The 57,671-nt window shown below is 67.8% G+C and carries 53 protein-coding genes, 2 tRNA genes, 1 other RNA gene and 2 pseudogenes (1 of these 58 running past the window's edge); 36 read left to right on the top strand and 22 right to left on the bottom strand.

The features are described 5' to 3' along the window. From ACH442_RS37630 to ffs, 5 genes are all read right to left on the bottom strand, one after another. A protein-coding gene (locus ACH442_RS37630; protein WP_396342874.1) for an ABC transporter permease crosses the window boundary here: on the bottom strand, positions 1-637 show its 5' portion. It extends 371 nt beyond the left edge of the window; 637 of the gene's 1,008 nt are visible here — the first part of the coding sequence; its start codon is at positions 635-637; its stop codon lies beyond the left edge, outside the window. 419 nt (positions 638-1,056) lie between these two features. Next, on the bottom strand, positions 1,057-1,650 hold the full coding sequence (recR, locus tag ACH442_RS37625) for a recombination mediator RecR (protein ID WP_396342873.1): 594 nt from the start codon (positions 1,648-1,650) through the stop codon (positions 1,057-1,059). Between the two features lie 4 nt (positions 1,651-1,654). Next, positions 1,655-1,954 (bottom strand): YbaB/EbfC family nucleoid-associated protein, encoded by a 300-nt coding sequence (locus ACH442_RS37620; RefSeq protein ID WP_396342950.1) that lies wholly within the window; start codon positions 1,952-1,954, stop codon positions 1,655-1,657. A 424-nt stretch (positions 1,955-2,378) separates the two neighbouring features. Then, the gene (locus tag ACH442_RS37615; RefSeq protein ID WP_396342872.1) at positions 2,379-5,843 is read right to left on the bottom strand and encodes a DNA polymerase III subunit gamma and tau; all 3,465 of its coding nucleotides are present in this window, start codon (positions 5,841-5,843) and stop codon (positions 2,379-2,381) included. Between the two features lie 92 nt (positions 5,844-5,935). Further along, an RNA gene (gene ffs, locus ACH442_RS37610) (signal recognition particle sRNA small type) lies at positions 5,936-6,031 on the bottom strand. Positions 6,032-6,113: 82 nt separating this feature from the next. Between ffs and ACH442_RS37605 the strand changes: the two genes are divergently transcribed. The 5 genes and pseudogenes from ACH442_RS37605 to ACH442_RS37585 form a co-directional block, all read left to right on the top strand. Next, positions 6,114-6,201 (top strand) — tRNA-Ser (locus tag ACH442_RS37605). Between the two features lie 242 nt (positions 6,202-6,443). After that, positions 6,444-6,788 (top strand): hypothetical protein, encoded by a 345-nt coding sequence (locus ACH442_RS37600; RefSeq protein ID WP_396342871.1) that lies wholly within the window; start codon positions 6,444-6,446, stop codon positions 6,786-6,788. Then, positions 6,785-8,416, top strand: coding sequence for an alpha/beta hydrolase (locus ACH442_RS37595; protein ID WP_396342870.1), 1,632 nt, complete (start codon positions 6,785-6,787; stop codon positions 8,414-8,416). Before ACH442_RS37600 ends, ACH442_RS37595 begins: the two co-directional genes overlap by 4 nt. 80 nt (positions 8,417-8,496) lie before the next feature. Further along, positions 8,497-8,886 carry a hypothetical protein gene (locus ACH442_RS37590; protein ID WP_396342869.1) on the top strand — a complete coding sequence of 130 codons (390 nt, stop codon included), beginning with the start codon at positions 8,497-8,499 and terminating at the stop codon, positions 8,884-8,886. 60 nt (positions 8,887-8,946) lie between these two features. Beyond that, positions 8,947-9,267: pseudogene (locus ACH442_RS37585) on the top strand (transposase family protein); the annotation flags it as partial. A gap of 8 nt (positions 9,268-9,275) precedes the next feature. Here the strand turns inward: ACH442_RS37585 and ACH442_RS37580 are convergent. Beyond that, entirely contained in the window at positions 9,276-10,505 is a 1,230-nt protein-coding gene (locus ACH442_RS37580; RefSeq protein WP_396342868.1) for an IS110 family transposase, read from the bottom strand. A gap of 332 nt (positions 10,506-10,837) precedes the next feature. Here ACH442_RS37580 and ACH442_RS37575 point away from each other — a divergent pair. The 3 genes and pseudogenes from ACH442_RS37575 to ACH442_RS37565 all read left to right on the top strand — a co-directional run. Continuing rightward, positions 10,838-11,089 (top strand): annotated as a pseudogene (locus ACH442_RS37575) (transposase family protein); the annotation flags it as partial. 124 nt (positions 11,090-11,213) lie between these two features. After that, positions 11,214-13,616 (top strand): hypothetical protein, encoded by a 2,403-nt coding sequence (locus ACH442_RS37570; RefSeq protein ID WP_396342867.1) that lies wholly within the window; start codon positions 11,214-11,216, stop codon positions 13,614-13,616. Further along, complete coding sequence (locus tag ACH442_RS37565; RefSeq protein WP_396342866.1) at positions 13,613-14,641, top strand: hypothetical protein; 1,029 nt, start codon at positions 13,613-13,615, stop codon at positions 14,639-14,641. Before ACH442_RS37570 ends, ACH442_RS37565 begins: the two co-directional genes overlap by 4 nt. A 676-nt stretch (positions 14,642-15,317) precedes the next feature. Here ACH442_RS37565 and ACH442_RS37560 read toward each other — a convergent pair. The 4 genes from ACH442_RS37560 to ACH442_RS37545 form a co-directional block, all read right to left on the bottom strand. Further along, positions 15,318-15,572 carry a hypothetical protein gene (locus ACH442_RS37560; RefSeq protein WP_396342865.1) on the bottom strand — a complete coding sequence of 85 codons (255 nt, stop codon included), beginning with the start codon at positions 15,570-15,572 and terminating at the stop codon, positions 15,318-15,320. A 530-nt stretch (positions 15,573-16,102) separates the two neighbouring features. Beyond that, positions 16,103-16,444: an STAS domain-containing protein gene (locus ACH442_RS37555; RefSeq protein WP_396342864.1), complete on the bottom strand. Its 342-nt coding sequence runs from the start codon at positions 16,442-16,444 to the stop codon at positions 16,103-16,105. A gap of 251 nt (positions 16,445-16,695) precedes the next feature. Beyond that, on the bottom strand, positions 16,696-16,905 hold the full coding sequence (locus ACH442_RS37550) for a hypothetical protein (protein ID WP_203753120.1): 210 nt from the start codon (positions 16,903-16,905) through the stop codon (positions 16,696-16,698). Between the two features lie 345 nt (positions 16,906-17,250). After that, positions 17,251-17,340 (bottom strand) — tRNA-Ser (locus ACH442_RS37545). Between the two features lie 115 nt (positions 17,341-17,455). Between ACH442_RS37545 and deoD the strand changes: the two genes are divergently transcribed. Further along, positions 17,456-18,163 carry a purine-nucleoside phosphorylase gene (deoD, locus tag ACH442_RS37540; RefSeq protein WP_396342863.1) on the top strand — a complete coding sequence of 236 codons (708 nt, stop codon included), beginning with the start codon at positions 17,456-17,458 and terminating at the stop codon, positions 18,161-18,163. Positions 18,164-18,468: 305 nt separating this feature from the next. Here deoD and tadA read toward each other — a convergent pair whose 3' ends face one another. From tadA to ACH442_RS37520, 4 genes are all read right to left on the bottom strand, one after another. After that, positions 18,469-18,915, bottom strand: a complete 447-nt coding sequence (gene tadA / locus ACH442_RS37535; protein ID WP_396342862.1) for a tRNA adenosine(34) deaminase TadA — start codon at positions 18,913-18,915, stop codon at positions 18,469-18,471. Then, a complete protein-coding gene (locus ACH442_RS37530; protein WP_396342861.1) occupies positions 18,912-19,430 on the bottom strand; it encodes a tRNA adenosine deaminase-associated protein in 519 nt (172 codons plus the stop codon). The genes tadA and ACH442_RS37530 overlap by 4 nt, the downstream gene beginning before the upstream one ends. A gap of 90 nt (positions 19,431-19,520) precedes the next feature. Next, a complete protein-coding gene (locus ACH442_RS37525) occupies positions 19,521-19,688 on the bottom strand; it encodes a hypothetical protein (RefSeq protein WP_396342860.1) in 168 nt (55 codons plus the stop codon). A 101-nt stretch (positions 19,689-19,789) separates the two neighbouring features. Further along, on the bottom strand, positions 19,790-20,128 hold the full coding sequence (locus tag ACH442_RS37520) for a hypothetical protein (RefSeq protein ID WP_396342859.1): 339 nt from the start codon (positions 20,126-20,128) through the stop codon (positions 19,790-19,792). Positions 20,129-20,156: 28 nt separating this feature from the next. On the opposite strand from ACH442_RS37520, the gene ACH442_RS37515 reads away from it, so the two are divergent. The 3 genes from ACH442_RS37515 to ACH442_RS37505 all read left to right on the top strand — a co-directional run bounded on the left by ACH442_RS37515 (position 20,157) and on the right by ACH442_RS37505 (position 22,657). Further along, positions 20,157-20,855 (top strand): M23 family metallopeptidase, encoded by a 699-nt coding sequence (locus tag ACH442_RS37515; RefSeq protein WP_396342949.1) that lies wholly within the window; start codon positions 20,157-20,159, stop codon positions 20,853-20,855. 204 nt (positions 20,856-21,059) lie between these two features. Next, complete coding sequence (locus tag ACH442_RS37510; protein WP_396342858.1) at positions 21,060-22,046, top strand: prephenate dehydrogenase; 987 nt, start codon at positions 21,060-21,062, stop codon at positions 22,044-22,046. 41 nt (positions 22,047-22,087) lie between these two features. Then, positions 22,088-22,657, top strand: a complete 570-nt coding sequence (locus tag ACH442_RS37505; RefSeq protein ID WP_396342857.1) for a DinB family protein — start codon at positions 22,088-22,090, stop codon at positions 22,655-22,657. On the opposite strand, the gene mtnA is transcribed toward ACH442_RS37505, so the two are convergent. Both mtnA and ACH442_RS37495 read right to left on the bottom strand, forming a co-directional pair. Continuing rightward, positions 22,654-23,616, bottom strand: coding sequence for an S-methyl-5-thioribose-1-phosphate isomerase (gene mtnA / locus ACH442_RS37500; RefSeq protein WP_396342856.1), 963 nt, complete (start codon positions 23,614-23,616; stop codon positions 22,654-22,656). The genes ACH442_RS37505 and mtnA overlap by 4 nt on opposite strands. 11 nt (positions 23,617-23,627) lie before the next feature. Next, positions 23,628-24,029 (bottom strand): hypothetical protein, encoded by a 402-nt coding sequence (locus ACH442_RS37495; RefSeq protein WP_396342855.1) that lies wholly within the window; start codon positions 24,027-24,029, stop codon positions 23,628-23,630. A gap of 105 nt (positions 24,030-24,134) precedes the next feature. Here ACH442_RS37495 and ACH442_RS37490 point away from each other — a divergent pair, with 105 nt between their 5' ends. From ACH442_RS37490 to ACH442_RS37435, 12 genes are all read left to right on the top strand, one after another. After that, complete coding sequence (locus ACH442_RS37490; RefSeq protein ID WP_396342854.1) at positions 24,135-25,202, top strand: PHP domain-containing protein; 1,068 nt, start codon at positions 24,135-24,137, stop codon at positions 25,200-25,202. Positions 25,203-25,238: 36 nt separating this feature from the next. Continuing rightward, entirely contained in the window at positions 25,239-26,909 is a 1,671-nt protein-coding gene (locus tag ACH442_RS37485) for a DUF885 domain-containing protein (protein ID WP_396342853.1), read from the top strand. 459 nt (positions 26,910-27,368) lie between these two features. Continuing rightward, positions 27,369-28,496 carry a hypothetical protein gene (locus ACH442_RS37480; protein ID WP_396342852.1) on the top strand — a complete coding sequence of 376 codons (1,128 nt, stop codon included), beginning with the start codon at positions 27,369-27,371 and terminating at the stop codon, positions 28,494-28,496. After that, positions 28,483-31,773: an ATP-binding protein gene (locus ACH442_RS37475; RefSeq protein ID WP_396342851.1), complete on the top strand. Its 3,291-nt coding sequence runs from the start codon at positions 28,483-28,485 to the stop codon at positions 31,771-31,773. Before ACH442_RS37480 ends, ACH442_RS37475 begins: the two co-directional genes overlap by 14 nt. Then, the gene (locus tag ACH442_RS37470) at positions 31,770-32,216 is read left to right on the top strand and encodes a roadblock/LC7 domain-containing protein (protein WP_014695083.1); all 447 of its coding nucleotides are present in this window, start codon (positions 31,770-31,772) and stop codon (positions 32,214-32,216) included. The genes ACH442_RS37475 and ACH442_RS37470 overlap by 4 nt, the downstream gene beginning before the upstream one ends. Continuing rightward, positions 32,213-32,680 (top strand): DUF742 domain-containing protein, encoded by a 468-nt coding sequence (locus ACH442_RS37465; protein WP_396342850.1) that lies wholly within the window; start codon positions 32,213-32,215, stop codon positions 32,678-32,680. The genes ACH442_RS37470 and ACH442_RS37465 overlap by 4 nt, the downstream gene beginning before the upstream one ends. Before the next feature lie 73 nt (positions 32,681-32,753). Then, positions 32,754-33,287 carry a GTP-binding protein gene (locus ACH442_RS37460; RefSeq protein WP_396342948.1) on the top strand — a complete coding sequence of 178 codons (534 nt, stop codon included), beginning with the start codon at positions 32,754-32,756 and terminating at the stop codon, positions 33,285-33,287. Positions 33,288-33,363: 76 nt separating this feature from the next. Continuing rightward, complete coding sequence (locus tag ACH442_RS37455) at positions 33,364-34,014, top strand: hypothetical protein (protein ID WP_396342849.1); 651 nt, start codon at positions 33,364-33,366, stop codon at positions 34,012-34,014. A gap of 227 nt (positions 34,015-34,241) precedes the next feature. After that, on the top strand, positions 34,242-35,573 hold the full coding sequence (locus ACH442_RS37450; protein ID WP_396342848.1) for a glycosyltransferase: 1,332 nt from the start codon (positions 34,242-34,244) through the stop codon (positions 35,571-35,573). Positions 35,574-35,789: 216 nt separating this feature from the next. Next, entirely contained in the window at positions 35,790-36,974 is a 1,185-nt protein-coding gene (wecB, locus tag ACH442_RS37445; RefSeq protein ID WP_396342847.1) for a non-hydrolyzing UDP-N-acetylglucosamine 2-epimerase, read from the top strand. Then, positions 36,974-38,608, top strand: coding sequence for a DUF2334 domain-containing protein (locus ACH442_RS37440; protein WP_396342845.1), 1,635 nt, complete (start codon positions 36,974-36,976; stop codon positions 38,606-38,608). The genes wecB and ACH442_RS37440 overlap by 1 nt, the downstream gene beginning before the upstream one ends. Positions 38,609-38,685: 77 nt before the next feature. Further along, entirely contained in the window at positions 38,686-39,036 is a 351-nt protein-coding gene (locus ACH442_RS37435; RefSeq protein WP_396342844.1) for a hypothetical protein, read from the top strand. Positions 39,037-39,160: 124 nt separating this feature from the next. Here the strand turns inward: ACH442_RS37435 and ACH442_RS37430 are convergent, their stop codons facing one another. Further along, entirely contained in the window at positions 39,161-39,916 is a 756-nt protein-coding gene (locus tag ACH442_RS37430; protein WP_396342843.1) for a dienelactone hydrolase family protein, read from the bottom strand. A gap of 80 nt (positions 39,917-39,996) precedes the next feature. Between ACH442_RS37430 and ACH442_RS37425 the strand changes: the two genes are divergently transcribed. Together ACH442_RS37425 and ACH442_RS37420 are read left to right on the top strand one after the other, a co-directional pair. Continuing rightward, positions 39,997-40,554 carry a TetR/AcrR family transcriptional regulator gene (locus tag ACH442_RS37425; RefSeq protein WP_396342842.1) on the top strand — a complete coding sequence of 186 codons (558 nt, stop codon included), beginning with the start codon at positions 39,997-39,999 and terminating at the stop codon, positions 40,552-40,554. A 114-nt stretch (positions 40,555-40,668) separates the two neighbouring features. Continuing rightward, a complete protein-coding gene (locus ACH442_RS37420) occupies positions 40,669-42,138 on the top strand; it encodes a cellulose binding domain-containing protein (protein WP_396342841.1) in 1,470 nt (489 codons plus the stop codon). 110 nt (positions 42,139-42,248) lie between these two features. Here the strand turns inward: ACH442_RS37420 and ACH442_RS37415 are convergent, their stop codons facing one another. Continuing rightward, positions 42,249-42,851, bottom strand: coding sequence for a TetR/AcrR family transcriptional regulator (locus tag ACH442_RS37415; RefSeq protein WP_396342840.1), 603 nt, complete (start codon positions 42,849-42,851; stop codon positions 42,249-42,251). Positions 42,852-43,040: 189 nt separating this feature from the next. On the opposite strand from ACH442_RS37415, the gene ACH442_RS37410 reads away from it, so the two are divergent. The 3 genes from ACH442_RS37410 to ACH442_RS37400 all read left to right on the top strand — a co-directional run bounded on the left by ACH442_RS37410 (position 43,041) and on the right by ACH442_RS37400 (position 47,403). After that, a complete protein-coding gene (locus ACH442_RS37410; protein WP_396342838.1) occupies positions 43,041-44,609 on the top strand; it encodes an MDR family MFS transporter in 1,569 nt (522 codons plus the stop codon). A 280-nt stretch (positions 44,610-44,889) separates the two neighbouring features. Beyond that, a complete protein-coding gene (locus ACH442_RS37405) occupies positions 44,890-46,479 on the top strand; it encodes a diguanylate cyclase (RefSeq protein ID WP_396342837.1) in 1,590 nt (529 codons plus the stop codon). Between the two features lie 120 nt (positions 46,480-46,599). After that, on the top strand, positions 46,600-47,403 hold the full coding sequence (locus tag ACH442_RS37400; protein ID WP_396342836.1) for an SAM-dependent methyltransferase: 804 nt from the start codon (positions 46,600-46,602) through the stop codon (positions 47,401-47,403). Between the two features lie 265 nt (positions 47,404-47,668). On the opposite strand, the gene ACH442_RS37395 is transcribed toward ACH442_RS37400, so the two are convergent. Continuing rightward, positions 47,669-47,977 (bottom strand): hypothetical protein, encoded by a 309-nt coding sequence (locus ACH442_RS37395; RefSeq protein ID WP_396342835.1) that lies wholly within the window; start codon positions 47,975-47,977, stop codon positions 47,669-47,671. Positions 47,978-48,547: 570 nt separating this feature from the next. Here ACH442_RS37395 and ACH442_RS37390 point away from each other — a divergent pair. After that, a complete protein-coding gene (locus tag ACH442_RS37390) occupies positions 48,548-48,784 on the top strand; it encodes a DUF397 domain-containing protein (RefSeq protein ID WP_221324754.1) in 237 nt (78 codons plus the stop codon). A 228-nt stretch (positions 48,785-49,012) separates the two neighbouring features. Here the strand turns inward: ACH442_RS37390 and ACH442_RS37385 are convergent, their stop codons facing one another. Continuing rightward, positions 49,013-49,903, bottom strand: a complete 891-nt coding sequence (locus ACH442_RS37385) for a helix-turn-helix domain-containing protein (RefSeq protein ID WP_396342834.1) — start codon at positions 49,901-49,903, stop codon at positions 49,013-49,015. A 353-nt stretch (positions 49,904-50,256) separates the two neighbouring features. Between ACH442_RS37385 and ACH442_RS37380 the strand changes: the two genes are divergently transcribed. From ACH442_RS37380 to ACH442_RS37360, 5 genes are all read left to right on the top strand, one after another. After that, positions 50,257-50,499 carry a hypothetical protein gene (locus tag ACH442_RS37380; RefSeq protein ID WP_396342833.1) on the top strand — a complete coding sequence of 81 codons (243 nt, stop codon included), beginning with the start codon at positions 50,257-50,259 and terminating at the stop codon, positions 50,497-50,499. Further along, positions 50,496-50,678, top strand: coding sequence for a hypothetical protein (locus tag ACH442_RS37375; RefSeq protein WP_396342832.1), 183 nt, complete (start codon positions 50,496-50,498; stop codon positions 50,676-50,678). Before ACH442_RS37380 ends, ACH442_RS37375 begins: the two co-directional genes overlap by 4 nt. Positions 50,679-50,910: 232 nt before the next feature. Beyond that, positions 50,911-51,249 carry a winged helix-turn-helix transcriptional regulator gene (locus ACH442_RS37370; protein ID WP_396342831.1) on the top strand — a complete coding sequence of 113 codons (339 nt, stop codon included), beginning with the start codon at positions 50,911-50,913 and terminating at the stop codon, positions 51,247-51,249. A 57-nt stretch (positions 51,250-51,306) separates the two neighbouring features. After that, on the top strand, positions 51,307-51,921 hold the full coding sequence (locus tag ACH442_RS37365; RefSeq protein WP_396342830.1) for a malonic semialdehyde reductase: 615 nt from the start codon (positions 51,307-51,309) through the stop codon (positions 51,919-51,921). Between the two features lie 191 nt (positions 51,922-52,112). Next, on the top strand, positions 52,113-52,412 hold the full coding sequence (locus ACH442_RS37360) for a DUF3040 domain-containing protein (RefSeq protein ID WP_396342828.1): 300 nt from the start codon (positions 52,113-52,115) through the stop codon (positions 52,410-52,412). Positions 52,413-52,552: 140 nt separating this feature from the next. On the opposite strand, the gene ACH442_RS37355 is transcribed toward ACH442_RS37360, so the two are convergent. Further along, a complete protein-coding gene (locus tag ACH442_RS37355) occupies positions 52,553-53,389 on the bottom strand; it encodes a phosphoribosylaminoimidazolesuccinocarboxamide synthase (RefSeq protein WP_396342827.1) in 837 nt (278 codons plus the stop codon). A gap of 119 nt (positions 53,390-53,508) precedes the next feature. Between ACH442_RS37355 and ACH442_RS37350 the strand changes: the two genes are divergently transcribed. Continuing rightward, positions 53,509-56,601 (top strand): DUF3427 domain-containing protein, encoded by a 3,093-nt coding sequence (locus ACH442_RS37350; RefSeq protein ID WP_396342826.1) that lies wholly within the window; start codon positions 53,509-53,511, stop codon positions 56,599-56,601. Positions 56,602-56,698: 97 nt separating this feature from the next. Here the strand turns inward: ACH442_RS37350 and ACH442_RS37345 are convergent, their stop codons facing one another. Next, positions 56,699-57,397: a hypothetical protein gene (locus ACH442_RS37345; protein WP_396342825.1), complete on the bottom strand. Its 699-nt coding sequence runs from the start codon at positions 57,395-57,397 to the stop codon at positions 56,699-56,701. Positions 57,398-57,671: the final 274 nt, after the last annotated feature.

Genomic DNA, 57,671 nt, shown 5'->3' with positions numbered 1-57,671 from the left:
CGATGTACGGCCAGCCGAAGAAGCCGATCACACAGACCAGGACGGCCACCCGCGACCATCGTGGGTTCAGGCCGAGGAACTGGTACGGCAGGACCGAGACGAGCGCGATCGAGAAGAGCAGCTGCGGGAAGGCGAGCAGGAAGTCCATGACCCGGCTGATCACCGTGTCGACCCAGCCACCGAGGAAGCCGGACATGAGACCGAAGATCACGCCGAGGATGGTGGAGAGGAAGGCGGAGAGGAAGGCGACCGTCAGCGAGGTCTGCGCGCCGTAGAGGATCCGGCTGAAGACGTCGCGGCCGGATTCCGGCTCGACACCGAAGAGGAAGTCCTTGCTGATACCACCCCAGCCGCGGACCGGAGTTCCGAAAGTCGCGTCGATCTGGTCGTTGTGGTACTCGTCGATCGGATGACCGAGCCACTTGGTGAGCAACGGCGCAAGGATCGCAACCACAATCAGGAAGATGACGACGCAGGCGCCACCGAGGGCCACCTTGTCCCTCTTCAGGCGGCGCCAAGCGATCTGCTTCAGCGAGCGGCCGGCAATTGCCTTTTCGGCGGGCCCCCGCACTTCAGCCGCGTCGGCCGTCGGTGCCGACTGCTCGTCGGTGACCGACGCTTCTGGGCCAAGCGACATCTGTTTCGCCGGTCCTCTCCCGGCCACCACGCAGCAGCAGAGAGTCCACGGCCTTCAGGCGCGTGGCACGGAAGCTCCCACGGCCCGGAGACGATGGCCCACGCTGCGAGCGGTAAACCGATCGGTTATCGCATGCCTCGAGTGCCGGCCCTCGTCGCGTCCGGCCCAGATCGGGCCGGGGCCACGAGGGCACCTGACGACGGGTGTGGCCGCCATCGAGAGGAACATTCACCTAGTGCGGTGCTCGGGTCAAGCTCACCGACCGCACGCGGATGCTTCCGTGTCTCCCTCGTGATGTCACCGTGACCTAGACGCCGAACAAACGGAAGGTACCGCGTAAGGGGCTCGCAAGTAGCCAATCCGGGCCAAACTGCTTGCATCGCGTTACGTCGGCGTTACCACATGTAAATTTTGGATATTTAAATCGCCCTACGGCCCTCGAAAGCCCGACCGAGGGTGATTTCGTCCGCGTATTCCAGATCACCGCCGACCGGCAGCCCACTCGCCAGCCGGGTCACCGCGATCCCCATCGGTTTCACCAGCAGCGCCAAATAGGTCGCCGTCGCCTCACCCTCCGTGTTCGGGTCGGTCGCCAGGATCAGCTCCTTGACCTCCCCGGTCCCCAGACGGATCAGCAACTCGCGGATCTTCAGGTTGTCCGGCCCGACGCCCTCCAACGGGTTGATCGCCCCGCCGAGCACGTGATACCTCCCGCGGAACTCGCCGGTCCGCTCGATCGCGACGACATCCTTCGGCTCCTCGACCACGCACAACACCTCATTGGTGCGGCGCGTGTCCCGGCAGACCCGGCACTGCTCCGACTCGGCCACGTTGAAACAGGTGGTGCAGAACCGCACCAGCTCCTTCACCTTACGCAGCGCCGAAGCCAGCCGATTCACATCGGCCGGATCGGCCGACAGGACGTGGAACGCGATGCGCTGAGCCGACTTCGGGCCGACGCCCGGCAGCCGGCCCAGCTCATCGATCAGGTCCTGAATGGCACCCTCATACACGAGATCAGAACCCCGGCAGGGAGAGGCCGCCGGTCGCCGGACCCATCTTCTGCTCGGTCAGCTCACGCTGCGCCTCAGCCGCGTTGTGGATCGCGGCGAGCACCAGATCCTCCAGCGTCTCGACGTCATCCGCGTCGACCGCCTTCGGGTCGATCTTCACGGCCTTGAACTCGCCCAGCCCGGTCACCGTGACCGTCACCAGACCCCCGCCGGCAGTCCCGGTCAGCTCGGCCTCGGCCAGCTCGGCCTGCGCCTGGGCGACCTGCTGCTGCATCTTCTGCGCCTGCTTCATCAGCTGCTGCATGTTCGGCTGTGCACCGGGGCGCATCGCATTGCTCCTCAAGTAGTCGCTCACTCCTGCTGGACGACCGCCGTCAATTCCCGCACGGCCATCCGGTCAACCGCCGCCAGCGTAGCCGCCGCGCCCTCAGAACCCGGTCAGCGCATGCTCACGCCACGGTCCGCCGCCGGCCTCCGGCTGCGGCATGGTCACTCTTCTAGCTTTCCTTGTACGCCGTGAGCCGCCCCCGCCCAACCGGAAGAGCCCCGGCGGCAAAAGCGCAAGCCGCGCCCCCAGCCCCGCCCGCCGAGCCAGAGCCCCGCGGGGACGCCGCGACCGCCTCTCACCCTCGGCCGCTTCCGAACCCCTCGGCGCCCACACCCGCGGCCGCCGCCCCCGCACGACAGCCCCTCGAACCGGGGCTGCATCCACCATGCGACCGGCTCCGCTACACCTCGCCGATCTTCTCGGCCCCGAAGGCGTCCCGCAGCAGCTGGAAAGCCTGCTCCTCGCTGCTCTGACGAGCCGTCTTCTCGTCGATCACCTCGTCGAGCGGCTCATCGCCCGGATCGAAGCCCTCGAAGCCCGCAGCGCTGGGCGGACCGTCGTACTCCGGGTCATACGGCGCCTCCCCGATCGGAGTCCCATCCGACCAGGCCGAACCGCCACCAGCAGCCCCCGGAGCCGGAGCCGCGGCGGTGCGCCCGACAGCCCCCTTGGCAGCGTTGGCCGCCGCCGCCCGGGCGGCGGCCAGGCCACTGTTGGGGCTCGCGTTCCCGCCACGAGCCGCAGCAGCCCGAGCCGCCTCCATCGCAGCCGAACGAGCCGGAACCGCCGGAGCAGCAGGCGCGGCCGAAGCAGCAGGGGCCGCCTCCATCGCAGCCGAACGAGCCGGAGCAGCAGGCGCGGCCGAAGCAGCAGGGGCCGCCGGAGGAGCCGGAGCTCCTGCCGCAGCAGCCGGTGCCGCAGGAGCTGCCACCGCAGGAGCCGCTGGTGCGACGGGAGCAATCGGCGCAGCGGTCGCAACGGGTGCGATCGGAGCAGCCGCCATCGGCGACTCGCCAGACCCTCCTGAGCCGGCCGGCCCGGCCGGGAAGTCCGCTGACGGCAGGTTCGCGGCGGGCACAACAGCCTCCGGTGACCTGTCCGGGGTGACCGAGCCCGGCGAGAGTGCCCGCCCGCCGAACGACGGCTCGACGGCATCGCTGCCGTCAGAAACGGCCTCCGGCGGCGCAGCAGCCCCCGTGGTGTCCGCGCCCCAATAGGCGGCCGCCTGGGTGGGCTGACTCTCGGTACTACCCGGAACGGGCCGGGCCAGGGAACCCGGCTTCACCGGCTCCGGCCACCCGTCGTCCGCCACGACCGGCGCCGGACGCGGCGCGACCGAACCCGGGCGAACCGGTTCCGGCCAATCCGTGTCCCCAGCGGCGGTGACCGGCTGACTCGAACCGCCCGGACCCGCGTTCGCCCCGGACGAGCGAGACTCGATGTCGCCACCGGCACTCGCCGGCTGACCGGGATTGACCGGCCGCCCGGCAGTGCTGTCCCGCCCAGCCGGCGACCCCGTGAAGTTCCCACCGGGCGACGGAGCGTCCGGCGTGGGCGAAGACGCCGTGGCGGAAGTGACCGGAGCGGCCGAGGCCGGCCAGTCGTCGTCGGAGTCAGTGGCGGCCGGACGCTGCGGCCGGGACGGACGGGACTCCGTGCGGCCGGTGTTCCGCTCGGGCGCGGCCGAAGCCGGCGCCGCGGGACGACCGGCCGGCATCCGCCGAGCCGCCGACTGGTCCGCGGCGGGCGGCCGGCTGCGCGGCGCGGCGTTGCGGGACGGCGCCTCCGCACTCCCGTCACCGACCTCGCAGCGGATCTGCCAGCGCCCGCCCAGCTCGTTGGCGAACTCGGTGGTGATCAGATCGGTGTAGGTGAGGAACCGCTCCGCATACCTCGGGGTCGGCGCCAGGAAGAGAACCGTGTCGCCGTCGACGCCGTGCAGGCCGATGCCACTGTTCTGCATCACCTTGATCGTGCTGTCCTTGGCCCCGAACGCCTGCCACACCGTCCGGACCCGGGGCAGCCCCGGCTGCGGGCGCGTCGGCGCGGTCAGCTCCGGATCGGCCGGGGGCTCGTCGTCCCACGGCGGCTCGTCGTCGTAGTACTCCCCCGCCGGACCGTCGGCGACCCGATTCCAGTCCACCTCGGGAACCGCCCCGGAAGCATCCTCGGCAGCCGGAGCATTGGCGGAGACGACCGGCTCAGCCGCGACCGGATCTGCGGAAGCCGGCTCGGACACAACCGGTGGCGCGGAGACCGGCGCCGACACGGCGGAAACCGGTTCGGAAACGGCCGGGACCGCAGAAACGGGCTCGGACGCGGTCGGCGGCCCGGAGACCGGTTCCACCGCGACCGACGGCGCAGAAACAGCTTCAGAAGAGCCGGAAGGAGCCGAGACCGGTTCAAGCCCGGCAGAAGCCGCCGCGTCGGAAGCCGGCGCAGCCGGAGGGGCGGACACCGGCGCGACAACCCCAGCAGCGGCCGGGGCGCCGGCCACGGGCGCCGGCGAAACCGGTCGCGCCGGACCGGACCGCCCACGGGCAGCCGCCGCGGCCGCGGCACGAGCAGCGGCGAGCCCACCACCACCCGGCCCACCGGGAACCGGCCCGTCCTCCAGGGCCGGCTCCGACAACGCCTGCAGGGAAGCGGGCGACGCGGCGGGGGCGACGGGCGGCGGAGCGTCAGCCAACCCGCGTACGGCGGAAATCGGCCCTTGTTTTTCCAGACGCTCCAACCGCTGCAGCAGCGCGCCGGTCGAATCGTCGGCGCCGGGCAGCAGCATCCGGGCGGTGATCAGCTCCAGCAGCAGGCGGGGCGCGGTCGTGCCACGCATCTCGACCAGGCCGTTGTGCACGATGTCGGCGCAGCGGGACAGGGTCGCCGCGCCGAGCCGCCCGGCCTGCCCGCGCATCGCATCCAGTTGGTCGGCCGGGCCGTCGATCAGGCCTTTGGTCACCGCATCCGGCACCTGCTGCAGGACGATCAGGTCGCGAAGGCGTTCGAGCAGGTCGGACGCGTAGCGCCGGGGGTCGTGGCCGGCCTCGGCGACCCGGTCGATGGTCTGGTAGGCGGCGGCGCCGTCCCCGTCGGCCAGGGCGTCGCACATCTCGTCGATCAGGGCCACGTCGGTGACGCCGAGCAGGGAGACGGCCCGTGCGTAACTCACCCCGTCGGGCCCGGCGCCGGCGATCAGCTGGTCGAGGACCGACAGCGTGTCCCGCGCGCTGCCGCCGCCGGCCCGGACGACCAGCGGGAAGACCGCCGGGTCGACGGTGACGCCCTCGGCCTCGGTGAGCTGCTGCAGGTAGGGCCGCAGGGTCGCGGGCGGGATCAGCCGGAACGGGTAATGATGGGTTCGCGAGCGGATGGTGCCGAGCACCTTGTCGGGCTCGGTCGTCGCGAAGATGAACTTCACGTATTCCGGCGGCTCTTCGACGAGCTTGAGCAGCGCGTTGAAGCCCGCCGACGAGACCATGTGCGCCTCGTCGATCACGTAGATCTTGTAGCGGCTGTTGGCCGGGGCGAAGAACGCCTTCTCCCGCAGCTCACGGGCGTCGTCGACACCACCGTGGCTGGCCGCGTCGATCTCGATCACGTCGATCGAGCCGGCACCGTCGTTGGCCAGCGACTTGCAGGACGCACAGACGCCGCACGGCTCCGGAGTGGGACCCTGCTCACAGTTGAGCGAGCGGGCCAGGATGCGCGCGCTGGACGTCTTGCCGCAGCCGCGTGGCCCGGAGAAGAGATAAGCGTGGTTCAGCCGGCCGCTGCGCAACGCCTGCGACAGCGGCTCGGTCACGTGCTCCTGACCGATGACCTCGGCGAACGTGCGAGGACGGTACTTCCGGTAGAGGGCGAGAGCCACTCCTGCCACCTCCTGAACGACCGCGCCATTCTCCGTCGAGGGTGTGACAAGAACAAACGACATGCCCCGGTCGTGCATGCCAGCAGGAGAAACGAAAGGACCCCCCGTGCACCCGCCAGAGCCCGCTTATCCTTGCTGCCTTCCGGCCCTGGGGAGGTTCACAGGATGACGCCGCACGAGGGGCTGACCATCACACTACCCGGCCCGGCGAAACCCGGAACGCCCGCCCCCCGCGCAACGGGGTCGGCGAAACCCGCTACTCTGGCGCACGGAGGATTCGCCTAGAGGCCTAGGGCGCACGCTTGGAAAGCGTGTTGGGTTCACACCCTCACGAGTTCGAATCTCGTATCCTCCGCCAGCCCTAGCAGGGCAGACGCGAGCAGGCCGGACCTAGAGGTCCGGCCTTTCGTGTATCTCCGTCTCAGCTTCCGTCTCACCTTCCGTCTCACTGCGACGATCCGGCCCGTTCGACGCTGCCGACGGATCCGTCCGCCACGACCCTCTCCACTGCTCCGCGCGCCGTCCTCGATGCCTGACCGAACCGAGATGGCGCATGAAACGTAATCTCTGTACACGTGCCTAGTACGGGGAGTTACGGGGATGTATCCGCACCTGGAGATCGATGTCGAGGGCTTGGTCCGTACGGGGACCCAGGTACAAGACTCGTCTACGGCGGTCAGTGACGCCATCGCCAAGGAGAGCGGCTGGTTGACGGCCGCGAGCGCCGCCGCGCCCTGGGCCGCGGTGACAACCATCGCGGAGCGAGCGGACGGTTGGTCTGCGTACCTACGAGAACTGGCTGAGCGGATCCGTCTGCACGGTGCCGGGATGGTCGGTGCTGCCATCGACTACCAGACCACAGATCAAGAGTCTGCTGATTCCATCACTGCCACCTTCCCCACTCCGCGTGCACATCACGGGCCGCATCAGGGGTACGCCGAATGAGTGAGATCACCCTGCAGCAGGTCGCCGAGACAAATGCGGCCAGTTTCTCCTCGGCCGCTGACGCGTGGAGTCGGGTCGCCTCAAACCTCGACGCCGGCTTGGAGAAGTACATCGCCGCCGGCCAGTACCTACCGGCTGTTTGGCCGACCGGAACCGCGGCAGAGGAGCGATTCGCAGCGTTACGGACGGAGTTGAGCAACACCTACGAGCCGTGCCGGAAGATCAGCAGCGCCCTGCGCACGCACGCCGACACGGTGCTCAGCCTGCAAGGCATGCTCTCCGACATCCAAAGCGAGTGCGCAGCAGCCGGACTCGCCGTGGACCTGGCTACGGGAACCGTCTCGTCGAAGAATCACCTGACGGATGCCACGGAGGCAGCCCAGGTCGCCGGACTCGTCCAGAGCTACAACGGGCAGCTGAACGAGCTGCTGACCCGGGCCAGAGACTTGGACCGGGAGACGGCCGAGGCGCTGGGGCAGTTGCCACCGCCAAAGCCCGGCTCCGGAAAAACCGGCCCGAAGATCGCCAAGGAAGATCTGGCTGCCCTTGCAGGCAAGAATCCGGCCCAGGTACGGGACTGGTGGAACAGCTTGACCCGCGACCAGCAGGACCAGGCGATTCATGACTTCCCTCGGGACATCGGCTGGCTCGATGGGGTACCTGCCGTAGACCGAGACAAAGCCAATCGCTTCGGGCTGGATCTGGAGAAGCAAAGCCTGAACGATCGGCTGGCGGCTGCGGACTCGTGGTACGAGCGGCAGGAAGTTCTACACGAACTGGGGCGAGTGGAGACGATTGAGAAGGGTCTACAGAAGCTAGGACCACGTGGCCTTCTGCTCGGGTTCGACACCTCGGCATACTCCGGCGACGGCAAGCTTGTCGTTGCTCTGGGCAACCCGGACACCGCACGTCACACCGGCGTCTGGGTGCCCGGTCTGAGCACGACCCTGGATAGCACCAGCGGCAATATCGAACGAATCATGAAAATGAACAACGCGGCTGACGCGCTGACCCGTGAATCCTCGGGTGACGTCTCCACCGTGTACTGGCTCGGCTACGACGCCCCAGATCTGGACAACGCCTCCGTCTTCGAGAACGAGCGGTCGATGGCGGGCCGCGATCCTTATCTCGACTTCATGCAGGGCCTGCGGGCCACCCATGAGACCGACGGCGGACACCTGGTGGCCATGGGCCACTCCTACGGTTCGACGGTCGTGGGCGAGGCTGCCAAGACTCACCAGCTACCGGTCGACGACATCGTCGTGGCCGGCAGCCCCGGCATGCACGTCGACTCGGCGAGCGATCTGATGGTCGACCCGAAGCATGTATGGGCCGGCGCCTCCGCCAGCGACCCCGTCGCCCACTCCGGTGCGTGGCTGGATTCGAATTCTGACCTGGTGGACAGCTCACCGCTGAAGGAGTTCGCCGAGACCACCGCCGACGATCTGCACGGCGTGGCGCCCGACACCCCGAGCTTCGGCGCCAACAGTTGGAAGGCGGACACTCACGGGCACACCCACTACTGGGACGACAACAGCGAAAGCCTGCAGAACCAGTCACGGGTTCTGGCCGGCGTCTACAACAAGGTCACGCTCAACAACGGCACTCCCCCGGAGAACTGGCGATGACTGCTCGAAGGAAGATCCGCGCGGTGGCGGCATGCATGGCCGCCGCGGCACTGGCCCTGTCCGCCTGCTCAGGAGACGACGTGGAAACCAAATCCGAGGCCGACGTGAACGCCGTGGTGCAGCAGCACGCGGAGCAGATCGCCAAGGTCGCCGGGCAACCGCTGGAGAACCCCAAGCTGCAGGCCGGCCCGTGCACCGGCAAGCTCGGAGAAGACAGCGACACCATCTACTCCGTCCAAGGGGTCTACAACCTCGCGCCCCCCGCCGGCGAAACGCACCTGGCCGTGATCCGCAAGGTCCACGAAGACTGGAAGTCCAAGGGCTACACGATCACCGACGACCGCACCGTCGGCACCGACGACGGTGTCGTGGCCGCCAAGACGCCAGACGGCTACAAACTCGACATCGAGAAAGCCAACCCGGACGGATTCGCTGTCTTCGTCTACTCCCCCTGCTACGAGCGCCCCTGAGCAGAGGGCCCTTACCAGCCGGTTCACCGGTCTCCCACCGGGCCGCCGGTCGGAAGTCCAGAAGCGATCGCCCTGCTAAGGGCGGCAGTCGATAACCTCGCCAGTGCAATGCGACGCATCCGGCAACTGGCGTACGCGATCCTGGACGGCACCCTTGTCCCGATCGACCGGGTCGCCGACCAGAAGCCGTACTACTCCGGCAACCACCAACGGCACGGCGTCAACGTGCAGGTCATCGCCGACGCGGTCGGCCGTCTCGTCTGGGCCTCGCCGGCGCTGTCCGGATCAACCCACGACCTGACCGTCGCCCGCACCCACGGCATCATCGACGTGCTGACCAGTGCAGACGTCATGACCTTCGCGGACAAGACATCCGATGGGTGTAACTGTCAAGCAGTGATGGCGGCTGCAATCGGGAAGGCTGTCGTTTCTCGGTAGGGCTGTCGTGTTTGCAGGCAGTGGTGTAGGCAGCCGAGGAAGCGGCTGAACAGGTGGCGGAAGGCCGCGGCGTGGCCGTCTCCGGTGGCCCGGCGCCGGTCGTAGTGTGCTCGCGCGCCGGGTGATTGGTTGAGGGCCGATAGTCCCCAGGTGAAGCCGACAGCAGCGAGTCGGTCGTTCTTGATCCGGCGTTGCGAGACGACGAGACTGCGGCCGGAAGCACGGGTCACCGGTGCTGCACCGGCGAAGGCCTTCAGCGATCGCGCGCCGGCGAAGCGGGTACGGTCGTCGCCGATCTCACCGAGCAGCCGGGCCCCGGCCTGGGCGGCGATGCCGGGAAAGCTCGTGATGATGTCGTAGTCCGGGTGCTGCTGAAACGCGGTCTCGACGGCCGCCGACAGGTTTTCGATGCTTTCGCGCTCTGTGGTCAGCGTGGCCAGCAGTCGCAGTGCCTGGATGCCCATCGCCTGCTCGACGAGCGGGTCCTGCCGCAGGTGGGGCCGGCGCAGGATGGCGTGCAGCTCGGCGGCGACCTGGTCGATGTTGCGGGATCGGCCGGCCCGGCGCAGTGCCGCGGCGATGCGGGCCTTGGACAGCGTGAGCGCGGCGGCGGGTGTCGGGGCGAGTTCGAGCAAGGCGCGGGTCAGCGAGGTGGCCAGATTCCCGCTGCGATTGGCGGCGGCTTCCAGCATCGCCGGGTAGTACTCGCGCAGCAGCGACCGCAGCTCGTTGCCGGCTCGAGTGCGCCGCCAGGTCGCGTCCTGGCAGGCGCGGGCGAGGACCGCGATCGAACGGGCGAGTTCGGTGTCGGCAGGCAGCGGGCGGTGCACGTGCAGGTCGGTCCGCAGAATGTTCGCCAGCACGACGGCGTCGGCGTGGTCGGACTTCTTGCCCGACGCCGAGTAACGCTCCCGATAGCGGGCGACGGCCATCGGGTTGATCGGGTAGATCTTGCGACCGGTGGCGCGCAGCGCCGCGACCAGCAGGCCACGCGGCGTCTCGATCGCCACCGGGATCGGGCCGTCGCTGCTGTCGCCGGCGTCGGCCAGCATCGCTAACAGTGTCTGGAATCCTTCGACGGACTCGGTGATACGGGCCTTCGCTGCCAGCGTGCCGTTGTCGTCGACGAGCGCGATGTCGTGGTGCTTCTCGGCCCAGTCGATGCCGCAGAAGACCTTCAATCTTCACCTCCATGCCAGGGTTTGGGCTGTCCTGTGCCCTGATCGGGATCATGCGGCGCCCTAATGGAAAGGCTCGAGGGCCTGACATCCGATGAGCCGTCGTTGATCCCAGCGACCGGCACGGCTCCCCGTCTTATGTCGAGGGCTCCTGGCCCCGGGAGAACCGAGGGATGTTCCGTGCTGGCGGGCTCGAACCACGAACCGATCCAAGCGGACCCGATCAAGCCGAGCGGATCGGGTCCAGACGCAGCTCCCGCCTTGTCATGAGGCGTCAAGCGCCGGGGATACCAAAGGAGTCACCAATAGGACCCGACCCGCTCCGACTCCATTAGGGATATCAAGGTGCCCGCGGCAGCATGCGTACTCCGTTCAAGCGGCGCCGCTTCCGGCCGAAGCTGTCACGCCGGCAGAAGGCGGTCAACCGCGCCCACGCGAAGATCCGCGCCCGCGGTAAAGGCGCGATCGCCACACTCAAGACCTGGAAGATCCTCGTCAAGCTGCGCTGCTGCCCACGCCGGGCCACTGCGATCGTGCAAGCCATCCTCGTCCTGCACCACGTCGAAGCGAACCGCTACGCACGATGAAAAGGGCTCTATGGTTCTGCCTCGTTTAGCACCAGTCACCTAGACTGAGCAACGTGCGTAGGCCTTGCGGGTACTGACCGAAGAGCCGATCTATCAGCGATTCTCTGGCATTGAAGGAGATCAGGTGGACGACATTGAAAGTCGAATCGCTGAGATCGGCGAGATGGCGTACCGCGGCAAAATGGGTGAGGCTGAGGAAGCAGCGATGACTCTCATCGAGATCATTACGCAAAGCGAGCTCGATCATTACTCGGAAAAACTCCGGGATATGATCGAAGGAAGTTTTTTACCCAAACGCCGGACGCGTCTTATTCGCGCACTCACGAATCGTCTCCCCATGCCGGAGCCATCGACAGAGGAAGAGTCGACGGCTCAAGTGGCCGAGCATGAGGAGCCGGCTACTGCGTGGGAACTCCTAGATCAATTTGACGGAGGCCTACGTGAACTCAGCGACAGGCACATATTCGAGTGGTCAACGTACTACCACGATTGGCTAGCAGACGACTTCGACAGGTTCCTCCAAGCTGTCGACGGGTCTACATTTGCAGAAGATTTCCTCGAACAGGTTAAGCTCGCGCTGCGGAACCACTCTACCGAGATTTTCCAAAAAGGATTCAACCATCAACAGGGTCGGGGCGAGAGTCAAGAATATGCTCAGTCCAAGAACGTAAACGGCTTGCAGCACTTCCTTGATCTACCCATCGACTTTTACTCGGCTCGCTTAGCAAGCGCAAACCAAACCCGGCAGGCACAAAATTTAAGACGACTTACTTCATCTATGCTAAGCGCCATCTTGGCCGGCTTTGCTGAAGTGGACTTTGGACTGCTAAAAGGATGGCAGATTCTAATCGCGGAGTACCCATCATGGGTTCATACTCTTGCGTTTCTCACTGCATCGGACCTAGATCGAGTGCAGCATGCGCTGGGTAGCAGCATACTGAGTGAAAGAATAACGCAAATCGTTCGACCGACTTCGGCCGCAATCGACGACCTCGGACTACGGCGTCTTCACGTACCATTACCGGCCATCTCGCAGTTTCGGGTAAACGAGAGCCGTCTCGATATTTCGCTGCGCCCCTCCGATCTGTCACCGCACTCTCGCATGATTGAAGTCCAGTGCTATTTCCAAGACAGTGTCGATCTGCTTGATTTGACTGAGGCATATCGGCGGGATGTCGCCGTGGTGGTTGCGCCGCTCAGGCCTGATCTCCGCTCCGAGATTGCGCGTGATAGTCGCCTGAGTCGCATGGTCGTCGCGTCTCGCGGTGACCAAGCGAGTGAGGCCGATGATGCCCGCGAAGCCATATTCGCTATGCTCGTCAATCGTGCTTACCGAGCTGAGACGAGGGCCGATAGGCATCTACCATTGTCGTATAACCCAGCGCTCGATTTTCCACTTGCAGAGCCGGGAAAGCTTCGTTTCTACCGGGTAAGACGGCGCAGCGTGCAGGACTTGTTGCGAACATACGAGGGCCGCAATGGCGTCCGTTTGTGGTGCAGTGTACGTCGGAGTGGGAAGACCACGGCGGGATTTGATCTTGGCTCGTCCAGCGGCCAAGCGACAATTATCAGCCAAACTTGCGATACTACTGGTCAGCGTCCCCATGACAGTGTTTTTTACGACACCGTTTCCGAGGCGCTGGACAAAGGTGTTCGAATCCCGCAAGACTTCGTCTCCGATCTTATTAGGCACTGCTCGGATCGTGAGACCGTCGAACACGGGCGTTTCGTCTTCGTCTTGGATGAGTATGAGACACTTTTCGGCCAGCTTGCATCCTTCCTACGCCGAGATCCTGATATTCGCTTCACGGTGGTACAGCCACTGATGAATCAAATGGTCCGATTTTCGCGAGAGAATCTACTCATATTTTTGGGGCAACAGCCCAACGCGCATTTTATTATGATGGATCAAAATCAATTAAGTCCCCTGGTACGCCAGGATCCATTTCCCCTATTCCCGCATACGCCTGGCGATGAGAGTAGCGAGTTTTCGGAACTCGTCGCCAAGGCCCTGGGCAATGCAATCTCGCCGAACGTTACATTTGTGGATGCAGTATATGAAGAGACTTCGGGACATCCGTATCTTACGGTTAATCTGCTGCGGGAGTTCGTGCAGTCGTTGATCGACCAGGGGCGTCCGCAGTCAGATTTGACCATCGATAGAGACGATGCTGCGGACTTCTACCATCGCGCCCTAACACCGTCCGCGCTTGGCCGCAGCTCGGAATATGATTTCTTCCGGAGCGCAGCCGAGGAGGCGTTGGGGGACTTCGGAAGGGCACATAGTCGGTGGCTGCATGATGTGTATGCATGCATGAAACAAATTGTGCTGGCCTCGCCAGATACATTCCGATGTTCAGTCTCCGACTTCGAGGGCATAGCGCAATCTGTGACGCGAGATCCACAAAAACTGTTAACAACCGCCGCGGCCAGTAACTTCATTGCTTACGATAGCCACTGGGTTTGGCCGAAGGTCCGCCTCCTCGGTCGGATTGCGGCTATATCTGAAGGGAAGGTGTACGCATGACAGATGCGCTGGAGAAGGTCACACCGCCGGAGCTCGCGGAGGCTCTTCGCGGCCGTATTGAAATAGCTGAGGCGGATCTGACTGGTTATTGGTACCAGGTCCTCGGCGATAGAGAACAGTACGCGAACTCACTGCGTGACGAGTTGCGTGATTCACTGTCAGTAATCGCTGTAGTTCGTGGTGCCTCATTCGATAACCCACATGCACTTCTCAATGACTTTATGGAGGTTGTGGAGAAGTGCAAAGAGCAGTGCTTGGATAAATTCTCTGTCGCCCCACGCGGCAGCAAACTCAGTGTAGTTCTACTAGCCCGCGCTGAGATGCGGATGCCACAGCTATCATCGCCGGCGACAGTGCCCGATTGGTTCCCCCATATTGGGGGAACCGAGATCAGGGTGCGTATCGAAGATCTGACATGGCGAGCAGAGGTTGGACTAGCCGCGGATGAGGGTGCCGTGGCGCGACTGCGCCAATCGATATTCGATCTAGAAGGTGGACTTCTCGAAAGGCTAGTCGCGGTTTTCGAGGCGGATAGGACCTCGGGACAAGCGCTTTGGTCGGCTCTGGGCGCTCACGGCGAACGTTACGATGACTTCCTCGCCATCGCTGCTCAAAGTCGTACTGATGTTCGTGACCCAAGTTCATTCCGGCCGAGCTTGCGTGAGGGACGGTCCTTGGTCGCTAGACTGTGGCGCCAGATGCAGAAGACGCATCCGGAAGGAGTTCCTTCGTTTGCCCGAAAACTCAGTCAGGCTCTTCGCCTACCTGAGGAAATTGACTTCCAATGGCATCAAACGATGGCCCACGTTGTCGGTCGTTCTACGAATCCGCCTTCGACTTCTGCTGAAAAGTTTTCATGCAACCTCCTAAGCACGCTTTCCTGGTCTTGTCAACTAACCACGGCTGCTGCTCACTCGGATGCGTATCCACTCTTTCCGATTCAACTGCTCAAGTCTTTCTATCTCGATCTGAGACTTGGCTTAGCGGACGCTAACAAGGCTCTACGAGTGCTCGAAAGAATCTGACTGTTCGGCGCCGGTGCACGTACACGCGACTCGATAGCTCGCCTCGGTCTAGGCTTTTACCGAGGCGCGGCGAATCCCTCGACCCAAGTGCGTCAGCCCACTTCTCGACCCCTCCAGGCTCCCGCACCCGCCCGAAACCAGCATTCCTGCTCACTTTGCGGACTACACAGCGCTCGAAACATCACCAATACAACGAATAGTGGCGTTTTGCTCAACCTGCGATGTCATGGATAGCCAGGAAACCGTCGCCGTCTCAGTTTCCGTCTCGCTCGCTCAGGCCCAGCGAAGTTTTCAGCGCTGGAGTGAGCTTGCCGAGAAAAGGTCACAGACCGTGTCGCATGCCAACGGACGCTGCAGCGCAGACTTGGAAAGCGTGTTGGGTACACACCCTCACGAGTTCGAATCTCGTATCCTCCGCCAGCCCTAGCAGGGCAGACGCGAGCAGGCCGGACCTAGAGGTCCGGCCTTTCGTGTATCTCCGTCTCATCTTCCGTCTCACTGCGACGATCCGGCCCGTTCAACGCTGCCGACGGATCCGTCCGCCACGACCCTCTCGACTGCCCCGCGCGCCGCTGGAAGGCGGACACTCACGGGCACACCCACTACTGGGACGACAACAGCGAGACCCTGCAGAACCAGTCATGGGTTCTGGCCGGCGTCTGCAACAAGGTCACGCTCAACAGCGGCACTCCCCCGGAGAACTGATCTGGACCTCGGCACGGCCGCCGGCCGCGGTGGTCAGCGCCGCGAGCGCGATGCAGCCCGCCAGGGCGATCGGGGTCTGGGTGAACTCGGCGACGGCGCTGACCATCCCGGCGAGCCATCCGGGCAGGCAGGCGGCGGGGAACGGGCGCAGCGAGCGGCGGTCGGTCAGGGAGATCGGGTCCGGCCACGCGGGTTCCGGCGCGGTGCCGAGCAGCGCCCGGCCCACGGCGAGAAGGTCCTGCGACGTGCAGGTCGAGGCTCACGCGCTACAGCTCGGCGTGTGCCGGGCGGCAGAAGTCCTCGGCCTGCACGAGACCGGCGAGGCCCGTAATCAGGTGCGGCGCGAGCAGCGCGACTATGACAACCCCCATCGCGGAATGGGGCGTCGCGGGAGCCGCTTCGGTGGTCCGTGGCCATCGTCGATGCAGGACCGGAAGGTCAAAGACATTTGCGCGTACGCCGTGAGCACGCGCGCCGTGACTAGAGGGTGCCGCTGCGTGAGGCGCTCGGCGCGTCTCATATGCTCCGGCACGAAAACAGTGCAGACGAGGGCCGGCCCCGATCGGGCCGGCTCTCGTCGTTTTCCGCACCTGTTCACGGCACCGTCGCCGCCCGCTCGAGGTCAGAGCCGGCTGCGACCGCCTGACGCCGGAACGACCGGCACCCGCCTGACACCGGAACGACCGGCACTCCGCCTGACACCGGAACGACCGGCACCTCGCTGAACATTGGAACCGACCGGCACCCCGCCGACCGTCAGAGCTGCCCGGCCGCGATCGCGTCGTCCACCTCCGGGAAGATCGCGAAGTACCGGGCCAGCCCGACCGTCTGGAGCAGCCTGGTCAGGAACGGGTTCGCGGCGGCGAAGCTGAGCCATCCGCCCCGGGCCGCGATCACCTCTTTGCTGATGATGAAGGTGCTCAGCCCGATCGAGTCGCAGAATTTCAGCTCGGTCATGTCGACGACGATCCGCGGGACGGGCCGGTCGAGCAGTTCGGTGAAGACGACGCGCAGCTCCTCGGCGGTGTCCGCGTCGAGCTCGCCCTTGAGGTGCAGCACGGCCACATCAGGCCGGTGCTCGGTGACGGAGGCGCGCATGGCATTCGCTTTCTACCCAGTTTCGACGGAATGTCAGCGTAGATTGCGAGGATTCGCGCACATCGGACTGAACGTGCGTCACGGACCGGCTTGACACTTCGGCCGAAGCGGCACACGCGAAAAATCTTGGACGATCGGGTGACCGGGTCCCGAAAATACGAACGGGCCGGACCCCTGGTGGGTCCGGCCCGTCTCAAAGGCTGGCCGAGACAGTCAAGCACCGACGGCGCAGCCCGGGCTCCTGGCGCGATTTACAGTTCGCGCCACCGCCAGCGTGGACCACGCCACGCGTCGGCGAGGATCATTGCTGATGCCTTGCCGGGACACTGCTGCACCTTGGACTTGCCCTCGGGTCCGCCCAGCTGGGCCTCGACTTCCCAAGTGCTGCCGTCGGTGCGGACGTAGACATCGCGGCGCTGGAGCCGGACGTCGCCATTCCACCAGTGATGCTCAACTCTCACGTGTCAAATCTACGACAGGCATCGACGAACCTGCCTTGGGGCGTTTCTGTGAATGTTTCTCACCGCCCGGTCGGAACCGCATTGTCTGATCCGGTGTATTTGGGTTGCGTGACTTGCGCAACACCCTATGTTGCTGGGCCGTCCATGATTCACTACGCACCGTAATTCAAGGCGTTGACGTGCGACGACATCTCGTTGTTACACAACCGCCGCTGATCATGGCTAACAACCGAACGGACGAGGCCGGCGCCACCCGCCCGGGCGATCCGGAATCAGGGCACACAGAGTGACGGATGTGACAGAAGAAAACAAGAGAGCCCGATCCGTGAGGATCGGGCTCTCTGATGGCGGTGGTGAAGGGATTTGAACCCTTGGAGGGCGTAAACCCTCACACGCTTTCGAGGCGTGCTCCTTAGGCCGCTCGGACACACCACCGGGAAGTACGTTACCGGACGCCTGAGCGCGCTCGTCGCCGGGTCACCCATAACCGCCCGCGGCCGTGCTGACCTGGCAAGATCGGCAGAGTTGTCGAACGAGACGGAGAAACCACATGAGCGTGCACATCGGGGCCAAGCCCGGGGAGATCGCCGAGCGGGTGCTGCTGCCGGGTGACCCGATGCGGGCCAAGTGGATCGCAGAGACGTTCCTGGAGGACGCGGTCTGCTACACCCAGGTCCGCGGGATGCTCGGCTTCACCGGCACCTACCAGGGCGAACGGGTCTCGGTGCAGGGCTCGGGCATGGGCATGCCGTCCGCGTCCATCTACACCCACGAGCTGATCAACGAGTACGGGGTGAAGTCCGTCATCCGGATCGGCTCCTGCGGTGCCCTGGCGATGGACCTGAACCTGGGTGACGTCGTCGCCGCGATCGGCTCGGCCACCGACTCGAACATGAACCGCGCCCGCTTCGACGGTCTGATCGACTACGCCCCGGTGGCCGACTTCGGTCTGCTGCGGACCGCGGTCGACGTGGCCGAGGCGCGGGGCGTCCCGATGCGGGTCGGCCCGATCCTGGCCGCGGACGCGTTCTACACCGACCGGCCGGACCTCTACGACACGCTGGCGCTCTACGGCGTACTGGCGGTCGAGATGGAGTCCGCCGCGATCTACACGATCGCGTCCCGCTACGGCGCCAAGGCGCTGACGATCCTGACCGTGAGTGATCACATCAAGCGTGGCGAGGCGATGGAGTCCAGCCAGCGCGAGCAGGGCTTCAGCAACATGGTGAAGATCGGCCTCGACACGATCATCGCCTGACAGCAGCGGCACCCCGGCTGGTTCTCAGCGTCGCCATGAGGGACGAACAGCGACCCTGAGAACCAGCCGGGATCGTGTGCTCGCCCCGGCCCGGACCAGCCGACCAGGCCGCGCACGCGCGACTACGGGTCCATCCCGGGCACAGGAGCACCGCGCACGGCCTGCTCGGCGTCACGGCCGCCGGCGGAGTGCGGGACGCCACCGGCGGAGTGCGGGACGCCGCCGGCGGAGTGCGGGACGCCGCCGGCGGAGCGCGGGACGACCGGCGGAGTACGGGACGGCTCCACGCCGTACGGGAAATGGGTCTAACGGAAAAAATCACGCATGAGCTGGGCACACTCGGGTTCCAGCACGCCGCCGTAAACCTCGGGCCGGTGATTCAGCCGGGGGTCGCGGACGACGTCGAACAGCGAGCCGACCGCGCCCGTCTTCGGCTCCCAAGCGCCGAACACCAGCGTCGCGATCCGGGCCAGCACCAGCGCACCGGCGCACATCGTGCACGGCTCCAGTGTGACCACCAGGGTGCAGTCCTCGAGCCGCCATTCGCCGCGGACGGCCGCGGCCCGGCGCAGCGCCAGAATCTCGGCGTGCGCGGTCGGGTCGCCGGTGAGTTCTCGTTCGTTGCCGGCCGCGGACAGTTCAGCGCCGTCCGGACCGAGAATGATCGCGCCGACGGGAACGTCCGACGGCGAGGTGGATGCGACGGACAGCGCCCGCCGCATCCACAGCTCGTGCCGCTCGCGACGGATCACGCCTCGCGCAGCTCCTCCATCTCATCGCCGCACCCGATCTTCTGGCAGATCTCGGCGGTGATGTCGGACGGCAGCATGCCCTCCATCCCGCACAGGGCCAGCAGGCGCTGCGCGGGAATGCCCAGGTCGTTCAGCAACTCGGCGTCACCGACGGGGTCGGCGTCCGGGTCCGCGGCCGGCCGCTCCTCCTCGTCGTCACTCTCGGCCGGAGTGGCCAGGTCGTCGACTTCGACGGCCGGTGTCTCCACCTCGCCGAGCAGCACCGACCCGATCCGGGACTCCTCGGCGAACGCCGAGTCCGACCCGAAGACCCGCAGGTCCTCGCCGTCGTCCAGGCGCAGGATCGCGAGGTACTCGTCGTCACTCTCGGCGAACAACAGCGCCAGCTCGGCATCCGGTTCGACATCCCGGAGCGCATCCACCACCTCGTCGATGTCGGCCAGGCCTGTCAGGTCCAGCTCCGACGCAGTCCACCCGTTCTTGCCCCGGGCGACAGCGGCAGCGAAAATCGACACGATTCCCCCAACGCGGTTCTAATCCTCAGCGCCTGACGGTAGCTGGTGGGGCGGCGGGTGTGACGCGCCACGCCCTTGCTCGCGAAGAGATCAGTTCGTGGCGCGGCGACGAACGGCGATCAGCTCGCGCAACCGCATGCCACGCACCCGTTGCGGCGGCGCCGACTCACGCACCGACTTGGCGTGGGCCAGGGCCGCCAGCAGTTCGAGACGGCGACGGCAGCGGTCCTCGTCGAGGCGCTGCGGTAAGGGGGCCATGCTGCCGAGACTGCCGATCGGAACCGGCCTTCGTCAAGGGTCGTTCCGCACTTCGCGAGCACCGGTGCGGAAAGCGATCAAGGCCCTCCGGAGCGTGCTGATCACCAGAGCGGGAAGTCCAGCGTGTCGACCCATCGCAGGGCCACGAAGGCGATCGTGACGGAGAGGCCGATGCCGCTGGCGCAGGCCACGCCGAGGGCCACGCCACGGTCCCCGAGCCGGGTCAGGACCAGGGCGACCAGCCAGGCGCTGACCGCGGCACCGATCGACCACCAGGCGTAGGAGGCCAGGTCACGCCCGAGACTGCCGAACAGCGCCATCCACACCGCGGCGGCGGCGAGCCCGCTGAGCACCGGGCCGGCCCCGATCGGGTGCGGCTCGCGGTAGACCGGGCGCGGCGGGAGCCCCGCGTAGAGGCCCGGTGGCGGCTGAGGCTGCATGGAGCCCAGACTATCCGGGACGACCGGGATGGAGCGGGTCTGTCAGGATGACGCGGTGCGCGTACCCAGAATTCTCTCCGGCCTGATGGTCGCGGCCGTGGTCCTGACCGGATACGGCGTCGCCGCCGCGGCCGAGCCCGACCTGCAGCCGGCCGCCGCCGTCACCACGGTCAGCGCGGCGACTGCCGCCACGCCGGCGAAGGTCACGACGGCCGCGGCGAAGAAGTATGTCTTCCCGGTCTCGGCCAAGAACGCGTCGTGGCACAACACCCACTCGGGTTACCCGGCCACCGACATCTTCGCGGCCTGCGGCTCCAAGTTCGTGGCCACGACCAACGGCGTGGTCCTGGAGATCAGCCTCAAGGACAAGTTCAAGAAGGGGATGAAGGACGGGCCGTACAACGGTGGCCTGTTCGTCTCGATCCTCGGCGACGACGGGGTGCGCTACTACGGCTCGCACCTGCAGTCGGTCACCACCGGCATCAAGAAGGGCGTCCGGGTCAAGGCCGGTCAGCTGCTCGGCAAGGTCGGTCACACCGGCAACGCGAGCGGCGTCTGCCACCTGCACTACGGCATCTCGCCGCCGTGCGCCAAGGTCGGCGACTGGAAGGTGCGCCGCGGCGTCGTCTGGCCGTACACGTTCCTCGCCTCGTGGCGCAAGGGCGGCCAGAAGAACCCCGGCTCGGCCATGCGGTACTGGCGGAACACCCACCACTGCAAGGCTTGATTCAAGATCTCCATTGCCTGTCTCCGCTGGGGTACAGACCGTCGCTCCCGCGGGGACCCTTCCGGTCCGAGCAGGGGCGCGGGGCGCCCCTGAACGCTCAAACCGGAAGGGCGGCCTCCGTGGGTGGGGGCGGTCAGAGCAAGAAAACCGAGACGACGCCGGGGCCCGTGCACACGCACGGGCCCCGGCGTCTATAACCGAGACGTGCGGATTGCGGTCATCGGACTGGGACTGATCGGCGGCTCCTTGCTGCGTGCCCTCGCCACGGCCGGGCACGAGGTGACCGGGTTCGACGCCGACCCCGCGACCCGGGAACTCGCCCGCGCGGCCGGGCACCGGATCCTCGACTCCGTGGCCGAGGCGGTCGACGGGTCCGAGGTGGCGGCGGTGGCCGTACCGCTGCCGCATCTGCCGCAAGTCCTCGCGGACCTCGCCGGGTACAGCGGCCTGGTGACCGATGTGACCTCGGTGAAGGGCCCGGTCCGGGCCCTCGCCGAACAGCACGGGCTGCGCCGGTTCGTCGGCGGGCACCCGATGGCCGGAACCGCCGCGTCCGGGTTCATCGCGGCCGACCCCGAGCTGTTCCGGGGCTGCATGTGGGTGCTCTGCGTCGAGCCGCACGGCACCGACCTGGACGACTGGGTGACGCTGGCCCGGCTGTTCACCACGATGGGCGCCCGGGTGCTGCCGATCACCGCGGCCGAGCACGACAACGCGGTCGCCGCGATCAGTCACGTCCCGCACCTGCTGGCCGCCGCGCTCACCCTGCTCATCGAGGGAAACCCGCTGGCCGCGGTGCTGGGTGCCGGCTCGTTCCGGGACGGCACCCGGGTCGCGGCCACGCGCGCCGAGCTGACCGCGGCCATGTGCGGTGGCAACGCGAACGCCGTGGTCCGCGAGCTGCGGACCGTGCTCGCCGACCTCGAAGCCATGTGCGAGGACCTCGAGACGACTGATCCCGTGCAGGCGCTGGTCCCCACGCTCCAGCAGGCCTCGAGGCTCCGGCAAGGCTGGCCGCCGACCGCCGGGGTGGCGCAGCAGATGGTCTGGCCGCCGGTCCCGAACGAGAAGCTCCTCGCCGCGCCGGCGCACGCCCTCCTGGAGTTGGGCCGGGCCGGGGGCTGGGTGACCGAGGTTCACGAAGGCGAACTCGTCACGATGCGGCCGGAAACTGACCGCTATAGCTCCTAGCGTGGTTCTCGACGGAGAATCCACGACTTACAGGAGTCGGCATGCCCGGTCAGGTCGGACCCATCGGCAACGAGCAGGACGGTCTGCTCGCCTACCTCACCCAGATGCGCTACGTGATCAAGCTGACCGCCCATGGCCTCACCCCGGAGCAGCTCCGGGCCGCACCGAGCGCCAGCCCGCTGAGCGTCGGCGGCCTGATCAAGCACTGCGCGTCGACCGAGGAGAACTGGATCGGCCAGGTCCGTGGGGCCGAGCAGAAGCCGGACTTCGCGACGTACCAGAAGAATTTCGCCCTCGCCGACGGCGAGACGGTCGAGGAACTGTTCGCGCGTTACGACCGGGCCGCCGCCGAGACCGAGCAGACAGTCGCCGAGTTCGGGCTGGACCACCGGATCCCGGTCGACCACTCGGTCCCGTGGAACCGGCCCGACCTGGACCATTTCACGGTGCGCTGGATCCTGCTGCACCTGATCCAGGAGACCGCCCGGCACGCCGGTCACGCCGACATCATCCGCGAGTCGGTCGACGGCGCCACGGCGTACCCGCTGATGGCGGCGGCCGAGGGCTGGCCCGAGACGCCGTGGCTCAAGCCCTGGAAGAAGGAGAGTTAGGGCCGCTGGCCCCGGTCGAGGCGGATCACGCGGCGGTCGGTGACGATCGCGGTGACCAGGTCGTGCGGGGTCACGTCGAAGGCCGGGTTGGCCGCGTCGCTCCACGCGGTCACCTCGGTCGCGCCCCGGTCCTCGATCTCCACGTGCGCGCCGGTCGGGGTGGCCACATCCACCGTGGATTCCGGCGCCACCACGACGAACGGGATGCCGGCCCGGCGGGCGCCGAGCGCGTGCGCGTACGTCCCGATCTTGTTGATGACGTCACCGTTGGCGCAGATCCGGTCGGCGCCCAGGATCACCGCGTCCACCTCGCCGCGGGCCATCAGGAACGGGCCGGCCGAGTCGACCGCGACCCGGTGCTCGACGCCCCACTGGGTCAGCTCCCACGAGGTCAGGCGCGCGCCCTGCAGCAGCGGACGGGTCTCGGAGGCGATCACGCCGCCCAGAGTTCCCCGGCGGTGCAGTTCGCCGATCACGCCGAGCGCGGTGCCGACGGTCACCGCGCACAGCCCGCCGGTGTTGCAGTGGGTGAGCAGCCGGGGCCGGTCACCGCGTAGCTCGACGACGAGGTCGGCGCCGCGGTAGGCCATCGAGCGCGACGCGGCGATTTCCTCGTCCCGGATCGCGCACGCCTCGGCGAGCACCGCTTCCGGGCCGAAGGGCAGCAGCTTCGCCGCCCGTTGCGCGCCGCGGGCCAGGTTCACCGCCGTGGGCCGCGCGGTCTCGATCTTCCGGACCGCGGTGTCGAGTGCCAGCGGGTCGTCGCCGTGCACCCGGGCGGCCAGCGCGACGCCGAACGCCCCGGCCACGCCGAGCGCCGGGGCGCCGCGCACCGCCAGCGACTGGATCGCCGCGACCAGCTCCCCGACCGTGTGCAGCCGCAGCACCCGCAGCTCACCCGGGAGCACCGTCTGATCGATGATCTCGACGGCCCCGTCCACCCAGTCGATCGTCCGCATGGGGAAAGAGACTACCGACCGCGGAGCGCTCCCAGGATCTTCCGGAGTGCGTCGCCGCCGGGACCGGCCGTCCATCGTTCCCGCACGGTGACGGTCCGGCCGTCGTGCAGCAGCAGGATCGCGTCGAGCGGCGTCACCCGTTCGATCCGGGCGGTCGCCACGCTCTCGTAGGTGAGGAAGCGGTGCCGCACGGCCAGTTCGGCTGAGCTGTGCGCGGCCAGCAGCGCGTCGGCCCGCCGTCCGCCGTCATCGGAGTTCTTCGGCGCGGGCACCACGATCAAGCCCCGGTCCAGCACGATCACGTCGGCCGGGCGGCCGTCGACCAGCGCGTTCGGCAGCACGCCGAGGATGTCCGCGGCAGGCCTCGGCGGGGACGGGACGACCGGGGCAGTGGCGTGGAGCGTGTCCGGCATGGCGGTTCTTCCCTCTCCGAGGCGGCGCTGGGACCATACCGGCGTCGATCTCCACCGGACAAGATCGGGCGCGCAGCGGGTCGATGACCGCCTAGTGTGGGGCGCATGGCATCTCGTGATCCGGTCGCTGACCTGCGGCGCATCGCGTTCCTGCTGGAGCGGGCGAACGAGGCGACGTTCCGGGTGAAGGCCTTCCGCTCGGCGGCCGCCACGGTGTCCCGGACCCCGGCCGACGAGCTGGCCGAGCGGGCCGCGGCCGGCACGCTGGCGAAACTGCCCGGGGTCGGCGACGTGACGGCCCGCTGCGTCACCGAGTCACTGGCCGGTGCGGAGCCGGTCTACCTGCGGCGGCTGCTGAGCACCGAGGGCACCGACCTGCCGGCCGCGGCCGCCGCGTTGCGCGAGGCGCTCCGCGGTGACCTGCACGTGCACTCCGACTGGTCGGACGGCGGTTCGCCGATCGAGGAGATGGCTTTGGCCGCGGCCGACGTCGGCCACGAGTACTTCGTGCTCACCGACCACTCGCCGCGGCTCAAGGTCGCGAACGGGCTGACCGCCGAGCGGCTGCGCCGGCAGCTCGACCACGTGGCGAAGCTGAACGAGCAGCTCCCGGACGGTTTCCGCATCCTCACCGGCATCGAGGTGGACATCCTGGAGGACGGCTCGCTCGACCAGGAGGACGAACTGCTCGCCCGGCTCGACGTGGTGGTCGGGTCGGTGCACAGCAAACTGCGCGACGACTCGCCGAGGATGACCCGGCGGATGCTGGCCGCGATCGCGAACCCGCACCTGGACGTGCTCGGCCACATGACCGGGCGCAAGGTGGCCGCTCAGGGTGCCGGCGACGCCGCGCACCGGACCGCTCGGACCCGCCCGCCGAGCACGTTCGACCTGGAGAAGGTGCTGGCCGCGTGCATCGAGCACGACAAGGCGGTCGAGATCAACTCCCGGCCGGACAGGCTGGACCCGCCGAAGCGGATGCTGACCGTGGCGGTCGAGGCCGGCTGCCGGTTCAGCATCGACACCGACGCGCACGCCCCGGGGCAGCTCGACTGGCAGGGGTTCGGTTGCGAGCGGGCGGTGCTGTGCGGGGTGCCGGCCGATCGGGTGGTGAACACCTGGACGGCCGATCGCCTGCTGGCGTGGACGGCGTCGCACGCGTCGAAAAAGTGATGCCTGCGCAAGTTATGAATCCCATAGAGTCGGGCGGTGGGACAAATTGACGAACTCGCCAACCGATACGTCGATGAATGGGCCGAGCTGAACCCGACCGGCGCCACCTCCGTCGGCATCTCGGGCTACGACGACAAGACCGACGATCTCTCCCCGGAAGGCTTCGCGGCTCAGGCGGAACTGGTACGCCGTACCGTCAATGAACTTGATGTGATCGATCCGGAGCACGAGTCGGAGCAGGTCGCCAAGGAAGCCATGCTGGAACGGCTCGGCCTGGAGCTGACCCGGCTCGACTCCGGGTTCAGCGCGACCGAGGTCAACGTGATCGCCAGCGGCCTGCACAGCCTGCGCATGGCGCTGGACCTGATGCCGACCGAGGGCGAGCAGGCGGTGGCCAACATCGCCGCGCGGCTCGACGCGTTCCCGGCCGCGCTCACGCAGTACCGGCGGACTCTGCTCGAGGGCGCCGACAAGGGCCTGGTCAGCGCGAAAGCCCAGCTCGCGGCGGTGGCCGACCAGTGCGACGCGTGGACCGACCCGGCGCGGGACAACTTCTTCCACGGGCTGGCCGACCGGCTCGACACCTCCGGCGCGCTCGCCGCGCAGCTGCGCACCGCGGCCGGGACAGCGACCGCGGCGACCGCGGACTTCGGCCGATTCCTGCGCGACGAGCTCGCCCCGCGCGGACGGGAGAAGGAGGCCGCCGGGCCGGAGCGGTACGCCCTGGCCTCGCAGTACTTCCTGGGCGCCAAGGTGGACCTGCTGGAGACGTACCTCTGGGGCTTTGAGGAATTGCATCGGCTGGAGCGCGAGATGCTCGCGGTCTCCGCCGTGATCGCCGGTTCCGGCGCCACCATCGATGAGGCCGTCGCGACGCTGGACGCCGACCCGGCTCGCAACATCGCCGGCAAGGAGCGGTTCCGGGACTGGATGCAGGCGCTCTCCGACCGGGCGATCAGCGAGCTCAACGGCACCCACTTCGACATCGAGGCGCCGGCCCACAAGCTGGAGTGCTGCCTGACCCCGACCAGCGACGGCGGCATCTACTACACCGGCCCGAGCGAGGACTTCTCCCGTCCGGGGCGGATGTGGTGGGCGGTGCCGGCCGGTCAGGAGACGTTTTCCACCTGGCGTGAGGTGACCACCGTCTACCACGAGGGTGTGCCCGGCCATCACCTTCAGGTCAGCCAGACGCTGCTGCGGGCCGACTCGCTGAACCGCTGGCGGCGGCTGCTGGCCTGGTGCTCCGGGCACGGCGAGGGCTGGGCGCTCTACGCCGAGCGGCTGATGGACGAGCTCGGCTACCTCACCGATCCCGGTGACCGGCTCGGCATGCTGGACGCGCAGGCGCTCCGGGCGTCCCGGGTGATCGTCGACATCGGCATGCATCTCGAGCTGGAGATCCCCCGCGACAACCCGTTCGGCTTCTACCCGGGCGAGCGTTGGACACCGCAGCTGGGCTGGGAGTTCCTGCGCGGGCACACCCGGGTGGACGAGGAGGTGCTGCGCTTCGAGTGGAAGCGGTACCTGGGGTGGCCGGGGCAGGCGCCGTCGTACAAGGTCGGCGAGCGGATCTGGCTGCAGGCCCGGGACGAGGCGAAGCAGCGCAAAGGCAGTGATTTCGACCTCAAGACGTTCCACCGGGACGCGCTGAACCTCGGCTCGCTCGGCCTGGACCCGCTCCGGAAGGCACTGGGCAGGATTTGAGTCATTAGGGCCTCTCCGTACCGAAAACGGGACGGAGAGGCCCTTTTTGATGTGTTGGATCAGTCACTCAAAGTGTTTTCGTGCCTATTAGTAATTGCTGTGGCACTTTCCGTGTATCGCACTGCACCCAAGACGTAACGAATCCGAAGTAGAACTCATATTCACGTCTCCCCCGCGATACGGATACCATCTGCGCGGCACTTGTCACCCTGCCGACAGAAACCTTGTGAGAGCGCGGTCGGCAGTGCTGCGTATCCCCCGATCAGCCGAGCGAACTCTGACCCTTGGAAAGGGGTTTCTTGAGGATTTCTCGGATAGATTGACCCAGATCGGTGCGCCCGCATGGCTACGTTCGGTAGCCCCCCAATGGCCCATCGCGTGTGTGCATGGCGGAGGACGAAAGCAATGTCAGTCTCGGTGAACAGCCGGCGAACCCGTTTACGCTCCGCTCTCGCGGTGGTGCTGACGGTTCTTGTCCTGCTGCCTGCCGCAGGCCTGTTCCTGCGGGTCCTGCAAGAGAACTCGAACCAGCGTGACAACGTCCAGCTGGAACAGGACGGCGTCGAATACCTCACCGCGCTGAGCCCCCTCGTCTCGGCGCTGGCCGAGTCGCAGTCGGCGGCGCTGCAGGACGTCCTCTCGGAGCCGGCCTCGGTCACCGCGGCCGTCGCCCGCGTGCAGGGCGTGGACGAGCGCTTCGGTGACGAGCTCGGCACCAAGGCACGGTGGGCCGACCTCAAGACCAAGATCTCCAAGCTGCCGACCACCAACGGCTCGGACAGCAAGGTCTTCACGGCGCACGTCGAGGTCGCCGACCTGGCCATCGAGATCTTCGACGTGGTCCGGGAGAACTCGACGCTGAACCGGGACCCGGAGAGCGACATCTGGTTCCTCCAGGAGGTCGTGGCCGAGCAGATGCCGGTGGCGATCACCGCCGTCTCCCGGCTGAGCGACCTGGCGAACATGGTCGCCGCCTCCTCGGGCGCCACCAAGGCCAACCTGAAGACGCAGTTCGGCTACCAGTCGCTGAAGGTCGCCGAGACCGTCGGCAGCCTGACCGACAGCCTCCAGGAGGCGGTCGACGAGACCAAGAGCGACACGCTCAGCGGCAACCTGGTCAGTAACCTCGACTCGTTCCGGCGTGGGATCGAGGCCGCCAACCGTGGCGCGAACCTCGGCGGCGGCGACCCGAACGTGTCCACCCTGGTGACCGCGCAGTCGACCCTGCAGACGGCGCTCTCCGCGCTCTCCGGCGTCATCCTCAAGGAGATCTCCGGCCTGCTCGACGACCGGTCCGGCTCGCTGACCTACAAGCAGATCGAGGCGTACGTCCTCTTCGGCGTCGCCATCGTGCTGATCGCCCTGGCCACCGTGTGGTCCCGGGGCCGGGCGCGCCAGGTGCAGCCGGGCTCCTCCGACCAGGCGGGTGACGGCAGCCGCGACGTCTCCGTCCGGTCCTCGAACACCGGTGGTGGCAACGCCTCCAACGCCGGCCCCTACGGCGGCAGCCCGTACGACTCGGCGCCGAACTACGGCGAGGTCCCCAACTACGGCGGCGGGCGGGAGCGTTCCGGTGCTCTTCGGTAAGTTCCGCATCCTGGGCAAGCTTGCCCTGCTGGTGCTCGTACCGCTGCTGGGTGTTCTCGCCCTGACGGTGCCGATCCTCATCAACCGTGCCAACGCCGCGAACGAGGCGCAGGGCACCTCGGACAGCGTCCAGCTCGCGACCGAGGTCAGCTCGGCGATCCTGGAGCTCCAGGAGGAGCGCCTGCTCTCCGTCGGTTACCTGCTGAAGCTGGTCGACGAGCCCACCATGGTCGTGCAGTCGGCCGAGTCGGCCGAGAAGGTCGCCGACCTGCTCGACAGCGAGTACGAGCTGCCCGCCGGGCTGCGCCGATCGGTCATCCTGGCGACCAAGCTGTCCAGTACCCGGCAGAACGTGCTGGGTAACCTGACCGACCCGGCGAGTGTCGTCACCGACTTCACCAACGTCATCACGCCGATGATCGACGGTCTCGGGCTGAGCACCCACGCCGACCTCACCACCGCCGTCGGCCAGCAGGTCTTCGCCCTGGAGCGCTCGATGCGCTCCGACGACCTGATCAGCCAGGCCTCCTGTTACCTCACCCTTGCGGCCTACCAGCACAATCTGGGCAGCAAGGAGGAGAAGGCCGGGGCGACGCTGACCCTGTCGCTGTTCAACCAGACGTTCAGCCAGATCCAGTCGATCATCACGTCGTCGAAGCCGTACTTCACCGACGCGCAGTACAAGCTCTACCTGAACACCCAGGACGCGTTCCAGTCCCGGGTCGGCTCGGCGTTCACCGACACCCTGTCCAAGGACCCGAACAAGGCTCTGAGCAGCCTCACCGTCAAGAACCTGTTCCCGTCGCTGCAGTCCGTCATGGTTCTCGGTGGCTTCGTCGAGAAGCGCGTGGCGAAGGACGTGGACGTCTCCGTCACCGACAACCGGTCCGCCGCCATCCAGCAGGCGATCTACATCGGTGGTGGCGCCCTGCTGCTGCTGATCCTGGTGGTCACGCTCTCGATCTTCATGGCCCGCGCGGTCGCCCGGCCGCTGCGTCGTCTGACCGTCTCCGCGGACCGCATCGCCCGCGCCGCCGAGTCCGAGCTCGAACGCGTCGCCGACGACGAGTCCGAAGCCCAGGTGCGACCGATCCGACTGGACCCGGTCGACGTCGAGGCCCAGGACGAGATCGGTGACCTGGCCCGAGCGTTCGACCGGGTGCAGACCACCGCCGCCCGGCTGGTGGAACGCCAGGTGCTCGGCCGCCGTAACGTCGCCCAGATGTTCGGCCACGTCGGCCGGCGTACGCAGAACCTGGTCGGTCGTCAGCTGTCCCTGATCGACGGTCTGGAGCGCCGGGAGACCGACTCCGACCGCCTCCGCGAGCTGTACCGCCTGGACCACATGTCCAGCCGTCTGCGCCGGAACGCGTCCGCGCTCGTCGTGCTCTCCGGTGGTGCCGGTGCGAACGAGCACATGGCGCCGCTGGCGCTCTCCGACGTCGTCCGTCTCGCCCTCGGTGAGATCGAGGACTACACCCGTGTCGAGGTGGACGTCCCCGAGGAGATCGTCGTGGTGCCGGCCGTCCTGGCCGACCTCACGCTGCTCCTGGCCGAGCTGCTGGAGAACGCGACGACGTTCTCTCCGCCGCACACCACCGTCACGGTCTCCGCGGAGGAGCTGCGCGGCGGCGCCCGGGTCGCGATCATCGACCACGGCCTGGGTCTGCAGCCCGAGCGTCTGGCCGAGGAGAACGCCCGGCTGACCCGCCGTGAGCGACTGGACCTGGCCCCCACCGAGGTGCTCGGTCTCTTCGTGGTCGGCCGGCTTGCCCGCCGGCACGGCATCGAGGTCACCCTGACCGACACGCCCGACGGCGGTCTGACCGCCTGGATCGACCTGAGCCCGCAGCACCTGATCGCCCGGGTGGAGAGCCTCGCCCCGGCCGCGGTGCAGGCGCCCCCGGCCGTCCCGGCGCCCGCGGCGATGCCGGAGATCCCGTCCGGTTACGAGACGGTCGGGCCGCCCATCAGTGGCGCGCTGCGCGGCAACACCGCCGAGGTGGCCATCGCCAGCACGGCGATCCGCACGGTGCCGGGCAGCCAGCAGCCGTTCGACCCGAACGTGCTGAACCGGGCCACCCGGACGCTGGAGGCCACCCCGTCGTGGAACGCGTTCGGTGGCTCCGGCCAGCCGGCCGCCGACGACCCGTACGCCGGTCAGCCGGTCTACGACGCCGAGCCGGTCTACTCGCCGGGCGTGCCGTACCAGGAGCCGGTCGCGCCGTACCAGCAGCCCGACCTGGCGCACGCGTACAACAGCGGCATCCCGGTCGCCGGCCGTAACCCGGTCGCGCTGCCCGAGCTGCCCGCCGCCGGTCCGCAGGCCTGGGGCAACGAGCCGGCGCTGCCGGCCGGCCCGGGTTGGAGCGCCCCGCAGCCGTCCGAGACGGCATGGACGATCCCGGCACAGGCCGAGACCGCCTGGAACACCCCGGCCCCGGCCGGAACCGACTGGAACACCCCGGCCCCGGCCGAGGCGAGCTGGAACAACCCGGCTCCGGCCGAGACCAACTGGAACACCCCGGCTCCGGCCGAGGCGACGTGGAACACCGCGGCTCCGGCCGAGACCAACTGGAACACGCCGGCTCCGGTCGAGCCGGCCTGGAACACCCCGGCTCCGGCCGTGGAGGCACCGATGGCTCCGGCCAGCAACTCGGGCTACTCGGCCCCCGTCCCGGAGCCGACCGCTCCGGAGCCGGTGGTCGCCCAGCAGAACGGCGGCAACAAGCCGCTGCGCCGCCGGGTTCCGGGCAGCCAGCTCCCGATGGAAACCGGTCCGAAGCAGCACGCCGCGGCGCCGTCGCAGGACGACGCCCTGGCCGCCCGAGCCGCGTTCGACGCGTTCGAGCAGGGTGTCAGCCGGGCGCACGAGACCAGCACCACGATCCCCGCTCCGGACTTCGCGAGCGGCCAGTGGAGCATGCCGGCCTCGATGCCCGAGATGCCTGCCCCGCAGTGGAACGTTCCGGCGCCGGCTGCCGCGCCCGAGGCCGCGCCACAGTGGAACACGCCGGCTCCCGAGCCGGCCCGGCCGCAGCAGTGGGATGCTCCCGCTCCGGCGGCCGTCCCCGCTCCGCCGTCGCCCGCGGCCGGGGGCTTGACTCGCCGCGTGCCAGGGGCGACCCTGCCGAGCGAGCCGCATCAACCGATCCTTCCGCCCGCCCCGACCCTCATGGACCCGGAGCAGGCTCGCGCTCTGATGGATCAGTTCGAGTACGGCGTCGCACTCGCACTGAATGAAACTCAGCCACAACCCGAGGGACAACCGCGATGACTTCCCCCTACCCCACCGCGCAAAGTCAGCTCAGCGCCGAAGCCAAAACCTTCAACTGGCTGCTTGACTCCTTCACGTCCGGTACGGCCGGTGTGATCGAGGCCATCGCCGTCTCCTCGGACGGTCTGCTGATGGCCATGTCGGCGATCAAGGACCGGCCCAACGCCGAGCGCCTGGCGGCCGTGGTCTCCGGCCTGACCAGCCTCGCCGGCGGTGCCGCCAGCTGGTACCGGCTCGGCGCCCTGAACCGGGTCATCATCGACATGGCCGACGGGTACCTGCTGGTGACCGCGATCAGCGCCGGCTCGGTGCTCGGCGTGATCGCCGACCGGTCCGCGAACCTGGGCACCCTGGCGTACGAGATGACGCTCTTCGCCACCCGGGCCGGCGGCGCCCTGAGCCCGCGCCTGATCGCCGAGTTGAAGAACGCCGTCCAGCAATGACGTACCCGGACCCCGCTGACGAACCGGTTGCTCCGGCGCGCCCCGGAGTCCGGCCCTTCCTGCAATCCGGTCCGAAGCATTCGGCCGGCGGATACACCCCCACCGGGGAACATCCGCCGGTCGAGCAAGGACAGAGCAACACTCTGCGCCCGTTCGTCATAACGGCCGGGCGTACCGATGGAGGAGACCCCGATATCGGTATGGAGACTCAGGTGTCGGTGGTGCCCGGTGCACCGCCGTCCCGGTTCTCACCGGAAACCAGGGCGATCGTGGCGCTCCTCGAGGAGCACCCGATCTCGGTGGCCGAGATCTCCGCACGCTTGCGCCTGCACCTGGGTGTCTGTCAGATCCTCGTCGGCGACCTGCGCGCCGCCGGCCAGGTGGACATCCAGGGGCTGGAAAACGACACCCCTGACCCCGAGACCATCATGCGAGTGATCCGTGGACTTCGATCCATCAGCTAACCGCGTAGTCGGTACGGCGCGCATACCGGGCGGAACCGCGCCCACCAAGAAAGCGCCGGTTCCGGTAAAGATCATCGTGGCCGGCGGCTTCGGGGTGGGCAAGACGACGACCGTCGGTGCCATCTCGGAGATCTCGCCGCTGACCACCGAGGCCGAGATGACCTCCGAGTCGATCGGCATCGACAACGTCGGTCAGGCCACGACGAAGACCACCACGACGATCGCGATGGACTTCGGCGTTCTGACCATCGACCAGACGCTGAAGCTCTACATCTTCGGCACACCGGGCCAGACCCGGTTCGCGTTCATGTGGGACGACCTGGTGAAGGGTGCCCTGGGCGCGCTGGTCGTGGTCGACACCAACCGCATCGACGACTGCTACCCGGCCGTCGACTACTTCGAGCGGGCCGGCCTGCCGTTCGTGGTCGGCGTGAACACGTTCAACGGCAACATGGCGTACAGCCTCGACGAGGTGCGCTGGGCGCTCGCGGTTCGTGAGGACGTTCCGGTGATCTCTTACGACGCTCGCTTCCGTGCTTCTGTGCGAGATGCCCTGTTGGTCGTTCTGGACCAGGCTCTCGACAAGGCGATAAAGATGAAGTCGTAGGGTGTGCGCGGGTCGCCCGGTTTGCTAAGCATTCTCATAGGTACCGGGCGACCGTTGCGAGAAAGAGGACGGTGACGTGCGAGGCGGACTGGACGACGCGCTCGACAAGCTTGCCCGCCGTGACGAGCTGCGTAAGCGCGCCGCGGCCGGGGAGAACCCCGGGCCGCCGCCCGCGGTGAGCGAGCTGGTCGAGGCCATTGCCGGGGTGATCACTCGGTACCCGAACCTGGGCGTCACGGTCGGGGTGGAGGGCGCCGGTGACCCGGTGCTGCTGCACTTCGGGTTCGCCGACGGCACCGTGCAGGTCAGAGCCGACCACGCGGTGCCTGCCCCGACGCCGGCGGAACCGGCTCGCGCGCACGCGGACTTCGAGATCAACGTCGAGGACGAGCCGCCGCCGCGGGGCAGTCACGACGACCAGGATCGGTTCGGTCCGACGGACTATGAGTATTCGGAGCCGCCGACGGCCGAGCGCCCGTTCGTGACGCCGCCGGCACCGCCGCCCCCGGCTGCGTACTCGCCGTCACCGGTGCCGCCGCAGCGCCAGCCGCACGCCGAGCCGGCCGGTTTCCAGGAGCCGGTGCCGGCTCCCGCGCCGATGCCGATGCCGATGCCGCTGGCGACGCCGATCCCGTTCCAGGCGGAACGGCAGGCGGAGGAGGCGGAGATGGCGGCGCGCCGGCTGGCCGCGATGCTGCGGGACAACCCGAACCTTCTGAACGACTGAAGCTCCGGACGAAAAGGCGGTCACCTCACGGTGACCGCCTTTTCGCTGTGGGTAATCGCGGAATTTGCACGGTTTTGCCCCGCCCGAGACGTCTGAGATGTCTGACATGGGCCATTCGGATGGTATGCGGCAACGGCCGGACCACGTCTATTGAGCGGCCCACAACAGATCCGTAATGTCCTATTACGTCCACGACAACAGTGGCGGGAACAGAGACGGGGGAGACGATGTCCGCATCGGACGGCTGGCTCATCGCGGTCGCGGGTTACGCGGTCCTGCTGGCCTGGCCGCTCTCCACCGTCATCCTGGTCTGGTTCGCGGTCCACTACACGGGCACGCACCGCGCCTCGGTCGTCAACAAGGCGCTGGCCAGCGGCGGCGGAAAACCCGAGCACTTCTGGATCATCGTGCCGGCACTCAACGAGGAAGCGGTGGTCGCCAACACGGTCAACGCGGCACTCGGGCTGCGCGGCCCGGCCGGCACACTGGCCCGGGTGCTGGTCGTGGACGACGGCTCCGACGACCGTACGCCGGAAGTTCTCGCCGCCATCGACCACCCGCGCCTGCACGTCATGCGACGCGACCTGCCCAACGCCCGGCAGGGCAAAGGTGAGGCTCTGAACGCCGCCTACCGTTTCATCGCGCAGCTCACCGCCGACGAGGGTGTGCCGGCCGACCGCGTGGTGCTCGGCATCATCGACGGCGACGGCCAGGGCAGCGACAACATCCTCGTCGAGGTCGGCCGATTGATGGGCGACTCGCGGGTCGGCGCGGTCCAGGTGCAGGTCCGTATCCGCAACCGCAACAAGCTGCTCGGCGCGGTCCAGGACCTGGAGTTCGGCGCGATCGTGGACGCCAGCCAGAACATGCGCAACGCCCTGGACACCGTCGGGCTCGGCGGCAACGGGCAGTTCAGCCGGCTCTCCACGCTGATCTCGCTGGGCACCGCACCCTGGTCGGAGTGCCTGGTCGAGGACATGGAACTGGGCCTGCGAATGCACCTGCAGGGCGTGTCGATCCGCTACACCTCACGGGCGTCGGTCACCCAGCAGGCGGTGGTCGACATCAAACGGCTCACCCGGCAGCGCACCCGCTGGGCGCAGGGCAACCTGCAGTGCGCGCGATACCTCGGCTCGCTCTTCCAGTCGGGCAACATCGCCCGTACGTCGCTGATCGAGATCTTGCATTACCTCGTCTCGCCGTGGGCCAATGCGATGATCGCGATCCTGCTCTCGCTGACCGGCACGGCCGGCTTCCTCGGGCTACTGATCGGCCACCCGGTCCCGTTCCTGCCCACCTGGCTCGCGCTCGGCACGAGCATCGGCATCTGGGTCGTCGTCAGCACGTTCCCCGGCCTGATCTGGGTGCTGGTGCACCGGACCAAGCGCGGCGACGAGTCACTGCCCCGGATGCTGCTGGCCGCCCTGGCCTACCCGGCGTTCCTGCTGCTCGGCCTGACCGCGACCTATCGGGCGCTGGGCCGGCAGCTCACCGGCCGATCCTCCTGGGCCAAGACCGAGCGTCTCGTCGAGGAGCCGATCGCCCTGCAAGCCGCCTGATCCCTTTCGGGCTCGGGCCTGCCGTAAGCAAAGCCCGGCAAGCCGCCTGATCCCTTTCGGGTTCAGGCCTGCCGTAAGCAAAGCCCGGCAAGCCGCCTGATCCCTTTCGGGTTCAGGCCTGCCATGAGCAAAGCCCGGCAAGCCGCCTGATTTCCCGCGGGCGAAGTACCACCGGCACCACCCCTCCCCCCATGCAAGTGAAGGAAGGCTCCCCCCATGTCCCTTCGCGAAGTCCACCTGATCGGCGGCACCCGCCCCGAGGCCGTCAAACTCGCCCCGGTCGCCCTCGCCTTCCGCGAGGCCGGGCTGCTCACCCCGATCCTGCTGGCCAGCGGTCAGCACCCGGCGATGGTCACGCAGGCGCTCGCCGCGTTCGACCTCGAGCCGGACATCACGCTCACTGTGGACCGCTCCACCGGCACCCAGGCCGAGTTGCTCACCGCGATGATCCAGCAGCTCGACGAGCTCTGGTCGGTACGCACCCCGGCCGCCGTGATCGTCCAGGGCGACACCACCACCAGCCTGGCCGGCGCGCTGGCCGCGTTCTGGCGCCGGATCCCGGTCGTGCACCTGGAGGCCGGGCTGCGCTCCGGTGACCTGGAGTCGCCGTTCCCGGAGGAGGGCAACCGCCGTCTGGTCGCCCAGGTCGCCGCGCTGCACCTGGCGCCGACGCCGTTGGCCGCGATGAACCTGCTGGACGAGAAGATCGCCGCGAGCGACGTGCTGATCACCGGCAACACCGTGGTGGACGCGACGCTGGCGATCGCCGCGCGGCGCCTGCCGTACGAGACGCCCGCCGTCGCCGCCGCCCGGGCCGGCAGCACCAACCGCCTGGTCCTGGTCACCGCGCACCGCCGCGAGTCGTGGGGTGAGCCGCTGGACCGGATCCTGGGCGCGGTCAAGGAGCTGATCGCCCGGTACCCGGACATCGACGTGGTGCTGCCCAGCCACCCCAACCCCGCGGTCCGCGCGCAGGTCGACGCCGCGCTGGCCGGGGTCGAGCGGGTCACCGTGACCGACCCGCTGCCCTACCCGGATCTGTCCCGGCTGCTCTCCGAGGCGTATCTGGTGCTGACCGACTCGGGCGGCATCCAGGAGGAGGCGCCGTCGTTCGGCGTCCCGGCCCTGGTACTGCGCGACGTGACCGAGCGTGTCGAGTCGCTGCACGCCGGCTGCGCCAAGCTGGTCGGCTCGGACCCGGAGATGATCCTGGCCGAGGCGTCCGCCCTGCTGGACAGCCGGGTCCTGCGGGACTCGATGACCTCCGGCGGCAACCCGTACGGCGACGGCCGCGCCGCCCAGCGCACTGCCCAGGCCACCGCCGCGCTGCTCGGGCTCGCCCCCGCGCCGGATGCCATGCCCGTGCAGCAGTCCACCGCCGAGATCGGAGCGATCGCCTGATGAGCAGCACCTCGAAGGTCACCCGGCGCGCCCTCATCGCCGGTGGCGGCGCCGCCGCCGTGGCGGTGGCCGCCGGTGTCGGCTTCAGCACCATGCAGGCCGACGCCGCGACGACCATTCCGGCCAACACCGCCTCGGCGACGAAGACCGGCAAGGCGGCACCCGGTGCCGGAACGGCGAAGACCCTGGTCCTGTACGACACCACGGGCGACTTCGGCTGGCTGGGCGAGGTCTACGCCACCCAGACCGCGAACCTGACCTCGCGATTCGGCACGTGGACCGCGGCGCCGGCGGCGAAGTACAAGTCCGGTGACATGAGCGCCTACACCGCGGTGATCTATCTCGGGTCAACGTACGACGAGCCGCTGCCGGCCGCGTTCCTCACCGACGTGATGGCCACGACCAAGCCGGTGACCTGGGTCTACGACAACATCTGGCAGCTGGCCGCGAAGGACGGGTTCGCCGCCAGGTACGGCTTCGCCAGCGGCGCGTTCGACTTCGCCGAGATCACCGAGGTCGGGTACAAAGGCCGGAAGCTGACCCGGAGCACCGACAACAAGTCCGGGATCATGAGCCTGTCGATCAGCGACAGCACCAAGGTCACCACGCTGGCCACCGCGGTCCGCGCGGACGGTACGAGCTTCCCGTGGGCGGTCCGGTCCGGGAACCTGACGTATGTCGGGGAGATCCCGTTCGCGTACGTCACCCACGACGACCGTTACCTGGCCTTCGCCGATCTGCTCTTCGACTCGCTGGGCGGCGGCACCACCGAGCGGCACCGCGCGCTGATCCGCATCGAGGATGTCGGGCCGGACGCCGACCCGGACCAGCTCAAGGCGGTCGCCGACTATCTGGCCGCGGAGAAGGTGCCGTTCAGCGTCGCGGTCTACCCGCGCTTCCGTGACCCGAAGGGCGTCGGTACCGGCAAGGCGCAGGACTACACGCTGCTGAACAAGCCGAAGGTGGTCGCCGCGCTGAAGTACATGCAGTCCAAGGGCGGCACGCTGATCATGCACGGGTACACCCACCAGTACGGCTCGGTGGCCAACCCGTACGACGGCGTCAGCGCGAACGACTTCGAGTTCTACAAGGCGCACGTCGACGCGGGCGACAACGTGGTCTACGACGGTCCGGTCGCCGAGGACTCGGCCGCCTGGGCCAGCGCCCGGATGGTCGCCTCCGGCATGGTCTTCACCGCCGCGGGGCTGGGCGCGCCGAAGATCTTCGAGTTCCCGCACTACGCGGCGAGCGCGCCGGACTACGAGGCGGTCAACGCGCTGTTCGGCAAGCGCTACGACCGGGGCCTGTACTTCCCGGGTGTCCTGACCGGCGCCAAGTACGACTATTCGCGCCAGTTCGGGCAATTCTTCCCGTTCACGGTGCGTGACGTCTACGGCTCGGTCGTCGTCCCGGAGAACGTCGGCAACGTCGAGATCGAGGCGTTCAACAACCACCCGGTCCGGCTGCCGGCCGACATCATCGCCTCGGCCGAGCGCAACCTCGTCGTCCGCGACGGCGTGGCAAGCTGCTTCTACCACGCCTACCTGGGCACGGACCACCTGAAGGACCTGGTCACCGGCATCAAGGGCCTCGGGTACTCGTTCGTCAGCGCCGACACGATGCTGAACGGCTGAGCGCCCGTATTCCGACAAGGCCGCCGTCCGGTTTCCCCGGGCGGCGGCCTTCGCCCATGAGCACTGAGGAGAGACAGATGGACGCGGTGGACTTCTGGATCCGCTCCTGGACCTCGGACGACCTGACCGCCGCCCGGAAGCTGCTCACCCCGGACGTCGAGGTGGAGTGGAACCTGGACGCCCCTGTGGACGACGAGGAACTGCTCCAGGTGCTGCACCGGATCGCCGCGTTCGCCGACGGCGTCACGGTCGCGGCGCGCACCGACGCACTCGACGGAGCGACGGTCATCTACGACCTCGCGGCGCCGTTCGGCACGGCCCGCCTCGTCGAATTCCTGGCCGTCGACAACAACCGGATCACCGAGATCCGCCACGTCTACGACACCACTGCGATCGACCGTTACTTCCCAGACCTTTACAAAAACTGATTATTCGGTACGTCGTGAGCCGCCCGCCCACGCGCCGCCGCCGCCCGCAACCCCCGCTCGGCGAGACCCCGGCCGCGCCCCGGTCCCGGCTGGGTTCACCTCGCGACGGTCGTCGTCACGGGACTCAGCCGTGCGGCAGCGCGCGGTCGAGCAGGTTGAACAGGGCGGACCAGTGCCGCTGCTCGCCGCCCTCGTGGTACATCGCCGTGTCGGACATCGTGAATCCGTGCGGCGCACCCTCGTACAGCTCGGACGTGTACTTCACCCCGGCGTCGGTCAGCGCCTTCTCCAGCGCCGCGATGTTCTCCGGCGTCATCGAGCCGTCATTGTCGGCGTGACCGAAGTAGACCTCGCCGGTGATCGACCCGACCGCCAGGTGCGGGCTGTTCTCCTCCTCGGTCACGACGCGACCGGCGTGGAAACTGCCCAGCGCCGCGATCCGGTCCGGCAGCGCGGAGATCACGATCAGTCCGTTCCGCCCGCCCATGCAGTAGCCGACGAGTCCGGCCGGTCCAGCCGCAACGCCGTCCTGCGCGGCGAGGAAGTCCAGGTAGGCGACGGCGTCGGCGGTGACCCGCTCGGCGGTCAGCGCCTGCATCATCGGGCCGAGCTTGGCGAACGCGGCGCCCCGCTTCTCCGGATCCTCCAAGTCGGCCGGGTCCACGAGTGGGCTGTGCTGGGAGCGGTAGAACAGGTTGGGCACCAGGACCGCGTACCCACGCTCGGCGATCCGGTCGGCCATCTCGCGCAGCCGCGGCCGGAGGCCGAACGCGTCCATGAAGAGCAGGACCGGCGGGACCGGCCCGGGCCCGTCGGGCTTGACGAAGTACCCGTCGGCCACGCCGTCAGCGGCCGGAACGTCGATCGATGCCTGGTGCATGTCCGCTTCCTCCGAGTCGATCCATCAAGATCACCCCGAGGCTAGCCGCTTTCTGGGGTAAACGTCGTATTCTGTGGCGCATGGCCCCCCGGCTGCGTGCGGATGCCCGCCGAAATCGCGCGGCCCTGCTCTCCGCCGCTCGCGAGGTCTTCGCGGAGCAGGGTCTGGACGCCTCGCTGGACGAGATCGCCCGCCGGGCCGGGGTCGGCAACGCCACGCTGTACCGGCGTTTTCCCAGCCGCCGGCACCTGATCGCGGAGGTGTTCGCGAGCCACATGACCGCCGCGGTCCGGCTCGCCGATCAGGCGTGCGAGCATCCGGATCCGTGGGCCGCGTTCGTCGGCTACCTCACCCGGGTCTGTGAGTTGCAGGCCACCGATCGAGGGCTGGCCGAGCTGCTGGTCACCGACGCGTTCGACGACGACGAGCGGCTTTCCGCCCTGCGCGCCGCCGCTCAGCAGCGCGCGGTGGACGTGCTGGTCCGGGCGCAGCGGGCGGGCCGGTTGCGGGCCGACTTCACCCGGCACGACCTGTGGCTGGTGATGATGGCCAACGCCGGGGTGAACCTGCACGCGAAGGAGCCGAACGCCTGGCGCCGCCAGTTGTCCCTGGTCATCGGCGGCCTGGCGACCCGGTGACGATCCGGTCACCGTGCGGCTTTTAAGGATCTTTAAGGCTTGTGCCGGAGAACCTTAAGCCGCGCACAGCCAAGAATCAGCTCCGTCACCATCCCCCGTGATCGGAGTTTCGACATGCAACGCAGCCGTCTGCGGCTCGCCATCTACTCCACGGCCGCGGTGCTCGCGGTCGGCGGCGGCATCGGCGCGGCCGTCGCGGCCACCACCAGCACGGGCACCCTGTCCGCCTCCTTCACCAAGGAGAGCGACTGGGGCACCGGCTACCAGGCGCACTACACGATCACCAACAACACCGGCGCCGCGGTGAACGGCTGGCAGTTGGTCTTCGGTCTTCCGGCCACCGCCAAGCTCGGCAGCGCCTGGGACGCCACGGTGACCACCAGCGGCAACGTCGAGACCGCGAAGAACGCCTCGTGGAACCCGACGATCCCGGCCGGCGCCTCGGTCTCGTTCGGTTTCGTGGTGGCCGGTCAGGGCGATCCGATCAGCTGCACGATCAACGGCGCGGCGTGCACCGCCGGTGGAGCGACCGCGGCCCCCACCGCGACGGCGACCGCCACGGCCACGGCCACGCCCACCAAGACGGCCACCGTCGCGCCGACGAAGACCGCGACGGCCACCCCGACGGCGACCGTCACCGCGACGCCCACGAAGACCGCGACGGCCACGCCGACCGCGACGTCGACCAGCGGGTCCGGTTCGTCGAGCGGGGTGCTTGTCGCCCCGTACGTCGATATGGGTGTGCTCTCCAACGGCGGCACCCTGTCGTCGCTGGCGACCGGCGGCAACGTCAAGTCCTTCAGCCTGGCCTTCGTCACCGCGTCCGGTTGCAAGGCGAGCTGGTTCGGCGCGTTCGACCCGCGGGCCAAGCAGTTCAGTGACCAGATCAGCGCGATCCGCGCGGCCGGTGGCGACGTGAAGGTGTCCTTCGGTGGCGCGACCGGCGTCGAACTGGCCCAGGCCTGCACCTCGACCACCGCGCTGCAGGCCGAGTACCAGGCGGTCGTCGACGCGTACAACCTGAAGTACATCGACCTGGACATCGAGGGCGCGGCCTCGGCCGACACCGCCTCGATCAACCGCCGCTCGACCGCGCTCGCCGCGCTGCAGAAGGCCAACCCGGGCCTGAAGATCTCGCTGACCCTGCCGGTGCTGCCGGAGGGCCTGACCGCGGACGGCCTGAACGTGGTCAAGTCGGCCAAGAGCGCCGGCGTCGACCTGGACCTGGTCAACATCATGGCGATGGACTACGGCCGCTCCGGCCAGGACTACGGTGACCTGGCGATCCAGGCCGTCAAGTCCACCAAGGACCAGATCAAGTCGCTCTACGGCAACTCCGACGCGGCCGCTTTCAAGATGGTCGGCGTCACCCCGATGATCGGCAAGAACGACGACAGCGGCACGTTCTCGCAGGCCGACGCGAAGGACCTGGTCGCGTTCGCCAACACCAACCACATCGGCTTCGTCTCCTTCTGGGAGATGCAGCGCGACAAGAACGCCTGCAACGGCGCGCTCTTCCAGTGCACCAACGTGACGCAGACGGCGTTCGAGTTCTCCAAGATCTTCGCCGGCTTCAAGGGCTGACGGCCGGCTCCACCAGCGCGGCCCCGGGCGGAGACGTCCCGGGGTCGCGCTTTTTCACGATCAAGAGCCGATGACGACGTACGCCGGAAGCGGTCTTGATCTGGTGCGGGTCAGGCGAACCCACGGCCGGCGTCGGCGAGCGAGTCCCGCGCGATGTCCCAGAAGTTGACGTCGGGGCGCCGTTCCAGCCAGACGTTGAGCGACACGCGCAGCACCGCCAGGAACGTCGCCGCGATCAGCGTGGCCCGCACGCCGAGCGGGTCCTCGGCGCCCAGCCGCAGCGCGACCTCGGCCGAGATCTCCCGTTCCAGCGCCGCGAACGTCTGCACCTGCGCGGCCGCGAGCGACGGATGCCGGCGCACCATCCGGCTGCGGGCGATCCACTCCGGGTCGAGGTCGCCGAGCTCACGGTAGAAGCCCTCGGCCGCCGCGGTCAGCGCCTGCCACGGGGACGACCCGGCCGGCTGCTCGTGGATCATGCCGGCGAGCAGGCGCATCCGCTGCAGGTCGCCGTAGAAGAGGGCCTCTTCCTTGTTGGCGAAGTAGTTCGAGAAGGTGCGCCGGGAGACGCCCGCCTCGTCGGCGATCGCCTCGACCGTGACGTTCTCCGGCCCGTGCTCGAACGCCAGACGCAGCGACGCCTCGTGCAGCGCCTGCCGGGTGGCCGCCTTCTTGCGCTCCCGCAGGCCCGGCTCGGACGTCGTCTCGGTCATGCCGACACCTCCGCTGCGCTCCGGCGTCGGCATGACTTCTTGACCGAGCCAACTGATGCGCTCGCGAGCTCGCTCATGGCAGAGAGAGTACTGGCGACGAACGTCACTTCCCAACGGGAAAGTTTGCTCAGTGCGCAAGCGTTGGCGATAGTTGTATTGAGCAACCATTACGAACGAAGGGCAGCGCACATGAGTGCCCCACAAACCAAGGCGATGACCCATCGCGAGATCCTCGAGGCGCTCTCCGGGCTGCTGCTGGTGCTGTTCGTCGCGCTGTCCAGCTCCACGATCGTCTCCACGGCCCTGCCGACGATCATCGGTGACCTCAACGGGTCGCAGACCCAGTACACCTGGGTCGTCACCGCGACCCTGCTGACCGCCACCGCCTCCACCCCGATCTGGGGCAAGCTGGCCGACCTCTACAGCAAGAAGCTGCTGGTCCAGATCGCGATCGTGGTCTACGTGCTCGGCTCGATCATCGCCGGCCTGACGCAGAACACCGAGCAGCTGATCGCCGCCCGCGCGTTCCAGGGCCTCGGCATGGGTGGCGTGCAGGCGCTCGTCCAGGTCGCCATCGCCGCGATGATCCCGCCCCGCGAGCGCGGCCGTTACAACGGTTACCTCGGCGGCGTCATGGGCCTGGCCACCGTCGCCGGCCCGCTGCTCGGCGGCGTGATCGTGGACTCGGCGCTCGGCTGGCGCTGGTGCTTCTTCATCGGCATCCCGGTCGCCGTCATCGCACTGGTCGTGCTGCAGAAGACCCTGCACCTGCCGGTGCTGCGCCGGGAGAACGCGAAGATCGACTACCTGGGCGCCACCCTGATCGCGGCCGGCGTCAGCGTCATCCTGGTCTGGGTCTCGTTCGTCGACAGCTCGTTCGGCTGGGTCAGCTGGCAGACCTTCGCCATGGTCGGCGCCGGTGTCGTCCTGCTCGCCCTGGCCACCTTCGTCGAGTCGCGCGCCGCCGAGCCGGTCGTCCCGCTGCCGATCGTCAAGCAGCGCACCACCGCGCTGGCGATCCTGGGCAGCCTCGCGGTCGGCATGGCGATGTTCGGCGGCTCGGTCTTCCTCGGGCAGTACTTCCAGATCGGCCGTGGCTACAGCCCCACCGAGGCCGGCCTGCTCACCATCCCGATGATGTTCGGGCTGGCCGGCGCGTCGACCGTCGCCGGGCGGCTGATCACGAAGAGCGGCAACATCAAGCCGTACGTCGTGACCGGCACGATCATCCTGGTTCTCGGCTTCGCCGGGCTCTCCGTCCTCGACCACGACACCCCGCTCTGGTACGTCGGCATCGCGATGTTCCTGGTCGGCGCGGGCGTCGGCATGTCGATGCAGAACCTGGTCCTCGCCGTGCAGAACACCGTCGCCCTCAGGGACATCGGCGCCGCCAGCTCGACGATCGCGTTCTTCCGGTCGCTCGGCGGCACGATCGGCGTCTCGGTCCTCGGCGCGGTCCTCGCCCGCCGGGTCTCCGACTCGATCACCAGCCAGCTCGCCGCGACCGGCGCCTCGCCGTCCGGCAGCGGCTCCGGGATCAGCGCGCTGAACCTGGGCAGCCTGCCGCCGGCAATCCAGCACATCGTGCGGTCGGCGTACGGCGACGCGACCGGGCACATCTTCCTGATCTCCATGGTCATCGCCGTGGTCGGCGTGATCGCGGCGGTCGCGATGAAGCCGAGCAAGCTGCGCAGCACGGTCGACCTGGCCGCGCCCAAGCCGGCCGACGAGCCGGAGCTGGCCGTCGCCGCCAAGTAACCCTTCCTCCGCTCCTCCTCACCGGCGCCCGGGCTCTCCTGCCCGGGCGCCGGCTTTTCGGCTGGCTTCCCGGGGTCTCAGAGATGCTGAGGTCCCCGGGAAGCCAGCCGACCGGTCTCGCCTGCGCAGGGGGCGACTCAGATCACGGTGTCGAAGGCGAAACCTTTTGTTGACACAGAGCTAACCTCGGTTGACGGAGCGCTGATCATCGGCACGGTTTTCCTCAGCCCACGTGCCCCGCGACCGAATGGTCCAGCTGACCGCGGAGAGGAGCACCGGCTTGAACGAGCGCGAGATGGACGCCGAGACGCTGTCCACAGTCCTGCTCACGATCGAGGACCGGCGATCCTGGGACGCCCACGCCGAACTCGATCGCACGATCGAGCTGGAACGGGCCGCCCACCGCCTGGGCGACGAGCTGCTCGTCGCGCGGGCCCGGCTCTGCCAGATCAACATGCGGATGCGTTGTGGCGACGTCGCCGCCGCGGCCGAGCAGATCTGGCACGTGCACCAGTGGGCCGTCGAGCACGACGCCCGCCGGCTGCTCGCCCGCACCCATCTGGTCTGGTCCGCCATCCACCTGCACCTCGGCGATGCCGAGCAGGGCTTGGAGCACGCCGTTCTCGCCGTCGAGCTGCTCGACGAGGACGCGACCGAGCACATGCAGATCTGGCACCGGACGAAACTGGCCGACGCGCTCTACTTCGCCGACGACATCGAGACCGCGCGGGTGCGTTACGACCAGGCCGAGGAACTGGCCATGCGGCTGGGCTCGCCGGCGCTGCTGTGTCTGCTGAACAACTATGCGTACGTCGAGGCCTGCTCCGGCAATCAGAAGCACGCCGTGGAGCTGGCCGACCGTCTGCAGTACCTCTCGGTCGAGTGGGACATCCCGCTCGAGCCGGCCTTCCTCGACACGATCGGCTCGATCCAGGTCGGCGACGGGCAGTTCGTGGCGGCCGAGCAAACCATGCGCCTGTGCCTGGCCCGGCACGCCGAGGGCAAGTGGGACGACGCCAACGACATGGCGCAATACCTGGTGACACTCGCCCAGGCACAACGCGGCCTCGGGCAGTACGACCTGGCCCAGGCCAGCCTCGACGAGGCGTACCGGCTCTGCCTGGAGCGTGACCTCGGCGAGTCGCTGGTCCGCATGCACCAGGAGCAGGCCGAGCTGCACGCCGCCCGCGGTGACTACGCGGCCGCGTTCGCCGCGCACAAGAAGTTCTTCGAGGTGCACCACCAGCAGCAGTCCCTGCAGCGGGAGGCCCGGGCGCGTACTCGTCAGGCGATGTTCGAGACGACCGAGGCGCGGCAGGAGGCCGAGCGCTTCCGCGAGCAGGCCCGCCGTGACCCGCTCACCGGCCTGCACAACCGGCGTTATGTCGACGAGCGCCTTCCCGGCCTGATCCGGACCGACCCGGCGCTCACCGTCGCACTGGTCGACCTGGACCACTTCAAGCAGGTCAACGACCAACTCTCGCACGATGTCGGTGACCAGGTGCTGGTCCGGGTCGCGCAGGTGCTGACCCGCGAGGTCACCGCCGCCTGCCCGGAGGGTTTCGTGGCCCGGATGGGCGGCGAGGAGTTCCTGGTGGTGTTCCCGGGCATGCCGACGCCCCGTGCCACCGCCTGCCTCAACAGCATCCGCCGCGCCATCCGGAACCAGCACTGGGCGCCGATCACGCGGCACCTGCCGGTCACGGTGAGCATCGGTGTGGCCGGCCCCGGCGACGCCCCGGAAAGCGGCCAGGCGCCCCTACTGTCCACAGCGGACAGTCATCTGTACGCTGCCAAGCACGGCGGACGTGACCGCGTGGTGTCGGCAGCCGATCTTCGGGGGTATGCCGGGCACGCCTCAGCCGCCTGAGAGCTTCGTGCCACTCCGTGACCACCTTCGGATTCCGGGGGTGATATCGGTCAATCGTTGGCGCTAGGCTTGACGGACTGTCGAAGATCGACGGTGGATGTCGGGCGCAAGGAGGCGGTCGTGCAGCACGAGGTGGCGCCACCCGGGGTCAACCCCAACGTCCCGCATTCCGCCCGCATCTACGACTACTGGCTCGGCGGCAAGGACAACTTCGCCGTCGATCGCGCGGTCGGCGAGGCCATGATCCAAGCCATTCCCGGCATGCGCTACATGGCCGGGGAAAATCGCCGTTTCGTCCACCGGGCCGCCCGTGACCTGGTCGCCAAGGAGGGCATCCGCCAGTTCCTGGACGTCGGCACCGGCATCCCGACCTCGCCCAACCTGCACGAGATAGCGCAGTCGATCGCCCCCGAGACCCGCGTCGTCTACGTCGACAACGACCCGATCGTCCTGGTCCACGCGCGCGCCCTCATGCTCAGCCACCCCGAGGGCCGCAGTGAGTACATCAGCGCCGACATCCGTGACCCGCGCTCGATCCTCGACGACCCGGTCCTCACCGACACGCTCGACCTGACCAAGCCGGTCGGCCTCACCCTGATCGCCATCCTGATGCTGCTGGCCGACGAGGACGACCCGTGGTCGACGGTCGCCGCGCTGCGCGATGCGATGCCGTCCGGCAGCTGCCTGGCCATCACACATCCCACGGCGGATTTCAGCCCCGACGAGGTGCACCAGGCCGTGGCCGCGGCCACCAGCGCCGGGATGACTCTGGTCGCCCGGACGCAGGAGGCGGTCGCCCGCTTCTTCGGCGACTGGCAGCTGCTCGACCCGGGCCTGGTCCCGGTCTCCGCCTGGCGTCCGGACGCGCAGGTCGACAACCCCCAGGCCGCCTATTACTGGGCCGGGGTCGCGCGCAAGCCCTGATCCGCGCCCCTCGTTCGTGCTCCCTCAGGTTTTCTTCCACGCAATGGACCTGAGGTGCACCCCGATCGGCCCCGCCCACTGCCCGGGCGGGGCCGATCCTTTGCCCACGAATGTGGCCGCGTCGCCGGCCGGTGCGACAGCCGGCGACGCGGCTTCCTACTCACACACACCACCTGGAGAACCCCACTCCGGTGGCCGAACCGCCCGATAACGGGATGGACCGGATGGGTGGCCCAGCACGGGGAACCAGGCCACCCACCCGGCGTCAGACGGGCGTGTCTCGCAACACCCGAAGTCGCGGCCGTTTGCAGGCCGGCGGGACCGGCACGCGGCCGGCACGGATCAGAACCTCCCGGACGACGCCCTCGCGCCCGTCCGGGTCAACCACGATGCCACGCACGCCGAGCCAGGTCTCACCCTCGTGCGGGATCGGTTTGTGCCAGTCGACCCGGACCACGCGGAGCCGGATCGGGCCGATGCCGTAGCAGTAGTCGGACTCGGCGAACTCGTGCACCGGCCAGCGCGGCCGGGACGGTCGCAGCCGGTCGTCGCGGACCCGTGGCGCCGAGGCCATCCACCGCGAACGGGCGTGCGGATGACCCACGGACCGGTGCCCGTGACAACGAACGAGTTCAATCGCGCGCGTCGGACTCACCCTCCTCGGCCGGCGGCTCGGCGACGGTTGTCCCGCCGGGCCGACTCAGTGCGTAACGAACACCGCCGAATCGGTGACTGACCGCGCTGGCCCTCGTGGAGGCGGCGACCACCTCGTCGGTGATCTCCGCATCCCGGTAGACCGGCGGCGGATTGCCCCGGCGCGAACTTTCGGACGCACCGGGGCTGCCCGGATCGGGATGTTCTGGGCCGATATTAGGTATCGACATCATCGTCACCTCTCGCTTGAGCGCCCCCGCCAGGGAGCCTTGCGCCGAGGCCGCAGACTGTCGCTCCGCGACCGACCCATCACCGAAAGAAGTTCACTCTGTGTGACCCTCCTTCGATGGACTCACGTGCGTTATCATGCTCAGAATCCCGTGACTACGCAAGGCCAGATGCACGTGCATTTGCATCACCGCCCGAAATAGCCATGTGGACAACACATCCCGGGTCGAACGGCGATCCGGGCGAACCAAGGGAGCTTGGAATGACCTACGTGGTCAACGGCATGCCAGCCGGTCAGCTGCAGGGCGTGACCTGGCAGAAGAGCGGCCGCAGCAACCCGAGTGGCAACTGTGTGGAGTGCGCTGTCCTGCCCGGCGGCGACGTCGCCGTGCGCAACTCCCGCGACCCCGAGGGTGCCGCGCTGATCTACACCCGCGCCGAGATCGAGGCGTTCCTCGGTGGCGTGCGGGACGGGGACTTCGACAACCTGCTGGCCTGAACACCAGCGCGCCGGGCAGACCCGGCGCAGACACGAACACCCGCTGGCCTGAACACCAGCCGCGCCGGGCAGACCCGGCGCAGACACGAACACCCGCTGGCCTGAACACCAGCCGCGCCACCCGGCCCGAACGCCAGTCGCGCAAAAAATAGGTCCGGCCGGCTCGCACCCGGCCGGACCATGACCACAAACAGCGGGCGGCCCACCGGGCCGCCCTTTTCTATGCCGTCAGATCGGGCGCCCGACCTCGTTCAGCAGCTTCCCCAGGATCTCCGGCGTGTGGTTCGGCGGCTCGGCGTCGATGCAGACGCGCTCCATGGCCATCGCGTACTGATCCACGTCCTCGCGCTTGTCGAGGTAGATGGCGCTGGTGAGCTGCTCCACGTAGACCACGTCGGGCAGCTCCGGCTCGGGGAAGCGCAGGATCGCGAACGGACCACCGGCCGCCGCGTGCCCGCCCGCGGTGAACGGGATGATCTGCAGCCGGACGCTCGGCAGTTTCGACGCCTCGATGAGCGCCTCGATCTGACCCCGCATCACGTCGACGCCGCCGATCGGGCGCCGCAGCACCGCCTCGTCGATCACCGCCCAGAGCTGAGGGCCACCCGAACGGGTGAGAATCGCCTGCCGCTGCCGGCGCACCTCGACCCGGCGGTTGATCTCCTCGGCGCTCGCACCGGCGTGCCCGAGCATGATCACCGAACGCGCGTATTCCGGCGTTTGCAGCAAGCCCGGGACGAACTGGATCTCATAGGTACGAATGAGGGTGGCCGCCGCCTCGAGCCCCAGGTAGGCCTGGAACCACGACGGCAGGACGTCGTTCAGCTGCTGCCACCAGCCGGGGTTGTTGGCCTGACGGGCCAGGCTCAGCAGCTGCTCACGTTCCTGGCTGTCGGCCACCCCGTACAAAGTCAACAGGTCCGCGACGTCGCGTTCCTTGAAGCTGACCCGGCCGAGCTCCATCCGGCTGATCTTCGACCCGGAGGCGCGGATCTCATACCCCGCCGCCTCGCGAGTGATCCCTCTCGACTCACGCAGCTTCCGGAGCTGGGAGCCGAGCAGAATGCGCAGCACGGTCGGGCCGCCGCCCGGCGCCTCCTCCTGCGTACCCGCGCTCACCTGACTCCTCGTCGCCACGTCGTGACTGCCGGAATGCAGTCGGATGCATCCTAGAGCGGAGATCGTCTACCGCGAAACAGTGTCAAGCCTAGTCCTGCGGTGGCGAATGCGCGCTCGGATGCACGTGCAGACGGCCTTGCGGACGCACTTGATGACGAGCATGATAGCTGACAGGAACGTACCGACTGCTAACGCAGCGTGCCGAAAACTTCGGCTGCTCGGTTGTTGCGCGCAGTCGGCGCTGCCTGCTGGCCCCTGAACGCCGCCTCGAGAGCTGTGGAGGCACCGCGATGTCGAACTGGTTGATGACGTCCACGCCTACGGTCACCCCGCCTCAGCGGGACCCTGCGGATGTGGCGCCATCCGAGAGCTACCGTCCGGCCGACCCGGTCTGGGTCTACCGCGACGGGTGGCGCGCCGGCGTGATCGAGGCGGCCTCCCCGCGGGCGGTCACGGTGACCTACCACCCCGGCACGCACCGCGGCACCGGCGTCGACACCTTCACGGCACCCTATGTGACGTCGCGCGAGGACGACGACCCCACGCTCGACAACCGCGGTCTGCGCCTGGTCCGGCGGAAGCCTCTCGCGTCATGACCGGCGCCGTCACCGTCGCCGCGATCGTCGGCCTGCTCAGCCTCTTCTCCGGCGTCGCCCTCGGGTGGTACCTGCGGCGCACCAACGACTGGTGCCCGACCTGCGGCGAGCAACTGACCTGTGGGGACTGCAAGATGAGCGTGCACTGGCCGGAGCAGGCCGCCGCTTCCCATCACTGATTCTCTTCCGTAGTGGTCTTCTGCTCTGACCGCGCCCACCCACGGAGGCCGCCCTTGCGAGCTGAGCGTTCTGGGCGCCCCGCGCCCTGCTCAGCTCGGAAGGGTCCCCGCGGGAGCAGCGGGCCTGAACCACGGCGGACCTAGGACATGAAGTTCGTGAATTTGATCGTGTCATGTCGGGTGGCCGTCTACACGAATGTTGACGGCGACCGGCACGTGTAGCTTGGCATCCATGCAGGCGGCGGAGGATCCGATCACGTCGTGCCGCGGCAAGGACGCCTCGCTCGCCCGCGCGTTCGAGTTCCTCGGCCGCCGGTGGAACGCTGAGGTGCTCGGCGCCCTGCATCGCGGGCCGTCCGGCTTCCGCGAGCTGTCCCGCGCAATCGACGGGATCAGCGACTCGGTGCTGTCGAATCGGCTGTCCGCCCTGACCAGCGCCGGCTTGATCATTCGCGCGGTGGCGGCCGGCCCGCCCGTCTCGGTGTCATATTCGCTGACCACGGCCAGCCGCGCCTTGATGCCGGCGCTGGAGCAGATCGCGCTCTGGGCGGACGAGCACCTGCCTCGGTGAGTTTGTTCACGCAACTTCCCAGTGGCATTTTCCTTTCCGGTCGCTAGCTTTTCAGAAGTGGATACTCTTTCCGAAGCTGGCCTGACCGAACTCCCCGCCGAAGGCCGCAACCTGCTCTTCACCGACGCGCGCACCGCCTCGTTCTTCGCGCCGACCCCGGTCACCGACGAGGAGCTCAGCGAGATCTGGGACCTGGCCAAGTGGCCGCCGACGCAGGCCAACACGCAGCCGCTGCGGGTCCTCTACGTGCGCACCGCCGAGGGCAAGGAACGTCTGGTCAAGCATCTCGCCGAAGGCAACCGGCCCAAGTCGCAGAGCGCGCCGGTGGTCGCGGTGCTCGCACTCGACACCCAGTTCCACGAACACGTGCCGCAGGTCTTCCCGCACAACCCGGGCCTCAAGAACGTATTCGAGGAGAACCCGGACAAGCGGATCGCGGACGGCACGTTCAGCGCCGCCCTGCAGGCCGGCTACTTCATCATCGCGGCGCGCGCGGTCGGGCTCTACGCCGGCCCGATGACCGGTTTCGACAAGGCCGGCGTCGACGCGGAGTTCTTCCCGGACGGCCGCTTCAAATCGCTCGCCGTGGTCAATCTCGGTCACCCGGGCGAGAACGCGTACCGTGACCGCCTGCCCCGGCTGGACACCGCCACCACCCTGCAGTGGGCCTGATTCGCAAAAAGGGACGGTCCGGCAGTTAACCGCCGGACCGTCGCGCTTTTTCCCGTACGGCGTAACAGTGTGTAAGTTCACGCGTGCACTGTGCTGATGCTCGCGTGCCCGTCTGGTGACAAACGCGGTTGACCGCCCCCAGGAGGGGGTAGTTTCGATCCCGTCCATCCTCGCCATGGAGGTGACGGCGCGTGCTCGAGCCGCGGGAAAAGCAGGAGTTCGACGGCCTGGTGGCCCGTTTGCGGGATACCGACCCAGGCTTCGCACGCCGGGTCGACCGGCTGCGACTCCGCCAACGCAGACGCTGGCTGGTCACGGCGATTCTGCTGTGGACCATCGCGCCGATCTGCCTGTTCTACGGCGGGTGGACGGGCGCGCTGGAGGCGGTGCTGGCGGTCGGGTATGGCGCCTGGCTGATGCACAAGCGCAACCGCGCCGACCGCTCCTCCTCACCCTCGTCGCCGGATCGCCGCCCCACCGCGGAAGCCTAGGGACGAAATCCCGCGCTCGGCCGGCTCGCCGCCCAGGACCATTGGTGCCGGCTTGCTGCCCAGGACCATTGGTGCCGGCTCGTCGCCTGGGACCAGTGGCGCCGGCTCGTCGCCTGGGACCAGTGGTACCGGCTCGTTGCCTAGGACCATTTGTCCCCGGTGAGGCGCTCGTAAACCTCGACGTAGCGCGCCCTGGTCGCCTCGACCACCTGCTCCGGCAGCTCCGGCCCCGGCTCGGACTTGTCCCAGCCGTGTTCGCGGATCGCCCAGTCCCGCAGCACCTGCTTGTCCAGGTAACGCTGCACATCACCGGGCTGCCACTCGTCAGCCGCCCAGAACCTCGACGAGTCCGGCGTGAGCAACTCGTCGCCGAGCTTCAACTCGCCGTCCTTCGTGCCCAGCTCGATCTTCGTGTCCGCGATCAGGATCCCCCTGGTCGCGGCGATCTCCGACCCCCGGCGGTAGATCTCCAGCGTGATCCGCCGGAACTCCTCGGCCTGGTCCTTGCCCTCCTGCTCCACCACCTGCTCGAAGGTCATCGGCTGGTCGTGCCCGGCGCCGACCGCCTCCTTCGTGCTCGGCGTGAAGATCGGCTCCGGCAGCCGCGACCCCTCGACCAGCCCGGGTGGCAGCGGGACCCCGCTCACCGCTGCCTCACGCTGATAGTCCTTGAGCCCGGAGCCGGCCAGGTAACCCCGGGCGATGCACTCCACCTTCACCATCTCGAGCCGCTCACAGCGGATCGCCCGCCCCGCCCACTCCTCCGGCACGTCGGTCGAGGAGATGACATGGTTCGGCACGACATCGCTGAGCTGGTCGAACCACCACAGCGACAGCTGGGTGAGAATCTTCCCCTTGTCCGGAATCGGCGTAGGCAGAATCACGTCAAAGATCGAAATCCGATCCGAGGCGACGAGGAGCAGGTCGCCCCCGTCCGCATAGACATCCCGAACCTTGCCGGAGTGCAGCAGCTCCACGTGATCCCCTCAAATGTGGCAGGTAGGCGTGCCTGCTCACGCTATCGAACCGCCGAATACCGCACTGATCGCGCCCAGTTTTTGCCTTCTCCTGGCGACGGTCGGGCAAACTGACCGCTGTGTCTGATGACCTGACGGCGGGGATCTACGAGGACATCGTCACGGAGTCCCTCCTCGCCAAACTCGCCCACGTCGATGAGCAGCTGGTCAAGCGTCAGGGGGTGCGTCCCGCCGAGGCCCCGGACCGATTCGCTCGGCTCCTTGCCGAGCAGATCGAGCGGGCCCTGGAGACGGTTCGCGAGGAGGACCGGGTCAGGGTCAGCGTCGAGGTCGCCCGGACCCTCCTCGAAACGCTGCACGAACGTCTCCCCAAAGCCGGATCCACGGGTGAGCGCCCACTGGCCGCTGGCGAGAACCTGGTCGGCATCGGCACCTACGACCTGGGTGGCAGCCCGCGCTTTCCGCGCCGGCCCAAGATTCCGTTGATCGACACCACCCTGTTGACCAACGCACCGGGTGAACCCCGAGTCGGCCACCAGGTGCACACCGAGATCGAGTCGGCCGACGGCATCGACGTAGTCATGGCGTTCATTCGGCGCAGCGGTCTGCGGCAGCTCATGGACGCCCTACGAAAGCACTGTGAACAGGGCAAGCCGCTGCGGGTGTTGACGACGACGTACACCGGGTCGACCGAGCGGGAGGCACTGAATCAGCTGACGGCGCTCGGCGCTGAGGTGCGGGTCTCCTACGACCTTACGACCGCTCGGCTGCACGCGAAGGCCTGGCTGTTCCACCGGCACGGGCGGATGAGCACCGCCTACGTCGGTTCCTCCAATCTGACCCACTCGGCGCAGATCGACGGCATGGAATGGAACGTCCGCGTCTCCGCGGCCCGCAACCCGGACGTGGTCAGCAAGGTTGCGGCCGTCTTCGAAAGCTACTGGGTCGGTGGCGACTTCGTGCCGTATGTCGAGGAGCAGTTCCGTACGGCCATCGAGGCCGGTCAGCGGCGCGGCGACCGCCACGAAACCACACTGAGTCCGATCGAGATCCGCCTAGAACCCTTCCAAGAACGGTTACTGGAGAAGATCGAGGTCTCGCGGCAGAACGGTTGGCACCACAACCTGCTGGTCTCAGCGACCGGCACCGGCAAAACGGTCATGGCGGCCGTCGATTACGCGCGCTTACGCCAACGCCTCGGGCGAGCCCGGCTGCTCTTCATCGCGCATCGCGAGGAAATCTTGATCCAGAGTCGGAGCACTTTCCGACACGCGATGCGAGATCACACCTTCGGCGAGCTCTGGTTGGGTGGACAACGGCCGGAGTCGTATGAGCACGTCTTCGCGTCGATTCAGACCCTGGACCGTTTCGGGCCGGAGAACCTGGTTGCTGACCACTTCGACGTGGTCATCATCGACGAGTTCCATCACGCGGCGGCCAACTCGTACGAGAAGATTCTCCAACACCTCAAACCGCAAGAGCTGCTCGGCCTGACCGCTACTCCAGAACGCGCCGACGGGCTCACGATCCTGCACTGGTTCGGCGGCCGGATCGCTGCTGAGCTGCGCTTGTGGGACGCGATTGAGCAGCACCGGCTCTCCCCGTTCGTGTACTACGGCATTCACGACGGCACCGATCTCACCCACATTCCATGGCGCCGCGGCCAGGGCTACGACCTGACGGCACTCACCGAGGCGTACGTCCGAAACGACAGCTGGGTGCGATTCGTCTACGACCGTTTGCTGAACCACGTCGACGACGTCGGAACCATTCGGTGCCTCGGCTTCTGTGTGACCGTGGAGCACGCCCGCTACATGGCCGACCAGTTCCAGAAACTGGGCGTCGCCGCGGTCGCCGTCGACGGCACCAGCTCGGATACCGAGCGGCGAGGAGCACTTCGCGGCCTTGAGGACGGCCGGATTCAGGTGGTCTTCTCGGTCGACCTGTTCAATGAAGGCGTCGACGTTCCCGCGGTCGACACCCTGCTGTTCCTCCGCCCGACCGAAAGCGCCACTCTGTTCCTCCAGCAACTGGGTCGCGGCCTGCGGCTCAAGGAGGGCAAGACGGTCTGCACGGTGCTGGACTTCGTCGGCTCGCACCGCCGCGAGTTCCGGTTCGATCAGCGGTATCGCGCCCTGCTCGGTGGAAGCCGGAAGGACTTGGAGAACGCCATCGAAGAGGGCTTCCCCTATCTGCCGGCCGGCTGCCACATGGAGCTGGACTCGGTCGCCCAGGACGTGGTGCTGCGCAGCATCCGCGAGGCTATCCCGGCCACCTGGCAGTCGAAACTGCGGGAGTTGCGGGCCCTCGCGCAAACCCGCGAAACGGTGACACTCGCCGATTATCTGACGGAAACCGGGCTCGAGGTGGCCGACATCTACGCCAACAACCGGTCCTGGTCCGAGATGCGAGAAGAAGCCGGCCTGCCGGTCGCTGCGGCCGGGCCGGAGGAGAAGGCACTACGCCGTGCGCTCGGGCGGATGTATCACGTTGACGACCGACAGCGACTGACCTCATATCGAGAATTGACCGCATCAACCCCTCCGGACCTGGAAATGCCGGACGGCACCCGACGGCGGCTGCTCCGGATGTTAACGGCGTCTCTCGGCAATCAGGTATTCCAGAAGGAGACTGCACTCCACGAGGCGGTCAACCTGGTCTGGTCACACCCACAGGTTATGGCGGAGTTTCACGAACTCATGGAGGTACTGCGAGACGCGCCCGACCACATGCAGGAGGCGGCTCTGCCCGACGTGCCGCTGCAAGTCCACGGTCGTTACACCCGCATTGAGATCCTCGCCGCAGCCGGCGAGGGTGAATACGCTAAGACGCCGGATTGGCGTGAGGGGGTCAAGGACGCCAAAGGCATCGGCGCCGACCTACTGATGATCACGATCGACAAAACCAGCGGCGACTTCTCGCCCACCACCCGTTACCGGGACTATGCGATCAGCCGAGACCTGTTCCACTGGGAGAGTCAGTCCACGACCAGTGCCGCCAGTGCGACCGGGCAGCGCTATCAGAATCACGTGCGGCTGGGCCGCTCGATTCTGCTCTTCGCCCGGGCTCGTGCCAGCGACCGGTCGTTCTGGTTCCTTGGGCCGGCCGAATACGTCAGCCATGAAGGTGAGCGCCCGATGGCCGTGACGTGGCGACTCAAGACGCCGCTCTCTGGAGACCTATATGCCCAGTTCGCCGCAGCAATCGCCTAGGGCTGGCAGGTGGTGCGACGCACGCCCTCAGCTAGGAATCAGACACCGTCTACGACCATCGACCGATAGCGTTTTCCTCGCCTGGTGACGCCGGTCGTCAGCTCCGGAGAAAGCGGCCGTCCGCAGAATCGGCGAAGGCGGATCCGGACTTCCAGATCGCACCGACACTGGCCGCTTCGAGCAGGCCCATCAAATCCTCGGTGGGCCTGCTCGGAACCAGAACTGCTAGATCGACGTCGAAGTCGAGATAGCGTCGGTAGTCATACAGCTGCCCGATTGCGTATCGCAAATGGTCTCGGTTGGCTTTCGCCTTGACTTCGATCAGGACTTCGGCCATGGGGTCGTACAGATCAACGCGGAGCGTCGATGTGGGCGTTTTGATGGAAATTCCGCGTAGCCGATCACCTTTGCGATCCCGCCAAGACCGGAAGTCTTCACGCAGCGCCGCCTCGGCCTGCTCGGCTGCTCGCACGGCCTCTTTGGTGACGACGGCCACCGGTTCCACGCTGGGCAACTCGGGGGCAACGATGCGGATATCGACGTCGTCCAGGTGATTGATCACCATGCCGCTGGTCAAGAGGGACATCCGCAGTCGCGCTTGAATCACAGCACGTTGAAGGGCCGCCCGATTCCCCCGCATGCGGTCCCACAGCGCTAGGGGCTCGCCCGTAATCGGCTTCCCGCCGGTACCCGGACGGTCGGTTCCGGCGAAGTTGGCAACCCGCCAGCTAATTGAAGCAGGGCTGCGTCCTAAAAGCTCCGCAATCTCCCGGACTTCCGCGTCCTTGGCTCCCACCGACCGACCCCGACGCTGCCAGAGATCCCCAACAATCAGGTACTCGTCATTCAACCAAGTCGTGCGGTCACGAGAACCCAATTCGCTACCCCCGCTCAGGACGGCGCAATCGGGGCGCCCGTGATCAGCCGCGTAGTGGCGCACAGCCGATCACGTGGTGCACTTGCGCAGGGGCTAGGTGTGATATCCGGGGACGTTGGTCGAGGAAGTGTGACCACTCGATCTGAGGATTGTTGATCCATCTCGCGAACAGGTGAAGGCCTCCAGCAGTGCA

The organism is Actinoplanes sp. NPDC020271 (genome assembly GCF_044388125.1).
GTDB lineage: Bacteria > Actinomycetota > Actinomycetes > Mycobacteriales > Micromonosporaceae > Actinoplanes.
The sequence above is the reverse complement of the archived record's forward strand: the minus strand, read 5'-3'. Positions and strand labels throughout refer to the sequence as shown.

Excerpts from the sequence above, each read along its gene's own strand:
- ACH442_RS37505 (WP_396342857.1), top strand. The coding sequence starts at position 22,088 with ATGCCCGGTCAGGTCGGACCCATCGGCAACGAGCAGGACGGTCTGCTC.
- ACH442_RS37420 (WP_396342841.1), top strand. The coding sequence starts at position 40,669 with ATGCAACGCAGCCGTCTGCGGCTCGCCATCTACTCCACGGCCGCGGTG.
- deoD (WP_396342863.1), top strand. The coding sequence starts at position 17,456 with ATGAGCGTGCACATCGGGGCCAAGCCCGGGGAGATCGCCGAGCGGGTG.
- ACH442_RS37370 (WP_396342831.1), top strand. The coding sequence starts at position 50,911 with ATGCAGGCGGCGGAGGATCCGATCACGTCGTGCCGCGGCAAGGACGCC.
- wecB (WP_396342847.1), top strand. The coding sequence starts at position 35,790 with ATGTCCCTTCGCGAAGTCCACCTGATCGGCGGCACCCGCCCCGAGGCC.
- ACH442_RS37515 (WP_396342949.1), top strand. The coding sequence starts at position 20,157 with ATGGAGCGGGTCTGTCAGGATGACGCGGTGCGCGTACCCAGAATTCTC.
- ACH442_RS37410 (WP_396342838.1), top strand. The coding sequence starts at position 43,041 with ATGAGTGCCCCACAAACCAAGGCGATGACCCATCGCGAGATCCTCGAG.
- ACH442_RS37465 (WP_396342850.1), top strand. The coding sequence starts at position 32,213 with ATGACGTACCCGGACCCCGCTGACGAACCGGTTGCTCCGGCGCGCCCC.
- ACH442_RS37525 (WP_396342860.1), bottom strand. The coding sequence starts at position 19,688 with ATGGCCCCCTTACCGCAGCGCCTCGACGAGGACCGCTGCCGTCGCCGT.
- mtnA (WP_396342856.1), bottom strand. The coding sequence starts at position 23,616 with ATGCGGACGATCGACTGGGTGGACGGGGCCGTCGAGATCATCGATCAG.
- ACH442_RS37495 (WP_396342855.1), bottom strand. The coding sequence starts at position 24,029 with ATGCCGGACACGCTCCACGCCACTGCCCCGGTCGTCCCGTCCCCGCCG.
- ACH442_RS37375 (WP_396342832.1), top strand. The coding sequence starts at position 50,496 with ATGACCGGCGCCGTCACCGTCGCCGCGATCGTCGGCCTGCTCAGCCTC.
- ACH442_RS37395 (WP_396342835.1), bottom strand. The coding sequence starts at position 47,977 with ATGGCCTCGGCGCCACGGGTCCGCGACGACCGGCTGCGACCGTCCCGG.
- ACH442_RS37430 (WP_396342843.1), bottom strand. The coding sequence starts at position 39,916 with ATGCACCAGGCATCGATCGACGTTCCGGCCGCTGACGGCGTGGCCGAC.
- ACH442_RS37390 (WP_221324754.1), top strand. The coding sequence starts at position 48,548 with ATGACCTACGTGGTCAACGGCATGCCAGCCGGTCAGCTGCAGGGCGTG.
- ACH442_RS37440 (WP_396342845.1), top strand. The coding sequence starts at position 36,974 with ATGAGCAGCACCTCGAAGGTCACCCGGCGCGCCCTCATCGCCGGTGGC.
- ACH442_RS37620 (WP_396342950.1), bottom strand. The coding sequence starts at position 1,954 with ATGCAGCAGCTGATGAAGCAGGCGCAGAAGATGCAGCAGCAGGTCGCC.
- ACH442_RS37425 (WP_396342842.1), top strand. The coding sequence starts at position 39,997 with ATGGCCCCCCGGCTGCGTGCGGATGCCCGCCGAAATCGCGCGGCCCTG.
- ACH442_RS37450 (WP_396342848.1), top strand. The coding sequence starts at position 34,242 with ATGTCCGCATCGGACGGCTGGCTCATCGCGGTCGCGGGTTACGCGGTC.
- ACH442_RS37415 (WP_396342840.1), bottom strand. The coding sequence starts at position 42,851 with ATGACCGAGACGACGTCCGAGCCGGGCCTGCGGGAGCGCAAGAAGGCG.
- ACH442_RS37490 (WP_396342854.1), top strand. The coding sequence starts at position 24,135 with ATGGCATCTCGTGATCCGGTCGCTGACCTGCGGCGCATCGCGTTCCTG.
- ACH442_RS37565 (WP_396342866.1), top strand. The coding sequence starts at position 13,613 with ATGACAGATGCGCTGGAGAAGGTCACACCGCCGGAGCTCGCGGAGGCT.
- ACH442_RS37470 (WP_014695083.1), top strand. The coding sequence starts at position 31,770 with ATGACTTCCCCCTACCCCACCGCGCAAAGTCAGCTCAGCGCCGAAGCC.
- ACH442_RS37555 (WP_396342864.1), bottom strand. The coding sequence starts at position 16,444 with ATGCGCGCCTCCGTCACCGAGCACCGGCCTGATGTGGCCGTGCTGCAC.
- ACH442_RS37520 (WP_396342859.1), bottom strand. The coding sequence starts at position 20,128 with ATGCAGCCTCAGCCGCCACCGGGCCTCTACGCGGGGCTCCCGCCGCGC.
- ACH442_RS37435 (WP_396342844.1), top strand. The coding sequence starts at position 38,686 with ATGGACGCGGTGGACTTCTGGATCCGCTCCTGGACCTCGGACGACCTG.
- ACH442_RS37595 (WP_396342870.1), top strand. The coding sequence starts at position 6,785 with ATGAGTGAGATCACCCTGCAGCAGGTCGCCGAGACAAATGCGGCCAGT.
- ACH442_RS37600 (WP_396342871.1), top strand. The coding sequence starts at position 6,444 with ATGTATCCGCACCTGGAGATCGATGTCGAGGGCTTGGTCCGTACGGGG.